52 protein-coding genes and 1 tRNA gene (2 of these 53 cut by a window edge) are annotated in these 55,669 nt (G+C 70.9%); 27 read left to right on the top strand and 26 right to left on the bottom strand.

What is annotated here, in order from left to right; translation table 11 throughout:
• Together ACIQFZ_RS03685 and ACIQFZ_RS03680 are read right to left on the bottom strand one after the other, a co-directional pair.
• On the bottom strand, positions 1–958 hold the 5' portion of the coding sequence (locus ACIQFZ_RS03685) for an aldose epimerase family protein (RefSeq protein WP_402690523.1). 14 nt of this gene lie to the left of the window's left edge; the window shows 958 of its 972 coding nt (coding positions 1–958); its start codon is at positions 956–958; its stop codon lies beyond the left edge, outside the window.
• Between the two features lie 56 nt (positions 959–1,014).
• Positions 1,015–1,896 carry an SGNH/GDSL hydrolase family protein gene (locus tag ACIQFZ_RS03680; protein WP_402690522.1) on the bottom strand — a complete coding sequence of 294 codons (882 nt, stop codon included), beginning with the start codon at positions 1,894–1,896 and terminating at the stop codon, positions 1,015–1,017.
• Between the two features lie 254 nt (positions 1,897–2,150).
• Here ACIQFZ_RS03680 and ACIQFZ_RS03675 point away from each other — a divergent pair, with 254 nt between their 5' ends.
• Positions 2,151–2,645 carry a DUF3145 domain-containing protein gene (locus ACIQFZ_RS03675; RefSeq protein ID WP_365418326.1) on the top strand — a complete coding sequence of 165 codons (495 nt, stop codon included), beginning with the start codon at positions 2,151–2,153 and terminating at the stop codon, positions 2,643–2,645.
• 113 nt (positions 2,646–2,758) lie between these two features.
• On the opposite strand, the gene fabF is transcribed toward ACIQFZ_RS03675, so the two are convergent.
• From fabF to fasR, 5 genes are all read right to left on the bottom strand, one after another.
• On the bottom strand, positions 2,759–4,030 hold the full coding sequence (gene fabF / locus ACIQFZ_RS03670; protein ID WP_365418324.1) for a beta-ketoacyl-ACP synthase II: 1,272 nt from the start codon (positions 4,028–4,030) through the stop codon (positions 2,759–2,761).
• A gap of 86 nt (positions 4,031–4,116) precedes the next feature.
• Entirely contained in the window at positions 4,117–4,365 is a 249-nt protein-coding gene (locus ACIQFZ_RS03665; protein ID WP_003989952.1) for an acyl carrier protein, read from the bottom strand.
• Positions 4,366–4,465: 100 nt separating this feature from the next.
• Positions 4,466–5,497, bottom strand: coding sequence for a ketoacyl-ACP synthase III (locus tag ACIQFZ_RS03660; RefSeq protein WP_402690521.1), 1,032 nt, complete (start codon positions 5,495–5,497; stop codon positions 4,466–4,468).
• Between the two features lie 22 nt (positions 5,498–5,519).
• Positions 5,520–6,437, bottom strand: coding sequence for an ACP S-malonyltransferase (locus ACIQFZ_RS03655; RefSeq protein WP_365418318.1), 918 nt, complete (start codon positions 6,435–6,437; stop codon positions 5,520–5,522).
• 89 nt (positions 6,438–6,526) lie between these two features.
• A complete protein-coding gene (fasR, locus tag ACIQFZ_RS03650; protein ID WP_383056903.1) occupies positions 6,527–7,732 on the bottom strand; it encodes a fatty acid biosynthesis transcriptional regulator FasR in 1,206 nt (401 codons plus the stop codon).
• Positions 7,733–7,833: 101 nt separating this feature from the next.
• On the opposite strand from fasR, the gene ACIQFZ_RS03645 reads away from it, so the two are divergent.
• Positions 7,834–8,490 carry a pirin family protein gene (locus tag ACIQFZ_RS03645; RefSeq protein WP_402690614.1) on the top strand — a complete coding sequence of 219 codons (657 nt, stop codon included), beginning with the start codon at positions 7,834–7,836 and terminating at the stop codon, positions 8,488–8,490.
• Positions 8,491–8,523: 33 nt separating this feature from the next.
• On the opposite strand, the gene ACIQFZ_RS03640 is transcribed toward ACIQFZ_RS03645, so the two are convergent.
• From ACIQFZ_RS03640 to ACIQFZ_RS03630, 3 genes are all read right to left on the bottom strand, one after another.
• A complete protein-coding gene (locus tag ACIQFZ_RS03640; RefSeq protein WP_402690520.1) occupies positions 8,524–9,618 on the bottom strand; it encodes a hypothetical protein in 1,095 nt (364 codons plus the stop codon).
• 1,326 nt (positions 9,619–10,944) lie between these two features.
• Positions 10,945–11,769 (bottom strand): serine hydrolase domain-containing protein, encoded by an 825-nt coding sequence (locus ACIQFZ_RS03635; protein ID WP_402690519.1) that lies wholly within the window; start codon positions 11,767–11,769, stop codon positions 10,945–10,947.
• A gap of 19 nt (positions 11,770–11,788) precedes the next feature.
• Entirely contained in the window at positions 11,789–12,259 is a 471-nt protein-coding gene (locus ACIQFZ_RS03630) for a GNAT family N-acetyltransferase (protein WP_365418309.1), read from the bottom strand.
• Between the two features lie 105 nt (positions 12,260–12,364).
• On the opposite strand from ACIQFZ_RS03630, the gene ACIQFZ_RS03625 reads away from it, so the two are divergent.
• Positions 12,365–12,838, top strand: a complete 474-nt coding sequence (locus ACIQFZ_RS03625; protein ID WP_365418307.1) for a MerR family transcriptional regulator — start codon at positions 12,365–12,367, stop codon at positions 12,836–12,838.
• Positions 12,839–12,941: 103 nt separating this feature from the next.
• On the top strand, positions 12,942–13,964 hold the full coding sequence (locus ACIQFZ_RS03620; RefSeq protein ID WP_365418304.1) for an aldo/keto reductase: 1,023 nt from the start codon (positions 12,942–12,944) through the stop codon (positions 13,962–13,964).
• A 76-nt stretch (positions 13,965–14,040) separates the two neighbouring features.
• Here the strand turns inward: ACIQFZ_RS03620 and ACIQFZ_RS03615 are convergent, their stop codons facing one another.
• The 3 genes from ACIQFZ_RS03615 to ACIQFZ_RS03605 all read right to left on the bottom strand — a co-directional run bounded on the left by ACIQFZ_RS03615 (position 14,041) and on the right by ACIQFZ_RS03605 (position 17,010).
• Positions 14,041–14,895, bottom strand: coding sequence for a DUF4429 domain-containing protein (locus tag ACIQFZ_RS03615; RefSeq protein ID WP_365418301.1), 855 nt, complete (start codon positions 14,893–14,895; stop codon positions 14,041–14,043).
• 67 nt (positions 14,896–14,962) lie between these two features.
• Positions 14,963–16,180, bottom strand: a complete 1,218-nt coding sequence (locus ACIQFZ_RS03610) for an alpha/beta hydrolase (RefSeq protein WP_383056898.1) — start codon at positions 16,178–16,180, stop codon at positions 14,963–14,965.
• Positions 16,181–16,329: 149 nt separating this feature from the next.
• Positions 16,330–17,010: a TetR family transcriptional regulator gene (locus tag ACIQFZ_RS03605; RefSeq protein WP_383056897.1), complete on the bottom strand. Its 681-nt coding sequence runs from the start codon at positions 17,008–17,010 to the stop codon at positions 16,330–16,332.
• Positions 17,011–17,149: 139 nt separating this feature from the next.
• Here ACIQFZ_RS03605 and ACIQFZ_RS03600 point away from each other — a divergent pair, with 139 nt between their 5' ends.
• Both ACIQFZ_RS03600 and ACIQFZ_RS03595 read left to right on the top strand, forming a co-directional pair.
• On the top strand, positions 17,150–18,769 hold the full coding sequence (locus ACIQFZ_RS03600) for an MFS transporter (protein WP_402690518.1): 1,620 nt from the start codon (positions 17,150–17,152) through the stop codon (positions 18,767–18,769).
• A gap of 235 nt (positions 18,770–19,004) precedes the next feature.
• Entirely contained in the window at positions 19,005–19,343 is a 339-nt protein-coding gene (locus ACIQFZ_RS03595) for a small hydrophobic protein (RefSeq protein ID WP_376650903.1), read from the top strand.
• 259 nt (positions 19,344–19,602) lie between these two features.
• Here the strand turns inward: ACIQFZ_RS03595 and aceE are convergent, their stop codons facing one another.
• Complete coding sequence (aceE, locus tag ACIQFZ_RS03590) at positions 19,603–22,350, bottom strand: pyruvate dehydrogenase (acetyl-transferring), homodimeric type (protein ID WP_365434622.1); 2,748 nt, start codon at positions 22,348–22,350, stop codon at positions 19,603–19,605.
• A 414-nt stretch (positions 22,351–22,764) separates the two neighbouring features.
• Between aceE and ACIQFZ_RS03585 the strand changes: the two genes are divergently transcribed.
• The 6 genes from ACIQFZ_RS03585 to ACIQFZ_RS03560 all read left to right on the top strand — a co-directional run bounded on the left by ACIQFZ_RS03585 (position 22,765) and on the right by ACIQFZ_RS03560 (position 27,233).
• Positions 22,765–23,202 carry a DUF3052 domain-containing protein gene (locus ACIQFZ_RS03585; protein ID WP_361408890.1) on the top strand — a complete coding sequence of 146 codons (438 nt, stop codon included), beginning with the start codon at positions 22,765–22,767 and terminating at the stop codon, positions 23,200–23,202.
• A gap of 118 nt (positions 23,203–23,320) precedes the next feature.
• A complete protein-coding gene (locus tag ACIQFZ_RS03580; RefSeq protein WP_141361258.1) occupies positions 23,321–23,779 on the top strand; it encodes a peroxiredoxin in 459 nt (152 codons plus the stop codon).
• A gap of 136 nt (positions 23,780–23,915) precedes the next feature.
• Positions 23,916–24,491 carry a TerD family protein gene (locus ACIQFZ_RS03575; RefSeq protein WP_100567001.1) on the top strand — a complete coding sequence of 192 codons (576 nt, stop codon included), beginning with the start codon at positions 23,916–23,918 and terminating at the stop codon, positions 24,489–24,491.
• Positions 24,492–24,593: 102 nt separating this feature from the next.
• Positions 24,594–25,172, top strand: coding sequence for a TerD family protein (locus tag ACIQFZ_RS03570; protein ID WP_365426390.1), 579 nt, complete (start codon positions 24,594–24,596; stop codon positions 25,170–25,172).
• A 51-nt stretch (positions 25,173–25,223) separates the two neighbouring features.
• The gene (locus ACIQFZ_RS03565; protein WP_365426387.1) at positions 25,224–26,372 is read left to right on the top strand and encodes a DUF475 domain-containing protein; all 1,149 of its coding nucleotides are present in this window, start codon (positions 25,224–25,226) and stop codon (positions 26,370–26,372) included.
• A 123-nt stretch (positions 26,373–26,495) separates the two neighbouring features.
• A complete protein-coding gene (locus ACIQFZ_RS03560; RefSeq protein WP_365426385.1) occupies positions 26,496–27,233 on the top strand; it encodes a Tellurium resistance in 738 nt (245 codons plus the stop codon).
• Positions 27,234–27,263: 30 nt separating this feature from the next.
• On the opposite strand, the gene ACIQFZ_RS03555 is transcribed toward ACIQFZ_RS03560, so the two are convergent.
• A complete protein-coding gene (locus ACIQFZ_RS03555; RefSeq protein WP_402690517.1) occupies positions 27,264–28,076 on the bottom strand; it encodes a TerD family protein in 813 nt (270 codons plus the stop codon).
• A 171-nt stretch (positions 28,077–28,247) separates the two neighbouring features.
• On the opposite strand from ACIQFZ_RS03555, the gene ACIQFZ_RS03550 reads away from it, so the two are divergent.
• The 3 genes from ACIQFZ_RS03550 to ACIQFZ_RS03540 are packed head-to-tail and all read left to right on the top strand — an operon-like array spanning position 28,248 to position 32,837.
• Positions 28,248–29,426 carry an HpcH/HpaI aldolase/citrate lyase family protein gene (locus ACIQFZ_RS03550; RefSeq protein ID WP_402690516.1) on the top strand — a complete coding sequence of 393 codons (1,179 nt, stop codon included), beginning with the start codon at positions 28,248–28,250 and terminating at the stop codon, positions 29,424–29,426.
• Between the two features lie 37 nt (positions 29,427–29,463).
• Entirely contained in the window at positions 29,464–32,025 is a 2,562-nt protein-coding gene (locus ACIQFZ_RS03545; RefSeq protein WP_402690515.1) for a phosphoribosyltransferase, read from the top strand.
• The gene (locus tag ACIQFZ_RS03540; protein ID WP_402690514.1) at positions 32,025–32,837 is read left to right on the top strand and encodes an HAD family hydrolase; all 813 of its coding nucleotides are present in this window, start codon (positions 32,025–32,027) and stop codon (positions 32,835–32,837) included. Before ACIQFZ_RS03545 ends, ACIQFZ_RS03540 begins: the two co-directional genes overlap by 1 nt.
• Positions 32,838–32,867: 30 nt before the next feature.
• Here ACIQFZ_RS03540 and ACIQFZ_RS03535 read toward each other — a convergent pair whose 3' ends face one another.
• Positions 32,868–33,089, bottom strand: a complete 222-nt coding sequence (locus ACIQFZ_RS03535) for a zinc ribbon domain-containing protein (protein ID WP_365426371.1) — start codon at positions 33,087–33,089, stop codon at positions 32,868–32,870.
• Positions 33,090–33,474: 385 nt separating this feature from the next.
• On the opposite strand from ACIQFZ_RS03535, the gene ACIQFZ_RS03530 reads away from it, so the two are divergent.
• From ACIQFZ_RS03530 to ACIQFZ_RS03520, 3 genes are all read left to right on the top strand, one after another.
• A complete protein-coding gene (locus ACIQFZ_RS03530) occupies positions 33,475–35,646 on the top strand; it encodes a transglycosylase domain-containing protein (protein ID WP_402690613.1) in 2,172 nt (723 codons plus the stop codon).
• Positions 35,647–35,704: 58 nt separating this feature from the next.
• Positions 35,705–37,012, top strand: coding sequence for a hypothetical protein (locus ACIQFZ_RS03525; protein ID WP_402690513.1), 1,308 nt, complete (start codon positions 35,705–35,707; stop codon positions 37,010–37,012).
• 186 nt (positions 37,013–37,198) lie between these two features.
• Positions 37,199–38,428 carry an amidase domain-containing protein gene (locus ACIQFZ_RS03520; protein ID WP_402690512.1) on the top strand — a complete coding sequence of 410 codons (1,230 nt, stop codon included), beginning with the start codon at positions 37,199–37,201 and terminating at the stop codon, positions 38,426–38,428.
• A gap of 31 nt (positions 38,429–38,459) precedes the next feature.
• Here the strand turns inward: ACIQFZ_RS03520 and ACIQFZ_RS03515 are convergent, their stop codons facing one another.
• Positions 38,460–39,878, bottom strand: coding sequence for a hypothetical protein (locus tag ACIQFZ_RS03515; RefSeq protein ID WP_365775828.1), 1,419 nt, complete (start codon positions 39,876–39,878; stop codon positions 38,460–38,462).
• Positions 39,879–39,947: 69 nt separating this feature from the next.
• Positions 39,948–40,718, bottom strand: a complete 771-nt coding sequence (locus ACIQFZ_RS03510) for a DUF4097 family beta strand repeat-containing protein (protein ID WP_383062022.1) — start codon at positions 40,716–40,718, stop codon at positions 39,948–39,950.
• Between the two features lie 249 nt (positions 40,719–40,967).
• Here ACIQFZ_RS03510 and ACIQFZ_RS03505 point away from each other — a divergent pair, with 249 nt between their 5' ends.
• Complete coding sequence (locus ACIQFZ_RS03505; RefSeq protein WP_402690511.1) at positions 40,968–41,513, top strand: hypothetical protein; 546 nt, start codon at positions 40,968–40,970, stop codon at positions 41,511–41,513.
• Positions 41,493–41,564, top strand: a tRNA-Val gene (locus ACIQFZ_RS03500). The genes ACIQFZ_RS03505 and ACIQFZ_RS03500 overlap by 21 nt, the downstream gene beginning before the upstream one ends.
• Positions 41,565–41,637: 73 nt before the next feature.
• Here the strand turns inward: ACIQFZ_RS03500 and ACIQFZ_RS03495 are convergent.
• Positions 41,638–41,985 carry a hypothetical protein gene (locus ACIQFZ_RS03495; RefSeq protein WP_383062018.1) on the bottom strand — a complete coding sequence of 116 codons (348 nt, stop codon included), beginning with the start codon at positions 41,983–41,985 and terminating at the stop codon, positions 41,638–41,640.
• A gap of 158 nt (positions 41,986–42,143) precedes the next feature.
• Between ACIQFZ_RS03495 and ACIQFZ_RS03490 the strand changes: the two genes are divergently transcribed.
• Entirely contained in the window at positions 42,144–42,344 is a 201-nt protein-coding gene (locus tag ACIQFZ_RS03490; protein ID WP_402690510.1) for a hypothetical protein, read from the top strand.
• A 56-nt stretch (positions 42,345–42,400) separates the two neighbouring features.
• Positions 42,401–42,631, top strand: coding sequence for a DUF2277 domain-containing protein (locus tag ACIQFZ_RS03485; protein ID WP_361408938.1), 231 nt, complete (start codon positions 42,401–42,403; stop codon positions 42,629–42,631).
• A gap of 68 nt (positions 42,632–42,699) precedes the next feature.
• Here the strand turns inward: ACIQFZ_RS03485 and ACIQFZ_RS03480 are convergent, their stop codons facing one another.
• A complete protein-coding gene (locus ACIQFZ_RS03480; RefSeq protein WP_365434021.1) occupies positions 42,700–43,338 on the bottom strand; it encodes a VTT domain-containing protein in 639 nt (212 codons plus the stop codon).
• A gap of 226 nt (positions 43,339–43,564) precedes the next feature.
• On the bottom strand, positions 43,565–44,218 hold the full coding sequence (locus ACIQFZ_RS03475) for an HNH endonuclease family protein (RefSeq protein ID WP_365434024.1): 654 nt from the start codon (positions 44,216–44,218) through the stop codon (positions 43,565–43,567).
• A gap of 431 nt (positions 44,219–44,649) precedes the next feature.
• Here ACIQFZ_RS03475 and ACIQFZ_RS03470 point away from each other — a divergent pair, with 431 nt between their 5' ends.
• Both ACIQFZ_RS03470 and ACIQFZ_RS03465 read left to right on the top strand, forming a co-directional pair.
• Positions 44,650–45,228: a TMEM165/GDT1 family protein gene (locus tag ACIQFZ_RS03470; RefSeq protein WP_141361291.1), complete on the top strand. Its 579-nt coding sequence runs from the start codon at positions 44,650–44,652 to the stop codon at positions 45,226–45,228.
• 403 nt (positions 45,229–45,631) lie between these two features.
• On the top strand, positions 45,632–46,291 hold the full coding sequence (locus tag ACIQFZ_RS03465; RefSeq protein WP_361408948.1) for an HAD-IA family hydrolase: 660 nt from the start codon (positions 45,632–45,634) through the stop codon (positions 46,289–46,291).
• Positions 46,292–46,380: 89 nt separating this feature from the next.
• Here the strand turns inward: ACIQFZ_RS03465 and ACIQFZ_RS03460 are convergent, their stop codons facing one another.
• Positions 46,381–47,412, bottom strand: a complete 1,032-nt coding sequence (locus ACIQFZ_RS03460) for a peptidoglycan-binding protein (RefSeq protein WP_402690509.1) — start codon at positions 47,410–47,412, stop codon at positions 46,381–46,383.
• 840 nt (positions 47,413–48,252) lie between these two features.
• Between ACIQFZ_RS03460 and ACIQFZ_RS03455 the strand changes: the two genes are divergently transcribed.
• Positions 48,253–50,469, top strand: coding sequence for an MDR family MFS transporter (locus ACIQFZ_RS03455; RefSeq protein ID WP_402690508.1), 2,217 nt, complete (start codon positions 48,253–48,255; stop codon positions 50,467–50,469).
• A 69-nt stretch (positions 50,470–50,538) separates the two neighbouring features.
• On the opposite strand, the gene ACIQFZ_RS03450 is transcribed toward ACIQFZ_RS03455, so the two are convergent.
• A complete protein-coding gene (locus ACIQFZ_RS03450) occupies positions 50,539–51,039 on the bottom strand; it encodes a GNAT family N-acetyltransferase (protein ID WP_402690507.1) in 501 nt (166 codons plus the stop codon).
• A gap of 96 nt (positions 51,040–51,135) precedes the next feature.
• Positions 51,136–51,540, bottom strand: a complete 405-nt coding sequence (locus ACIQFZ_RS03445) for a DUF1992 domain-containing protein (protein WP_365418135.1) — start codon at positions 51,538–51,540, stop codon at positions 51,136–51,138.
• A 100-nt stretch (positions 51,541–51,640) separates the two neighbouring features.
• Between ACIQFZ_RS03445 and ACIQFZ_RS03440 the strand changes: the two genes are divergently transcribed.
• Entirely contained in the window at positions 51,641–52,033 is a 393-nt protein-coding gene (locus ACIQFZ_RS03440; protein WP_402690506.1) for a hypothetical protein, read from the top strand.
• A gap of 43 nt (positions 52,034–52,076) precedes the next feature.
• Here the strand turns inward: ACIQFZ_RS03440 and ACIQFZ_RS03435 are convergent, their stop codons facing one another.
• Positions 52,077–52,748 (bottom strand): O-methyltransferase, encoded by a 672-nt coding sequence (locus tag ACIQFZ_RS03435; protein WP_383057562.1) that lies wholly within the window; start codon positions 52,746–52,748, stop codon positions 52,077–52,079.
• Between the two features lie 276 nt (positions 52,749–53,024).
• Complete coding sequence (locus tag ACIQFZ_RS03430) at positions 53,025–54,389, bottom strand: MFS transporter (protein WP_365418129.1); 1,365 nt, start codon at positions 54,387–54,389, stop codon at positions 53,025–53,027.
• 413 nt (positions 54,390–54,802) lie between these two features.
• Between ACIQFZ_RS03430 and ACIQFZ_RS03425 the strand changes: the two genes are divergently transcribed.
• Positions 54,803–55,669, top strand: partial view of a bifunctional glycosyltransferase 87/phosphatase PAP2 family protein gene (locus ACIQFZ_RS03425; RefSeq protein ID WP_402690505.1) — the 5' end (the start) only. The gene runs 1,167 nt beyond the window's last position; 867 of the gene's 2,034 nt are visible here — the first part of the coding sequence; the start codon lies at positions 54,803–54,805; its stop codon lies off the right edge, out of view.

Genomic DNA, 55,669 nt, shown 5'->3' with positions numbered 1-55,669 from the left:
AGCCGTACACCGTCCGCGAGCGGAAGACCTCGCCCGGCCTGAGCTCGGTGCTCGGGAAGCCGGGGCGGTTGGGGGAGTCCGGGAAGTGCTGGGTCTCCAGGGCGATCCCGTCGCCCGGGGCGAAGGGGGCGGGGAGATGGTCGCCGGTGTAGAGCTGGAGGCCCGGCTCGGTCGTCGCCACCGTCAGGACCCGGCCGCTCGCCGGATCGTGCAGCTCGGCGACCTGCACCGGCTCGTCCGTGACGCCCTTGTCGAGGACCAGGTTGTGGTCGTAGCCGGAGCCCACCTCCCGCGTCTCCCGGAAGTCGAAGCGGGTGCCCGCCACCTCGTCGAGGGCACCGGTCGGGATCAGATCCTCGTCCACCGGCGTGTACTGGGAGGCGGCGAGCCGCAGTTCGTGCTTGCCCGCGCCGCCGAAGCCGCCGAGGTTCCAGTACGAGTGGCTGGTGAGGTTGACGACGGTCGGCGCGTCGGTGACCGCCGTGTAGGCGAGGTGCAGGGCGCCCGCCTCGTCCAGGGTGTACGTCACCGAGACCTCCAGGCGGCCCGGGAAGCCCTCCTCGCCGTGCGGGCTGACCCGGCTGAGGCGTACACCGTGCTCGACCGGCGCCGCCTCCCACATCCGCTTGTCGAAGCCGCCGTCACCGCCGTGCAGCGTGTTTCCGCCCTCGTTCTGCTCCAGCGCGTACGTCCGCCCGTCCAGCGGGAAGCGGCCCCCGGCGATCCGGTTGGCGTACCGCCCGATCAGCGCGCCGAGGAACGGCTCGGGGTGGGCCAGATAGCCGTCCAGGCCGGGGAACCCCAGCACCACGCCCGCCGTGCGCCCGTCCCGGTCAGGGACCTCCACCGACTGCACGATCCCGCCGTACGACAGCACCCGTACCCGCACCCCGGCCCGCTCCAGCGTCCAGCGGTGCACCTCGGTGCCGTCGGCCAGCGTGCCGAAGAGTTCGCTCATGGGGAAAACCCTAAGTCCTGTCGTCAGGAGGCATTCAGGGGCTCTGCAGGGGCCTTTCAGGGGGTCTTCGCGGTGACGGTCCGGTAGGCGATCTCGGCGATCCGGGCCTGGCCGTTGCGGCTGGGGTGGAACCAGTCCCAGTGGCTGAGCTGGTCGGTGCCGAAGCGGTAGTCGAAGACCGCGTTGTTGTCGAAGCGGCAGCGGTGGTCCTTCGCGCAGACCTCCTTCAGCACCCCGTTGTACGACCGCACCCGGGCCTGCACCGTGTCGCGCCGCTTGGTGGCCGCCGCGTCCAGCGCGTCGGCGTTGCCCAGCATGGACGGGCAGATGCCGAGCTTCCAGATCTGCTTGCCGAGCGCGTTCGTCCGGCCCTCGGACCACAGCCGCTTCAGGTCCGGCACGCTGGAGACGTACACCTGTGTCTTGGGCAGGGCCTGACGCAGTGTGTCCATCGCGGCCTCGAGCTCGGCCCGGAAGACCGCCACCGGCGTCATCGCGTCCAGGGAGTCACGGCAGGCGTCGTTGGCTCCGGCCATCACCGTCACCAACTGCGGCTTCTTCTGCGCGGCCTGCGCCATCTGGCTGTTCAGATCGGCCATCCGGGACCCGGTCACCGCGAAGTTCCAGCTGCGCTGGGCCGCCCCGGTCAACCCGAGCAGCCGCACCGCCAGGCTGTTGACCGACGCGTCGCTGCCCGTCGCCCAGGACACCTCCGGGCAGTCCGTCAGCACCATGCAGGAGTCGAAGCCGCGGGTGATGGAGTCGCCGACCGCGGCGATCGAGTCCGGGCTGGTGTTCCAGACGGGTGGCGGTGCCGCGGGCGGGCGGGAGGCTCCGGCCCCGGCCTCCAGTCCGACGGCGTTGCAGCCCGCCGTGGCCAGTACGGCCGCCGCCACGACGGCGTGAGCGGCCCGGGTACGGTGACGTCGTTTCCGCATGCCCTGGTGATCCCCTCGATCGTCGTGAAGTGCTCCCCTCCATGAGAACGCGCGAGGGTTCCCGCCCCCACTCGAGTGGGGGCTCGCACCCGTACAAGCGTCCCCCTGGGTGAATGGAGGGCGTTTCCTGGCACTGGGACCGACGGTACGTCACACTCCTTGCCCCGTCTCACGGTAGCCTCGCCATCAACGTGGCCTCAACGCCACCGCTGTCCGCCCGCCCGCACCATGTCCCGCTCTGTCCGGAGGTCCCGGTGACGACACGTGGAGTTCTGTACGTGCACTCCGCGCCGCGCGCGCTGTGCCCGCACGTCGAGTGGGCCGTCGCCGGGGTGCTCGGTACGCGCGTCAGCCTGGACTGGATCCGGCAGCCCGCCTCGCCCGGCACCTGGCGCTCGGAGTTCTCCTGGCAGGGCCAGCCCGGCACCGCCTCCAAACTCGCCTCCGCGCTGCGCGGCTGGCAACTGCTGCGCTTCGAGGTCACCGCCGAGCCCTGCACCACCGCCGAGGGCGAGCGCTACAGCTGCACCCCCGACCTCGGCATCTTCCACGCCGTCACCGGCATCCACGGCGACATCCTCATCCCCGAGGACCGGCTGCGCGCCGCCCTGCTGCGCTCCCAGCGCGGCGAGACCGACCTGGAGGCCGAACTCGCCAAGCTCCTGGGCAAGCCCTGGGACGACGAGTTGGAGCCGTTCCGCTATGCGGGTGAAGGCGCCCCCGTCCGCTGGCTGCACCAGGTGGTCTGACGGCTTCGGACCACTCCCGGATCCGAGGCTCCCACAACGACGACGCTCCTTGCAGAGCCGAAGGGCCCCCACCGATCGGTGGGGGCCCTTCGGACATCCGCTGCCGGGCGTTCTCAGACCGTCCGGAACGCCAGCACCACGTTGTGCCCGCCGAAGCCGAACGAGTCGTTCAGCGCGGCGATACGGCCCTCGGCGGGCAGCTTGCGCGCCTCCCCGCGGACCACGTCCGCGTTCGCCTCGGCCTCGGGGTCGATGTTCTCGACGTTGATGGTCGGCGGAGCCACCCGGTGGTACAGCGCCAGCACCGTGGCCACCGACTCCACACCGCCCGCGCCACCGAGCAGGTGGCCGATCATCGACTTGGTAGCGGAGACCGCGATGTGGTCGGCGTGGTCGCCGAAGACCTTGCGCAGCGCCTTCAGCTCGGCGATGTCACCCGCCGGCGTCGAGGTGGCGTGCGCGTTCACGTGCACGATCTCCGCCGGGTCCAGGCCGGTGCTGTCGAGCAGGTGCTGCAGGGCGTGCGAGATGCCCCGGCCCTCCGGCTCCGGCTGGACGATGTCGTGGGAGTCGGCGGAGATGCCCTGGCCGACCGCCTCCGCGTAGACGCGGGCACCGCGCTTGGCGGCGTGCTCGGCGGACTCCAGGACGAGCACACCCGCGCCCTCGCCGAGGACGAAGCCGTCCCGGTCGACGTCGTAGGGGCGCGAGGCGCCCTCGGGGTCCTCGTTGTTCTTCGACATCGCCATCATGTTGCCGAACGCGGCGATGGGCAGCGGGTGGATCGCCGCCTCCGTACCGCCGGCGACGACGACGTCGGCACGGCCGGTGCGGATCATCTCGATGGCGTAGCCGATGGCCTCGGCACCCGAGGCACACGCGGAGACCGGCGTGTGCACGCCCGCGCGGGCGCCCACGAGCAGGCCCACGTTGGCCGAGGGGCCGTTCGGCATCAGCATGGGGACGGTGTGCGGGGAGACGCGGCGGACGCCCTTCTCCTTCAGCACGTCGTACTGGTCCAGCAGGGTGGTCACGCCGCCGATGCCGGAGGCGACGACCGTGCCGAGCCGGTCCGGGTCGACGGAGCCGTCCTCACCGGCCTTGCCGGTGAAACCGGCGTCCTTCCAGGCCTCCTGGGCCGCGATCAGCGCGAACTGCGCCGAGCGGTCCAGACGGCGGGCCTGCGGCCGCGGGATGACCTCGGTCGGCTCCACGGCCACCGGAGCGGCGATACGGACGGCCTGGTCGGCCGCCCACTCCTGGGTCAGGGGCTTCACGCCGGACTTGCCGGCGACCAGGCCCTCCCAGGTAGAAGCTACGTCGCCACCCAGCGGTGTGGTTGCGCCGATACCGGTGACGACCACGGTGCGATTGGTCGAGCTCACGGGAATTCTTTCTCCAACGGAACGAGGATTCGTACGGCGCCACCGCCGGGTGGCGGGGCAGTCAGCCCAAGGCTGTGATCGGTCGATCAGCCCTGGTGCTTGAGGATGTAGTCGGTCGCGTCGCCGACCGTCTTGAGGTTCTTGACGTCCTCGTCGGGGATCTTGACGTCGAAGCGCTCTTCGGCGGCGACGACGACCTCGACCATGGACAGCGAGTCGACGTCCAGGTCGTCGGTGAAGGACTTGTCCAGCTGGACGTCCTCGACCGGGATCCCGGCGATCTCGTTCACGATCTCCGCGAGACCGGCGACGATCTCTTCCTGAGTGGCGGCCATGTCGGCGCTCCTTCGTAGATTTCCAGAGGGTGTGGCGCCCACCGCGTCAGCGGCAGGGGTGTGCGGTCCCGCACCGGAAGCATGATCCGGCACGGAGTGCCTAGGGGAGGGTAACGACCGTCGCGGCGTACACGAGACCCGCCCCGAAGCCGATGACGAGCGCGGTGTCGCCGCTCTTCGCCTCGCCGGTCGCCAGGAGCCGCTCCATCGCGAGCGGGATCGAGGCGGCCGAGGTGTTGCCGGTGGTGCGGATGTCACGGGCGACCATGACGTGCTCCGGCAGCTTGAGCGTCTTCACCATCGAGTCGATGATCCGCACGTTGGCCTGGTGAGGGATGAAGACGTCCAGTTCGTCCGGGGTGATCCCGGCCGCGTCCAGCGCCTGCTGGGCGACCTTCGCCATCTCGAACACGGCCCAGCGGAACACCGCCTGGCCTTCCTGCGTGATCGCGGGGAACTTGACGTTGCCCTCGCTGTCCACGGGAAGCTCGGACACGTCGCCGCTGTGGAAGCGGTCCCACGGCACGGTCTGCTTGATGGTCTCGGCCTTGTCGCCCTCCGAGCCCCACACGGTCGGGCCGATCGCGGGCTCCTGCGAGGGGCCGACCACGACCGCGCCCGCTCCGTCGCCGAAGAGGAAGGCCGTGGCCCGGTCCTCCAGGTCGGTCAGGTCGGAGAGCCGCTCCACGCCGATGACCAGCACGTACTCCGCCGAGCCCTCGACGATCATGCCCTTGGCCAGGGTGAGGCCGTAGCCGAAGCCGGCGCAGCCCGCCGAGATGTCGAAGGCGGCCGCCTTGTCCGTGCCGAGCTTGTCCGCGATCTCGGTGGCGATGGCCGGGGTCTGGCTGAAGTGCGAGACCGTCGAGACGACCACCGCGCCGATCTGCGAGGCGTCGATCCCGGCGTCCGCGATCGCCTTGCCGGAGGCCTCGATCGACATCGCCGCGACGGTCTCCTCGGGCGACGCCCAGTGCCGGGTCTCGATGCCCGAGCGCGAGCGGATCCACTCGTCGGACGAGTCGATCCGCTCAAGGATCACCTCGTTGGGCACCACGCGTGTGGGCCGGTACCCGCCCACACCGAGGATGCGCGCGTACGGGGCACCCTTGCTGGGCTTGATCTTCGACATGCTCGTCGGCTCCTTAAAGGCGTCAGGCGCTCGCGTGCTCAGCGATGAGCTCGCGGGCCGCGTCGAGGTCGTCGGGGGTCTTCAGCGCCAGCGTCTTCACGCCGGGCAGCGCGCGCTTGGCCAGACCGGTCAGGGTGCCGCCGGGGCACACCTCGATCAGGGCGGTGGCGCCCAGCTCCTTGAAGGTCTCCATGCACAGGTCCCAGCGGACCGGGTTGGCGACCTGTCCGACCAGCCGCTCGACGACCTCGTCGCCGCTGTGCACGGCCCGGCCGTCCTTGTTGGAGACGTAGATGACCTTCGGGTCGACGGGCGAGAGCGACTTGGCGGCCTCCGCCAGCCTCTCGACCGCGGGGGCCATGTGGTGCGTGTGGAAGGCGCCGGCCACCTTCAGCGGGACGACCTTGCGCACGCCCTCGGGCTTGTCCTCGTTCAGCGCGGCGAGCTGCTCCATGGTGCCGGCGGCCACGATCTGGCCCGCGCCGTTGACGTTCGCCGGGGTCAGGCCCAGCTTGCCCAGGTGCGCGGTGGACACGTCCGGGTCGCCGCCCAGCAGCGCGGACATGCCCGTCTCGGTGATCGCGGCGGCCTCGGCCATGGCCTGGCCCCGGCGGCGGACCAGGGTCAGCGCGGCGGTGTCCTCCAGGACGCCCGCGAACGCGGCGGCGGTGATCTCGCCGACGCTGTGGCCCGCGACCACATCCGCGCCGGTGTCACCCAGTGCCGCGGCCGACAGGAGCCCGGCGGCGACCAGCAGCGGCTGGGCCACCGCGGTGTCGCGGATCGCGTCCGCGTCGGCCTGCGTGCCGTAGTGCACGAGGTCCAGGCCGATGACGTCGGACCAGGCGGCCACACGGTCGGCGGCGCCGGGCAGTTCGAGCCAGGGAGTCAGGAAGCCGGGCGTCTGGGCGCCTTGGCCGGGAGCGACGAGTACGAGCACTCTCACACTCTCTCTTGGGGACGGCCGCGGCCGCCCGTGGGGACAGGGACGAAGAACGGCAAGGGGTTTTGTGGGCCCCCGACAAAAGCCTAGGCCTGGGGATCTCCGTCGGCCAGACGCCCCAGGATCAGTGCGATCCGCAGGGTGAACGCGGATCGTACATCGGAGGGTGACCAACCGGTGACGTCAGTCACACGTCGGAGCCGGTAGCGCACGGTGTTCGGGTGAACGAAGAGCATCCTGGCCGCGCCTTCCAGACTGCTCGCCTGCTCCAGATAGACGCTGAGAGTTTCCAGCAGCGCGGAGCCGGCCTCCTCCAGCGGTCTGTAGATCTCCTCTACCAACTGCTCCCGAGCACCCGGGTCGCCGGCGATGGCGCGCTCCGGCAGCAGATCGTCCGCCAGCACCGGCCGCGGCGCGTCCTGCCAGGCGGAACACGCCTTCAGCCCGGCCGCGGCGGCCTGCGCGGACCGGGTCGCGGCCAGCAGATCCGACACGACCGGCCCCGCGACGACCGGCCCGGCGGCGAAGGGCCCGATCAGCGACTTGGCCACCGCCAGCGGGTTGTCGCTCCCGCCCGCGATCACCACCAGCCGGTCCCCGAGCACCCCGGTGAGCACCTGGAGCTTGGCGTGCCGGGCGGCCCGCCGGATGGCCTCCACGGTCAGCTCGGAGTCCCCGTCGGGCGCGGTCCCGAGCACCACGCACACGTGTTCGGGGGAGTTCCAGCCCAGGGCGGCGGCCCGCGACACGGCCCCCTCGTCGGCCTCCCCGCTGAGCACCGCGTTGACGACCAGGGACTCCAGCCGGGCGTCCCAGGCACCGCGTGCCTCGGCGGCCTGCGCGTAGACCTGGGCGGTGGCGAAGGCGATCTCGCGGGCGTAGACGAGCAGCGCCTCCCGGAGCACGGACTCGTCCCCCGGCGCCGCCACCTCGTCGATGGCCGACTCCATGACCTCGATCGTGGTGCGCACCATCTCCACGGTCTGCCGCAGCGTGATCGCCCGTGTCAGTTCGCGCGGCGCGGTCCCGAACACATCGGTGGAGATCGCCTGGGGCGCGTCCGGGTGCCGGAACCATTCGGTGAAGGCGGCGATGCCCGCCTGGGCGACCAGCCCGATCCACGAACGGTTCTCCGGGGGCATCGCCCGGTACCACGGCAGCGTCTCGTCCATCCGCGCGATCGCCTGCGCGGCCAGCGACCCGGAGGACTTCTCCAGTCTTTTCAGGGTCGCGGAGTGCGGATGGACGGAGTGGGCCGCGGCTTCGGCCTGGCGGGATTCGGGTTCGGGCACGGGGACAAGACTGCCTCATCCGGACGTGCGTGCGTGTCGCCGGGTCGGGGCTGGGCTGCTCCGGCCCGTCACGGCCGGGGACTACGGTGGTCCGCGTGACGATGGAAGTACGGCGCGCGGCAGAGCGCTACGAGGGCGGCGAGCCGGCTGCCGGAATCACCTCCCGGCACGCCTTCTCCTTCGGTCCGCACTACGACCCGGACAACCTCCGCTTCGGTGCGATGATCGCCTGCAACGAGGAACACCTGGCCCCCGGCGCCGGTTTCGACGAGCACCGGCACAGCCACACCGAGATCGTCACCTGGGTCGTCGAGGGCGAGCTGACCCATCGCGACTCCACAGGACACGAGACGGTGGTCCGCCCCGGCGACGTGCAGCGCCTGAGCTCCGCGGGCGGCGTCCACCATGTGGAGCGCAACGCGGGCCCCGCCCCCCTGACCTTCGTCCAGACCTGGCTGGCCCCCCTGGAACCCGGCGGCATCCCCTGCTACGAACTCGTCCACGGCATCGCCGACTCCACCCCCTACGCCATCCCGGAGGCCGGCGCCATGCTCCACGTACGCCGCCTCGCGGCGGGGGAGCGGACGGCGATCCCGGACGCGGCATACGCGTACGTCCACGTCGTACGCGGCGAAGTACGCCTGGGCGCCGAAAAGTTGGGCCCAGGAGACGCGGCCCGCATCACATCCGCCAGAGACATCGAGACGCTGGCACTGACCAACGCGGAGCTGCTGATGTGGGAGATGGCCGGCCGATGAGCCGCGGTGACGCTCTGGCTGCCGGAGTGACCACTACAACGTGTTGGCACGGTGACAGGCGAACAACTCCTCCGTGCCGCCCATGAGGTGGCGAAGGAAGTTCCGGTCCTCCGTCACGTCGGCACGCATCTTCCGCCAGCTGTGCAGGGGCCAGAACGCCCGGTCCTCGATCCACGGCACCACGGTGGACTCTTCGTCGAGCCAGCCCCGCAGGTCGGCTGTGCCGACGGGATCGGGCAGCCCCCGTTGTGGTCGCCTGTCCGAGCCCGGTGCGCGCACCGCCAGCACGGCGTCGGGCTGGGTGTCCGGCCGGGCGTGAGCGGGGAACAGCACCAGCACCGGTGCCCCGTCACAGGGATCGTGGACGAGGACGTACGGCCTCACCACGGAGATGGGAGCCCTGGCCGCCCGAACAAGCCTGCGGACGTCGGCGAGTCCGTGGGACGCGGCATGCCTCGCGCACCCGACCACCGTGACACTGCCCACTGCCCCCGCCATGATCACAATGGCGCCCGTTCCACTGCCGGACCGCCACAGCAGCAGTGCCAGGAGAAGAAGGATCGACCCCAGCAGCACTCCTTCCAGCTGGGACAACTCCCGCAAGGTGCGCACCCGCCACCAAGGCACCGCGCGTACGTCGGCTTCACGTCGGGGGCGAGGGTCCGGCGACGGCACGGAGGTGCGCCGGACCAGTTCCGTCCATGCGGCGTAGGAGAGATCCACGGACTTCTCGGTATCGGCCGGCGGCTGCTCGGCCATGCCGACACTCAAACCGGTGGCCGACCACGGATCGCCGGTCGTACGAACTCTTCGGGCAGTACGTCGCTGGGCAGCGCGGCGGGCATATCGGACACCGCCCCCGATCCCGGAGCCGACCAGGACCAGAAATCCGCTGAGGAACAGCCCGTCGTTGACAGTGTTCGCGGGAGTGCCGTCGAGATCGGCGTTGTAGAGATCTCCCTTCCACGGACCGTACGAGACGACGAACCCGGTCTCGAAGTTCCGCAGGATCGGATCCCGGTCGGGGTCGCACTGGAACGGCCCGCGACGCTCGCTCCCGCTCCACGGATCCTCCCAGACCACGGTGCAGCGCCCCGACGCGTCCTCCTGGACCACGGTCAGCTCCACTTGTGGATCCCGCTCCGCTGCCACGGACCCGGCGATGCCCAAGCCCAGGACCACGGCGCCCAACAGCGCGACCCACAGGAAGAATGGACGACGACGGTCGGACGGATCAGGCGTCGCACTCGTTACGGCCGGACCTGCCGAGGGCACCTGCGGCTGCCGGGGCACGGCACGCTCCAACAGCCCGGAGGAAACGGCCACGCGCAGGTCGTCCTCTCGTCGGCCCCGCCGGGTCGGCCGCGCCCACACCAACGCCCCACCTGGCTGCGCGACGACTCCGCCCTGGGAAGGATCCCCGCACCACCACAGCACACCGGAAGCCGTCGGCCACGCCAGGTGGTGGCGCTGACGAACAGCCACCACGGTCAGTGCCCATAGCTCGCCAGTGTCAGGTGCCCTCAGAACAAGACGCGTTGGACTTGCACCCATCGCCTGCGCGACCACGGGGCAGGCGACCCAGGGGCCTCTGGACAGCAGCTTCCGCATGCGCCCGGCGACGCGCAGGGAGTCGGCTCCGATGGCTGTGACGGTCAGCCCGCCTCCTGCAATGTACGGGGTCAGTGAGCCCAGCCATCCAGCTCCCACCAAGCCGTCGACCACTGCGGCGGCCAAAGCGACCATCAGAGCACCAAGCCCGATGAACAGCAGCCGTGCCGCGCGTCGCCGGTACTCGGCCAGGAAATGACGGGTGGTTCCGAAGCCCAGAGCAGTTGCCGGGACATTCGGAACCGGCGCTTTCGGAGTCAAAGCCCCTCCAGGCGAGCTCGAGGTGCCCGACGGCCGCAGAACCAGTTGGCGTTATTTCGCTGTCGCCAAATCTTGCCCATGCCGAATCCAACAGCCATCACAGCCACCCCCGGTCAATGTTAGCCAGAAGACGTTGACATTGACACCGGCCAAGAAAGGGACGAGTTTGGCAGGCAGCCTTGTTGCATCCCAGAAAAAGAGCGTAAGCAGGGTAAATGTGAGCAGGGCGCCTATAGCGGGTATGCCGGCAGGTGGTGGCGGTCCCATGGTGGTTGGTCGGGCGTTGGCGTGTTCTGGCTGGCTTTACTCTTCTACCTGATCAACCGCGGATACGGTCGGGCGCTCCTCACCATATGGTTTTCCGCACCTTTGTCAGCTGCAGATCGATACCGCGGGCCGAGGCCACTCGGATCGAGAAAAGACGCCATCGGACGCGCAGCGGCGAGCGGTGGGATTTGTGCGTCGTTCGGATCCATGGGCGGTCACTCTGTCCCCCGGAGCCTTTACCGGCAAAAGGAGTGACAACGACTTGGTGCCGGGCCATGCGCCTGCGTGGTCTTCAGGGCGCCCCGTGGGCTGTTCTCAGACGGCGCGCAGTTCCGCCAGTACCGCGTCCGTGAACGGTGGCCAGGACTCGATGGCCCAGGGGCCGAAGGCGCGGTCGGTCAGGGCCACGCAGGAGACGCCCGCGGCCGGGTCGATCCACAGGAACGTGCCGGACTGGCCGAAGTGGCCGAAGGTGCGGGGGGAGGAGGAAGCGCCCGTCCAGTGGGGGGACTTGGAGTCGCGGATCTCGAAGCCGAGGCCCCAGTCGTTGGGGTTCTGGTGGCCGTAGCCCGGCAGGACGCCCTTGGTGCCGGGGTACTGCACCGTCATCGCCTCCGCGACCGTGCGCGGGTCCAGCAGGCGCGGGGCCTGGATCTCGGCGGCGAAGCGGAGTAGGTCGTCGACCGTGGACACCCCGTCCTTCGCCGGGGAGCCCTCCAGGGTCGTCCGCGTCATGCCCAGCGGGGCCAGGACCGCCTGGCGCAGGTACTCGGCGAACGGGATGTCCGTGGCCTTGGCCACATGGTCGCCGAGCTGCTCGAAGCCGGCGTTGGAGTAGAGCCGCCGCTCGCCGGGCGGGGAGGTCACCCGGTGTTCGTCGAAGGCCAGGCCCGAGGTGTGGGCGAGCAGATGGCGGACGGTCGCGCCGGGCGGACCGGCCGGCGCGTCCAGCTCGATCGCGCCCTCCTCGTAGGCGACGAGCACCGCGTACGCCGCCAGCGGCTTGGTGACCGAGGCCAGCGGAAAGGGCCGCGCGGTCGGGCCGTGGGTGCCCAGGACCGTGCCGTCCGCGCGGACCACGCCCGCCGCCGCGGTGGGGACCGGCCAGTTCTCGATCGACGCCAGGGAGTTCAACGACATGACGTCGAGCCTATGCGGCTCACAGGCGCAGCCGCATCGAGGGGTCCGGCTTGCGCACGAAGCCCAGCTCGGCGTAGAGCGGCTCGGCCTCGGCGGACGCGTTGAGGTCGACCTGCGCCGCGCCCTGTTCCCGGAACCAGTCCAGCAGCGACTCCATGCACGCGCGCGCGTACCCGCGGCGCCGGGCGTCCGGATCGGTCGCGACGCTGAAGACGTGTCCGACCCGCCCGTGCGGATTGTCCGCCCGCCCGATCCGGTACTCCAGCGTCCCGGCCACCAGCGCGGCCAGCGCCCCCGGCCGCTCGGGGTGATCCACGACGAACGCCGCGAAGCCGCCGTCCGGATCGGCGAGCCGGGCCTTCAGGACCGGCAGGGACTCGGGGTGCCAGCCGGTGGAGGGGTCGGTGCCGTGGACCGAGTCGATCATCACCTGGCGCAGTCGCAGCACTTCCGCGGCGTCCCCGGGCTCAGCACGTCGTACGAGACTCATGTCCGGCACGCTAGTCACCGCGCCCGCCCCGCGTCGCGCGCATTTCTCGCCGCCCTGCCGGGTTCCGCTTGCTTGGAGTGCACTCCAAGGCCATAGCGTGGGGCCATGACGGTGACGCAGACCACGGCCGTGACCATCGAGGTGACCGAGGAAGCCCCCACCGGCGCCGACCTCTGCTCCGCCCCACCCCGGCGGCACCCGCGCGCCGACGGGCAGGACGGCTACACGATCAGCGAGGTCGTCGCCTTCACCGGGCTGACGGCACACACCCTGCGCTGGTACGAGCGGATCGGCTTGATGCCCCACGTCGACCGCTCGCACACGGGCCAGCGCCGGTACACCAACCGCGACCTCGACTGGCTCGACCTGGTCGGCAAGCTCCGGCTGACCGGGATGCCGGTCGCCGACATGGTCCGGTACGCCGAGCTGGTGCGTGCGGGCGAGAGCACCTACGGCGACCGGCACGCGCTGCTGGAGGCGACCCGCCGGGACGTCCTGGCCCGGATCGCCGAACTGCGGGACACGCTCGCGGTACTGGACCGCAAGATCAGTTTCTACGCGGACGCCGGACGCCACTGAGCTGCGGACGCCACTGAGCTGCGGACGCCGCTGGACCGCGGACGCCGCTCAGATGCCGGACGCCACCGAGAAGCGGACGCCCCTGAGAAGCGGAGACAACGCGATGACCGAAAGCAGGATCCCGACCGTACGGCTGGGCGAGGACGGACCGGAGGTCGGCGTACAGGGCCTCGGATGCATGGGTATGAGCTTCGCCTACGGCCCCGCGGACGCGGGGGAGTCCCGCGCCACCCTGGAGCGGGCCCTGGAACTGGGCGTGACCCTCTACGACACGGCGGACGCCTACGGGCAGGGCGAGAACGAGCGGTTCCTCGCCCCGTTCCTCAAGGCGCACCGGGACGAGGTCGTGATCGCCACCAAGTTCGCCCTGTCGATCCCGCCGGACGAGCCGGCCAAGCGGATCATCCGCAACGACCCGCCCTACATACGGCAGGCCGTCGAGGCGAGCCTGGAGCGCCTGGACGTCGATGCGATCGACCTCTACTACATGCACCGCCGCGACGTGAACGTCCCGATCGAGGAGAGCGTCGGGACCATGGCCGACCTGGTGCGCGAGGGCAAGGTGAAGCACCTGGGCCTGAGCGAGGTCACGGCCGACGAGCTGCGGGCCGCGCAGGCCGTGCATCCGATCGCCGCCGTGCAGTCGGAGTGGTCGCTGTTCAGCCGCGACATCGAGACGCACGTGGTGCCCGCGGCGCGCGATCTCGGCGTGGCGCTGGTGCCGTACTCGCCGCTCGGACGGGGCTTTCTGACCGGTGGGTTCGTCGACGCCGAGAAGGAGCTGACCGGCGACGACTTCCGCCGCACCATGCCCCGCTTCCAGGGGGAGAACGCGGTGGCCAACGCCGCCCTGCTGGAGCCGATCCGCACGGTCGCGAAGGCCCACGGAGCCTCGCTCGCGCAGATCGCCCTGGCCTGGGTGCAGCAGCGGTCGTCCGTGCACGGTCTCCCGGTCGTCCAGATTCCCGGCACCCGCAAGCCGAGCCGGGTGGAGGAGAACGTGGCGGCGACGCGGATCGTGCTCACCGAGGAAGAGCTGGCGCTGCTGGAGCCGATCGCCGCGAAGGTGTCGGGCACGCGTTACGCCGACATGTCGTTCACGTCGCGGGGCCGGGAGCGGCGGTGACCGTCCGCCGCCGGGTGCGGCCGGGCGGAAGCCCGCCCGTGCCGCGCCGGCGGCACGGGCGCCCCTGGCCGGGCCGCTACAGCTCGGCCAGGAGTTCCGCCTTCTTCAGCGAGAACTCCTCGTCGGTCACCAGCCCCGCCTGATGCAGCTCCCCGAGGTGGCGGATCCGCTCCGCGATGTCCGCGGGGTCGCGGCGCGGGGCCGGCACCGGCACCGGCATCGCCGGGCCCGCTGCCCGCACCGCGGCCAGTACGGCCGCGGCGAACGGCAGTGACTCGTGCACGGGACCGTACCCGAGCCCGAACACCACCGCGGCCGGATCCTGATCCGGCTGCGGCGACTGCGCGGGGGCGCCCGGATCGCGCGGCAGCAGCCGCAGATGCCCCTCGAACGCCTCGGGCGAGCGCCACTCCACCCCGCCCATGTCGGCTACGGGGAAGCTCTGGTCGCCGGCCTTCCACTTGGCCGAGGAGGCTCCCGTCCACGACCACCGGAACCGCACCGCCGTACCGTCGAAGGACGCCTTCCCGTCGTACGCCTTGAACTGCTGGGGGGCCTCCGGTGCCGCCACCAGGTGACGGTCGACCGGTCCGCTCGCGGAGAGGCGGGCGCGCAGTTCCTCGGCGTAGTACTCGGCCAGCGTCTCCCGCTCGGCGGGCAGCACCAGCCGATACGGGTCGCACCCCTCCTTGAGTTGCCCGTCGGCCGCCTCCATGAGTGGATCGGCGCCCGGTCTGGGCTCGGCACGCAGGACCACGGTGCCACGTCGGCCCGCGGTGAGCGTCACGCCCGCGAGTGCCGCCAGCGGGATTCGGCGGGCACCGAGGGCCTGGAAGAGCTTGGGTGTTCGAATCCCCCGTTCGTAGCGGATGAGCACGGAATCGGACTCGAACTCCCAGGCAGCGTGAAATCCGGCCAGTACGTCACCCATGCGGCTCATCGTAGGGGGCGCAAAGCTCCTTCGTCCCTCCCCAGGCAGACCGCAGTTCCTGCTGTCTCTACGCGCGTCCGGCCCCTGTCGTGCCGGACAAATCCGCCCGGCATCCGTCATCGTCATGTGCGCACCGCACCGACCCGTACGAGCCGACCCCGATCTCGGCGAAGTTCGCCAGGCTGTCGGTGCCCGGCTCGAAGTAGCCGGCGTGGCCCTTGGCACCCCGTGCCGACAGCACCCGTGCCCCGAACGCCGCGGAGACCGGGTCGGCGCCGTGGCCGAGGCCGCCGAGTTCGAGGTAGGGCACGTCCTGGATCCAGTCGGTGGCGTCCCGCATCGCCCACACCCGGGCGGAGGTGTGCAGGTGGGAGGCGCTGCGCACCCGCATGCCGGGGCTGGCGGCCACCGCTATGTCGGACACCCGCTGCGGCAGCGCCCGCGCGGCGACGCCGCACACCACCGACCCGTAGCTGTGGCAGAACAGCGAGACGGACGCGTCGCCGGGCAGTCCCCGCAGCAGCTTGTTCAGTCGCACCGCGCCCTCCTCGGCGCGCATCGCCGTGGCCGCGTCCACGCCGAGCCCGCTGGGCGCGGTGTAGTCGGCCCAGGCGATCACGGCCGTACGGGTCGAGGGGGCCGCCGTGCGCTCGGCCGCGTACAGCGACTTCGCCATGCCGTACGGCGCCGAGTACGGGCGGTAGGTCTTCCGGAAGGTGACCAGGTCCGTGTCGACGCCGGGGACGACGACGGAGACCCGCTCGGCCCTGCCCAGGTCGCCGAAGACCTCGGCGACCCGGCCCGAGCCCTCGGGATCGAAGGCCAGGATCTGCCGGTCCTTCGCCATCAGCGAGGTGTAGCGCTCCATGCGGCGGCCCGCGTCCTGCTGACCGACCGGTGAGAGCCGGCTGTCGTGCATGCGGGCCAGCTCGACCTTGCGCGCCCGGTGGAGCGCGATGCGGTTGGCCTGGTAGCGCAGCCGGACCGGGGCGCCGTCCATGTTGCCGACCGCGAGCGGGTAGCGATGGGCGAGCCGGCCGCGGTCCTGCGCGCCGAGCGAGGCGAAGAAGCGCCGCAGCAGGGTGGGGGAGGCGTCCGCGTCCGGCAACCGGTGCCCGTGCAGGCGGCCGTGGTCCCAGGAGGTCAGCGAAGCCTGGAGGGCGGTGGTCCCGCGATGGTCGCGCACCGCGGTCCAGCCGGTGGTGGCCAGCATCACGAAGACCACGGCCAGCGCGAGCAGTGCGCGCCAGACGTTGAGTTGTGGGGAGGTGTCGAAGGAAGTCACTGGGAGGACACACTAGGAGAACGAGACGGTCTCGCGTTAACCGAGTGACAGGTATCACGTTTCGAGCAGTGTGACGGTGACCGCAGCCGGTGAGCGTGTCCAAGATCGGTTCGGCGTACGGCAGTTCAAGATCGGCGGAATGTCCGGACTCAAGACCGAGGGTTCGTACGCCAGTTCCCGGTGAGCGCGGGGCCCACCTGATCGAGGTGCGCGGCGGTGAGTTCCCGCATGGCCTCCTGGCCGGCGTCCTCGCGCGTGCTCCACTGACGGCTCGTCACCCGCATCACCGCGCCGAACACGGCCACCGCCAGCCGTGGCCGCGGATCGGCGTCCACGTCGAGGCCCTCGCGCTCGGCGAGCAGCCGGGCGATCTGCTCCTCGGTCTCCGCCGAACGGCGCAGATGCTCGGCGAGCAGCGCCGGCGTCGACTCGATCACCCGGAACATGCGCAGGTACAGCTCCACGGGTACGACGCTCCCCACGGCGTCGCTGATCGTGTCCCAGCCCTCCAGCAGGCCCCGGCGCAGCACCTCCAGCGGAGCCTCGCCGGGCGGGCGGGCGCGCAGCGAGTCGACGAAGTGCGCCTCCACGATCTCCTGCACGGCGAAGGCGGCTTCCTCCTTGTTGGGGAAGTAGCGGAAGAAGGTGCGCTGGGAGACGTCGACGGCCTCGGCGATCTCGTCGACCGTCGTCCGTTCGTACCCCTGGGTGGTGAAAAGTTCCAGCGCCGCCCGCAGCAGCGCGTCGCGGGTGCGCCGCTTCTTGCGTTCCCGCAGGCCCGGCCGTGCTGCCGTCCGTGGCGCCGTCCTGGGGGTCCCCGCCGTCTCCATGGACTTCGGACCTCTTTCCCGCACCGCTACCCCGAACGCGAACTGTTTCCTCTGATCAGACTATAGGGGAGTGACACGTCAGTTACCGACTTGTGAATTGGTTTGTCGTTTGTCAGTAACTGTCATTAGCCTCGAATCCATGACTAGTCAGACCACCATCGACACGACGGGGCCGGGGGACAAAGCCCCAGCGGGCCCATCGGACCCCACGCCGGCCAAGGGGCTGCGCGGGCACCCGTGGGTCACCCTGATCACCGTCGCCGTAGGGGTCATGATGGTGGCCCTCGACGGCACCATCGTGGCCATCGCCAACCCGGCCATCGGGGACGATCTGGGCGTCACCTTCGCCGATGTGCAGTGGATCACCAACGCCTACTTCCTCGCCCTCGCGGTCTCCCTGATCACCGCGGGCAAGCTCGGTGACCGCTTCGGGCACCGGCAGACCTTCCTCATCGGCGTGACCGGCTTCGCCGCTGCCTCCGGGGCCATCGGGCTGTCCCACACCCTCGCCATGGTCGTCACCTTCCGGGTTGTCCAGGGTCTGTTCGGCGCGCTGCTGATGCCGGCCGCACTCGGCCTGCTGCGGGCCACTTTCCCGGCCGAGAAGCTGAACATGGCCATCGGCATCTGGGGCATGGTCATCGGTGCCTCCACCGCCGGCGGCCCGATCCTCGGCGGTGTGCTCGTCGAGCACGTCAACTGGCAGTCGGTGTTCTTCATCAACGTGCCCGTCGGCGTCCTCGCCCTGATCCTGGGCCTGCTGATTCTGCTCGACCACCGCGCCGAGAACGCGCCGCACTCCTTCGACATCCCCGGCATCGTGCTGCTCTCCGGCGCGATGTTCTGCCTGGTGTGGGCCCTGATCAAGGCTCCGGCCTGGGGCTGGGGCGACGGTACGACGTGGGCGTTCATCGCCGCGTCCGTGCTCGGCTTCGCCACCTTCGCCTTCTGGGAGACGAAGGTGAAGGAGCCGCTGATCCCGCTGGCGCTGTTCCGCTCGGTCCCGCTGTCCGCGGGTGTGGTGCTCATGGTGCTGATGGCCATCGCGTTCATGGGCGGCCTGTTCTTCGTCACCTTCTACCTCCAGAAGGTGCACGGGATGAGCCCGATCGAGGCGGGTACGCACCTCCTCCCGCTCACCGGCATGATGATCGTCGGCTCTCCGCTCGCGGGCTTCATGATCACCAAGGTGGGTCCGCGCATCCCGCTGGCGAGCGGCATGGCCGCCACCGCGCTCGCCATGTACGGCATGTCGACGCTCGAGACGGGCACCAGCAGCCTCACCATGTCGCTCTGGTTCGCCCTGCTCGGCCTCGGCCTCGCCCCCGTCATGGTCGGCGCCACCGAGGTCATCGTCGGCAACGCGCCTTTGGAGCTGTCCGGGGTGGCCGGCGGTCTCCAGCAGTCCGCCATGCAGATCGGCGGCAGCCTCGGTACGGCCGTGCTGGGCGCCGTGATGGCCTCCAAGGTCAACAACGACCTGGCCGGCAACTGGAAGGACGCGGGGCTCCCGCCGCTCACACCGGCCCAACTGGACCAGGCCTCCGAGACCGTCCAAGTCGGCGCGGCGCCGGTGCCGCAGGGCGCGCCCGAGACGATCGCCACGAAGATCACCACCGTCGCGCACGACACCTTCATCTCCGGCATGAGCCTCGCCTCCCTCGTCGCCGCCGCGATCGCGGCCGTGGCCGTCCTGGTGGCGCTGCTCACCAAGCGCGGGGAGAACGCGGAGGCGGGCGCGGGCGTCGGTCACATCTGAGGACGCCTTCGATCGGCGGAGTTCGCCCGTCAGGGTGACTCCGCCGAATATCCCTCGCCTTCGGTCCGCACCGCAGGTGACAGTAGGTCAAGTCCTCCGCAGGGGACGGGGGGAGAAGCGGCCGCGGCGCGCTGCCGGAGGGGGCAGCGCGCGGGCGGCTTCGGCGGCCGGAGCCGGGGTACCCGCACATACGAACCCAACGGAACTCCAACGCGACGGGTGTCACAGGGAGTTGATGATGGCGGGCTTCGGATGCGGAACGCGGGGGTACCCCCGTTCGCGCAGCCGGACGTGGCAGCGATGGGGGTCCCCCCTGCTGGAGCGAAGCCGAGAGCTCGGGGGAAGGCCGGACCGCGCGACACTCGGGATCATCTGCGCGATCGCCGGCTTCTTCGCGCTGGGCATCATCCTCGGCCCGGCGGCGGTCGTCTGCGGCCGGCTCTCGATGGGCCGCACCTGGACGGGCGGCCGCTCGCTTCCGGCCCTGGTCGCCGTGGTCCTGGGCGCCATCGACACACTCCTGGCCGTCGTCTGGCCGGCCCAAGCGGCAACCCCGGGCAACGGCGTGTTCTGACACCGGAAAAGGGAGGGCAGCGGGCCGACGGCCCGCTGCCCTCCCTTTTCCGGCTTCTCCGGCTCTAGTGCCCCAACAGGCAGCGTTCGCTCCGTCGCGACGCCCGGCACGCTCCCCCGAGCTCTTCGAGCAGGGGGGACCCCCACTCGCCGCACCGGCCGAAAGCCCAAGTACGTCCAGTACGAGGACTTCCGGCCGGCACACCGAGAGCACGCACCGGACGCCGCTCCTTGACGGGCAAACGTTGCCTGCCGGGGCACTAGGCGTCCCCGCCCGCCGTGCCCGGGTCGGCCGCCGACACCTCCAGGATCCGGTAGCGGTCGAGGGCCTGCTTCAGCACCGACCGGTCGACCTTGCCCTCGCGGGCCAGCTCCGTCAGCACTGCCAGCACGATCGACTGCGCGTCGATGTGGAAGAACCGCCGGGCCGCCCCGCGGGTGTCGGCGAAGCCGAAGCCGTCGGCGCCCAGCGACTGGTACGTCCCCGGCACCCACCGCGCGATCTGGTCCGGCACCGAGCGCATCCAGTCGGAGACGGCGACGAACGGCCCCTCGGCCGCGTTCAGCCTCCGCGTCAACCACGGCACCCGCTGCTCCTCCTCCGGGTGCAGCAGGTTGTACTCCTCGCACGCCACGGCCTCGCGCCGCAGCTCGTTCCAGGAGGTCGCCGACCAGACGCCGGCCCTGACGTTCCACTCCTCGGCGAGGATCCGCTGGGCCTCCAGGGCCCACGGGACCGCCACGCCCGACGCCATGATCTGCGCCGGGATGTCGCCCGCCGTGCCCTCGCCGAGCCGGTGCAGGCCCTTGAGGATGCCCTCCACGTCCACGTCCGCCGGCTCGGCCGGCTGCTGGATCGGCTCGTTGTAGACGGTGAGGTAGTAGAAGACGTCCTCGCCGTGCGGATGCCGCTCGTCGCCGCCGTACATGCGGCGCAGGCCGTCCTGCACGATGTGCGCGATCTCGTACCCGTACGCCGGGTCGTAGGCCACGCACGCCGGGTTGGTGGAGGCCAGCAGCTGGGAGTGGCCGTCGGCGTGCTGGAGACCCTCACCGGTCAGGGTCGTGCGGCCGGCGGTCGCGCCCAGGACGAAACCGCGCGCCAGTTGGTCGGCCATCTGCCAGAACTGGTCGCCGGTGCGCTGGAAACCGAACATCGAGTAGAAGACGTACACCGGGATCAGCGGTTCGCCATGGGTGGCGTAGGCCGAGCCCGCCGCGATCAGTGAGGCCGTGCAGCCCGCCTCGGAGATGCCGTCGTGCAGCATTTGCCCGGTCGGCGACTCCTTGTAGGCGAGCAGCAGATCGCGGTCGACGGACTCGTACTGCTGGCCGAGCGGGTTGTAGATCTTCGCACTCGGGAAGAAGGAGTCCATGCCGAACGTGCGGTACTCGTCCGGCGCGATCAGCACGAACCGCCTGCCGATCTCCTTGTCCCGCATGAGGTCCTTCAGCAGCCGCACGAAGGCCATGGTGGTCGCGATGGACTGCTGGCCCGACCCCTTCTTCACGGACGCGTACGTCCGTTCGCCCGGCAGCCGAAGCGGCTCGGAGCGCACGATCCGGGTCGGCACATAGCCGCCGCAGCCCTTGCGGCGGTCGTGCATGTACTGGATCTCCTCGGTGTCCCGGCCCGGGTGGTAGTACGGCGGCGGGCCGGACTCCAGCTCCCTGTCGGAGATCGGCAGGTGCAGCCGGTCGCGGAAGCGCTTGAGGTCGTCGACCGTCAGCTTCTTCATCTGGTGCGTGGCGTTGCGGCCCTCGAAGTTCGGGCCGAGGGTCCAGCCCTTGACCGTCTTGGCCAGGATGACCGTCGGCTGGCCCTTGTGCTCCAGCGCCGCCTTGTACGCAGCGTAGATCTTGCGGTGGTCGTGGCCGCCGCGGCCGAGCATCAGGATCTGGTGGTCGGTCATGTTCTCGACCATCTTGCGCAGCCGGTGGTCCTCACCGAAGAAGTGCTCGCGGATGTAGGCGCCGGACTCGGTGGCGTAGGTCTGGAACTGGCCGTCCGGCGTGGTGTTCATCTTGTTGACCAGCACGCCGTCGCGGTCCTGGGCCAGCAGCGGGTCCCAGGAGCGGTCCCAGATGAGCTTGATCACGTTCCAGCCGGCGCCCCGGAAGACCGACTCCAGCTCCTGGATGATCTTGCCGTTGCCGCGCACCGGGCCGTCCAGGCGCTGGAGGTTGCAGTTGACCACGAAGGTCAGGTTGTCCAGGCCCTCACGGGCGGCGATGGACAGCTGGCCGAGCGACTCCGGCTCGTCCATCTCGCCGTCGCCGAGGAAGGCCCACACGTGCGAGTCGGAGGTGTCCGCGATCCCGCGCGCGTGCATGTACCGGTTCATCCGGGCCTGGAAGATTGCGCCGATCGGGCCGAGGCCCATGGAGACCGTCGGGAACTCCCAGAAGTCCGGCATCGAGCGCGGGTGCGGATAGCTGGACAGGCCGTACGGCGACTTGGACTTCTCCTGGCGGAAGCCGTCCAGGTGCTGTTCGGTGAGCCGGTCCAGCAGGTACGCGCGCGCGTAGATGCCCGGTGAGGCGTGCCCCTGGAAGAAGACCTGGTCGCCGCCCCGGCCGTCGTCCTTGCCGCGGAAGAAGTGGTTGAAGCCGACGTCGTAGAGGGAGGCGGAGGAGGCGAAGGTGGCGATGTGGCCGCCGACGCCGATGCCCGGCCGCTGGGCGCGGGAGACCATCACCGCGGCGTTCCAGCGCGTGGCGTTGAGGATCCTGCGCTCGATCTCCTCGTTGCCGGGGAAGAACGGCTCGCTCTTGGTGGGGATCGTGTTGACGTAGTCCGTGCTGCGCATCTCGGGCACGGCCACGCGCCTCTCGCGGGCGCGCTCGATCAGCCGGAGCATGAGGTAGCGGGCCCGCTCCCGGCCCCGCTCGTCGACCGCGGCGTCGAGCGAGTCGAGCCACTCCTGGGTCTCCTCGGGATCGAAGTCAGGAACCTGACTCGGGAGGCCGCCAATGATGATCGGGTTTCGATCGGATCCGGAAGCCACGCTGTTCCTTACCTGTCAGAGGACTGACATATCTGGGGCGTATCAGGGTTCGTTCTGCTGGATTCCTGGGTTCCTGTAGGTTTGTCTGCCTGTGCCTGCACCGTTCCCCATCGTGTACCTCGCGCAAGCCGCACGTCATCTCTACCGCGGGGTAACCCTGGGGTCCTTTCCGGCATCCCCTGCCCGGACGCGTACTCCCGAACACGCGAACCGGACAGAACGGTGTGGTGTGTGTCACCGCTGATCGCGATACCGTGTCAGGAGTTGCGGCGACACAGCCGGGATCGTCACCGTTTCGGCGGTCTGAACCGCCGGGTACTTGCGCGATCCGGCCCGCCCGTGTGGACTACGGCCAATGCTTCGCGCACGCGCGTGGCTGAAGACCTAAATCGCAACATCATCAGGAGGCAACCCGTGAGCGCGACCGCGGACCACGCGGAGGAGCGGACTAACCCGGCCGCAAGGCTGGGATTCCAGCCCGGGCAGGTGGTCCAGGAGATCGGCTACGACGACGACGTCGACCAGGACCTCCGCGAGGCCATCGAGGAAGCGAGCGGCAACGAGCTCGTGGACGAGGACTACGACGACGTGGCCGACGCCGTGGTGCTGTGGTTCCGCGACGACGACGGCGACCTGACGGATGCGCTGGTGGACGCCACCACGTACATCGAAGAGGGTGGCGCGATCCTGCTCCTGACACCGAAGACGGGCCGTTCCGGCTACGTGGAGCCGAGCGACATCTCGGAAGCCGCGACCACGGCGGGTCTGTCGGCGAGCAAGAGCGTCAGCGTCGGCAAGGACTGGAGCGGCAGCCGCCTCGCGACACCCAAGGCAGCCAAGTCCAAGAAGTAGCTCCACCTCGTCCCCGGACCCCGGACGGGCCGACTCGCGTCGGCCCGTCCGTCGGCCTGCGGTGATCACTGCGTAGGGTGGTATCACCCGAACAGTCCCACCGAAGGGAAGCAGGACGATGGCGATCCAGGTCGGCGACAAGGCACCCGACTTCGAGCTCAAGGACAACCACGGCCGGACCGTGAAGCTGTCCGACTTCCGCGGCGAGAAGAACGTGGTGCTGCTCTTCTACCCGTTCGCCTTCACCGGTGTGTGCACCGGCGAGCTGTGCGCCCTGCGCGACAACCTGCCGAAGTTCGTCAACGACGACACTCAGCTGCTCGCCGTCTCCAACGACTCCATCCACACCCTGCGCGTCTTCGGCGAGCAGGAGGGCCTGGAGTACCCGCTGCTGAGCGATTTCTGGCCGCACGGCAACACTTCGCGCGCCTACGGCGTCTTCGACGAGGGCAAGGGCTGCGCGGTGCGCGGCACCTTCATCATCGACAAGGAGGGCGTCGTGCGCTGGACCGTGGTCAACGGTCTGCCGGACGCGCGCGACCTGAACGACTACGTGAAGGCGCTCGACACCCTGTGACCCGGTGTCCCCGACACCTGTGATTCTTCGGCTCCAGGGCCTGCGTGGCGCGGGAACCCGTCACTAGGATCGAGTCGTTGATCCCATATCCGATGCACGACGGGGCTCCCTGCCCCCGGACACCAATGGAGGACTCGTGGGAGTCAGCCTCAGCAAGGGCGGCAACGTATCGCTGACGAAGGAGGCCCCGGGCCTGACCGCGGTCCTCGTCGGTCTGGGTTGGGACGCCCGCACCACGACCGGCAGCGACTTCGACCTCGACGCCAGCGCGCTGCTGCTGAACAACTCCGGCAAGGTGGTCAGCGACCAGCACTTCGTCTTCTTCAACAACCTCAAGAGCCCGGACGGCTCGGTCGAGCACACCGGTGACAACCTCACCGGCGAGGGCGAGGGCGACGACGAGACGATCAAGGTCAACCTGGCCGGCGTCCCGGCCGACGTCGACAAGATCGTCTTCCCGGTCTCGATCTACGACGCCGAGAACCGCCAGCAGTCCTTCGGACAGGTGCGCAACGCCTACATCCGCGTGGTGAACCAGGCCGGCGGCCAGGAGATCGCGCGGTACGACCTCAGCGAGGACGCCTCCACCGAGACGGCCATGGTCTTCGGCGAGCTGTACCGCCACGGCGCGGAGTGGAAGTTCCGCGCCATCGGCCAGGGCTATGCGTCGGGTCTGCGCGGCATCGCGCAGGACTTCGGCGTGAACGTCTGAGTCCAGGTCTGCACGGCCGACCCGTCCGGCGCCGCGCGTTTCAGCGCGGCGCCGGACGCGCAGGACAACCACACAGGCACCACCTCGGGGAGGACCAGCATCATGGGCGTCACGCTCGCCAAGGGAGGCAACGTCTCCCTCTCCAAAGCCGCACCGAACCTGACCAACGTCATGGTCGGACTCGGCTGGGAGGAGCGCTCCACCACCGGAGCCCCCTTCGACCTCGACGCCAGCGCGCTGCTGTGCACCGGCGCCAACCGGGTGCTGGGCGACGAGTGGTTCGTGTTCTACAACCAGCTCACGAGCCCGGACGGCTCCGTGGAGCACACCGGCGACAACCTCACCGGTGAGGGCGAGGGCGACGACGAGACGATCCTGGTGGACCTCACCAGGGTGCCCTCGCAGTGCGAGAAGATCGTCTTCCCGGTCTCCATCCACATGGCCGACGAGCGCGGCCAGACGTTCGGGCAGGTCTCGGACGCCTACATCCGTGTGCTCAACCAGGCCGACGGAACGGAACTCGCCCGCTACGACCTGAGCGAGGACGCCAGCACCGAAACCGCGATGATCTTCGGCGAGCTCTACCGCTACCACGGCGAATGGAAGTTCCGCGCGGTGGGGCAGGGGTACGCGTCGGGGCTGCGCGGAATCGCTCTAGACTTCGGGGTCAACGTTTCGTAAAGCCAAGTGCGGCGCGGGGGAGACCCGTACCGGATACGGATGGGGTAGCCAGTGCTTCTGAAAACCTTCGGCTGGTCGTTCGCGGTGACCGCGGTCGGTCTGGCCGCGGCGGTCTTGTACGGGGGGTGGACCGCCTTCGGGATCGTGGCGATCCTGTCCATCCTCGAGATCTCGCTGTCCTTCGACAACGCGGTCGTCAACGCCGGAATCCTGAAGAAGATGAACGCCTTCTGGCAGAAGATCTTCCTCACCGTCGGCGTGCTCATCGCGGTCTTCGGCATGCGGCTGGTCTTCCCCGTCGTGATCGTCGCCATCACCGCCAAGATGGGCCCCATCGAGGCCGTCGACCTCGCGCTCAGCAACAAGGACCGCTACCAGCAGCTGGTCACGGACGCCCACCCGGCGATCGCCGCGTTCGGTGGCATGTTCCTGCTGATGATCTTCCTGGACTTCATCTTCGAGGACCGGGACATCAAGTGGCTGCACTGGATCGAGCGGCCGCTCGCCAAGCTCGGCAAGATCGACATGCTGTCGGTCTGCATCGCCCTGGCCGTCCTGCTCATCACCTCCTTCACCTTCGCCGCCAACGCCCACCAGCACGGCGGCGCGCACGTGGACAAGGCGCAGACGGTGCTGATCGCCGGCATCGCCGGTCTGATCACGTACATGGTCGTCGGCGGACTGTCCGGCTACTTCGAGGACAAGCTCGAGGAAGAGGAGGAACGCGAGCACGAGGAGGAGGAAGAGGCCGCGCGCACCGGCAAGAAGCGCTCGGCGGTCGCCCTGGCCGGCAAGGCCGCGTTCTTCATGTTCCTCTACCTCGAGGTGCTCGACGCGTCCTTCTCCTTCGACGGCGTGATCGGCGCCTTCGCCATCACCAACGACATCGTCCTGATGGCCCTCGGCCTCGGCATCGGCGCCATGTACGTCCGTTCGCTCACGGTCTACCTGGTCCGCCAGGGCACCCTCGACGACTACGTCTACCTGGAGCACGGCGCGCACTACGCGATCGGCGCGCTGGCCGTGATCCTCATGGTCACCATCCAGTACGAGATCAACGAGGTGATCACCGGCCTGGTCGGCGTGGTCCTCATCGCCTGGTCCTTCTGGTCCTCGGTGCGCCGCAACCGCGCCCTGGCGGCGGCCGAGACGAGCGCCGCGGGGGCGGACGCGCAGAGCGAGGTCTCCTCAGGGGTGTGACAGCCCTCCGGGTGAGGGAACGCTCTTGTGCGGGGCGGCCGACGAGGACCGGGTCGAACCGGTCCTTCGGGGCCGCCCCGTCGCGTGGGTCCGGTGTGCGGTGAACTGGGGGCGGAAAGGGACATGGGCTTCTTCGACGGTCTGCTGGGAGGGCGCGCGGCCGACTTCGACTCGGGCAGCGCCTCGTCCAACGCGATCGAGCTGACCAAGCGGCACCACCAGGTGTCGCTGACCAAGCAGGGCGCGGCCACCGGGCATCTGCGCGTCAACCTGACCTGGCGGATGCGCACCTCGGACTTCGACGGTCCGGCCCGGCAGAGCCTGCTGCGGCACCCGTTCAAGGCGCTGAAGCCGCCGGAGGTGCAAGGACACAGCCAGAGCATGGTCAACGTCGACCTCGACCTCGGCTGCATGTACGAGCTGTCCGACGGCACCAAGGGCGTCGTACAGCCCCTCGGCGGCTTCCTCGGCGACGTGAACGCACCGCCGTACGTCAAGCTCAGCGGCGACGACCGGTTCGGGTCCGCGTCCGGCGAGACCATGTACATCAACCTCGACCACCGGGACCAGATCAAACGGCTGCTGGTCTTCGTCTACATCTACGACCAGACACCGGCCTTCGACCGCACCCACGCGATCGTCACGATGTACCCGAGCAACGGCCCGCGCATCGAGATCGGCCTCGACGAACGTCACCCGCAGGCACGCTCGTGCGCGGTGGTCCTGATCGAGAATGTCAAGGGCGAACTGGTCGTCCGCCGCGAGGTCAAGTTCGTCTACGGCTTCCAGTCGGAACTGGACCGCCTGTACGGCTGGGGCCTGCAGTGGGGCCGGGGCTACAAGTCCAAGGCGGACCGGTAGCGCGAGCCGGGCGTCCCTCGGCCGTGCCGCCTACCGCCCGATGAACTGCGGCCCCTGCGGCGGCAGCCGGAAGTCCGGGTCGGGCACGGCCGCCACCGGCGGGGGATACCCGTACCCGGACGGGGCCGTGGCCGCCACCGGCTGCTGCGGGTAGCCGTACGCCGGCTGCGGATACCCGTATGCCGGCTGCGGATACCCGTACGCCGGCTGCGCCGCCGCGGGCACCTGCACGGGCTGCTCCGGCGGCAGCGGCTGCGCGGCCGGAGCGGCGCCCGCGCCCTGCGAGCCCTGCGCCTCCTCCGACTCCTCCACCGAGATGCCGAAGTCCGTGGCGAGGCCCTTCAGACCGTTCGAGTAGCCCTCGCCGAGCGCGCGGAACTTCCAGCCGTCGCCCCGCCGGTACAGCTCACCGCAGATCAGCGCGGTCTCCTGGCCGGTCTCCGGTTTGATGTCGAAGTAGGCCAGCGGCTCCTCACCGGCGGTCGCCGCGTCGTACAGCAGGATGCGCAGCCCCTGTACGACATCGAAGGTGACGCCGTCCGCCGAGGCGACCAGCAGGATCCGGACCACATCCGGGTCGAGCCCGGCGAGATCCGTCTGGACCGTGTCCGTCAGGCCGTCGGCGACCCGCTTCTTGCCCAGCCGCCAGACCTTCCCGGACGGATGCCGCGGCTGGTTGTAGAAGACGAAGTCCTCGTCGGAGCGCACACGGCCGCCGGGACCCAGGACCAGCGCGGAGGCGTCGACGTCCGGGATACCCTGCCCGGGCGTCCAACGCACCACGGCCCGTACCGTGGTGGCGTCCAGCGGGACGTTCGACCCTTTCAGCATCGCGTGCGTCATGCGGTCATCCTGCCTTCTCCGTCCTGGTCACGACAACGCGGGGCGTGGACACGGCCGGGTTACCTGAAATTCATGCCCCACGGGAACCTCGGACATGGATTCGTACGTACTATTACCGGCCACCTTTTGACAGTCTTCGCAGGCCGCTCGATGCGCCACGGGGGGAGCTTCATGCGTCATTTCGGGCACCTCGCCGCCGAGGTGCGGCAGCGCCTGTTCCACCGGGAGCCGTGCGAGTTCACCGCCGACTCCCCGGCGCGGACGCTCTCCGCCGCCCTGGGCGCCACGCTCTACAGCCCGGCCACCCGCCCGCGGCTCGCGGGCGACATCGTCAAGCAGGCGGATCGTGGCGTGGTCTCGATGGTGCTGTGCCTGGAGGACTCGATCGACGACGCCGAGGTGGAACACGGCGAGGAGAACCTGGTCCGGCAGTTCGCCGAACTGGTGGCGCTCGAACTGGCGTCCGGCTCCGTGGAGCTCCCGCTGCTGTTCATCCGGGTCCGCGTCCCCGAGCAGATACCCGACCTGGTGCGGCGCCTCGGGCCCGCGGTGCGGCTGCTGTCCGGGTTCGTGCTGCCGAAGTTCACCGCGGAGCGGGGCATTCCGTTCCTGGAGGCGGTGCAGGCCGCCGAGGTGGAGAGCGGACGGCGGCTGTTCGCCATGCCGGTCCTCGAATCGCCCGAACTGCTCTACCGGGAGTCGCGGGTGGAGACCCTGGAGGGGATCTTCCGCGCGGTCGACAAGTACCGCGACCGGGTGCTCGCGCTGCGCCTCGGCGTGACGGACTTCTGCTCCTCGTACGGGCTGCGCAGAGCCCCCGACATGACGGCCTACGACCTCCAGGTCGTCGCCTCCGTGATCGCCGACGTGGTGAACATGCTGGGGCGGGCCGACGGAACCGGGTTCACGGTGACCGGGCCGGTGTGGGAGTACTTCCGGGTGCAGGAGCGCATGTTCAAGCCACAGTTGCGGCAGAGCCCCTTCATGGAGGTGCAGGCCGTCGAGCTGCGCGAGAAGCTGATCGAGCACGCGATGGACGGGCTGCTGCGGGAGATCTCCCTGGACCACGCCAACGGGCTCCTCGGCAAGACCTGCATCCACCCCTCCCACGTCCTGCCCGTGCACGCGCTGTCGGTGGTCAGCCACGAGGAGTTCAGCGACGCGGCGGACATCCTGCGGCCCGAGCGCGGCGGCGGGGGCGTCCTGAGGTCGGCGTACACGAACAAGATGAACGAGGTGAAGCCGCACCGCGCCTGGGCCGAGCGGACCCTGCTGCGCGCCGAGGTCTTCGGCGTCGCGCGGGAGGACGTCGGCTTCGTGGAACTGCTGGCCGCCGCGGTCTCCGACTGACCGCACCGCATCACCGCCGAGGGCACACAAGGAAGGCATGAACAAGCCAGTGAACGACGGGCTCTGGTCCGGCACCTGGGTCGCCGAGCGACTCGGGGTCGAACTCGTGGGCGACGACCGGCTGACGGGCCTGCTGGGGCTCGCGCTGCGCCGCAACCCCAAGCGGGCGCACCTGCTCGTGTCCAACGTGCTCGGCAAGCACGTGCCGCAGTCGCCCTCGGTCGTGTACGGCCACGGGTTCGCTCTGGGCCGCCGGGTCCGGGACCTGCTGGGCGCCGACCACTGCGGCCGGGCGGTCGTCCTGGGCTACGCGGAGACCGCGACGGGCCTCGGCCACGCGGTCGCGGACGGCCTCGGCACGGCGCCGTACCTGCACTCCACGCGCCGCCCGGTCCCCGGCGTCGCCCCGGCCGGCGGCTTCGAGGAGTCCCACTCGCACGCCACCTCCCACCTCCTGCTGCCCGAGAACCCCGCCCTGCTGGCCTCCGACGGCCCGCTGGTCCTGGTGGACGACGAGTTCTCCACCGGCAACACGGTCCTGAACACCATCCGCGACCTGCACGCCCGCTATCCGCGCAAGCGGTACGTCGTGGTCGCGCTGGTCGACATGCGGGCCCCGTCCGACGCCGACCGCCTGCGGCAGTTCGCCGAGCAGATCGACGCCCAGGTGTCCCTGGTGACCACCGCCTCCGGCACGGTCCGCCTCCCCGCCGACGTCCTGGAGAGGGGCCGGGAACTCGTCGCACACCACGAAGCAGCCCAACAGACACAGACGGAGCCGCCCCGAGCCGATGCTTCGGCGGTGGAGGGTACTGCCGAGTATGAGACGTCCGTCGTTCCGGGGCAGCGGGGGGCCGGGCGGGTTCGACGCGTCGAGTTGCGGTGGCCTCGGGGGGTGCCGGACGGGGGGCGGCACGGGTTCACGCCGGTGCACCGGGGCCGGCTGGAGCGGGCGCTGCCCGCCATGGCCGCCCGGATCGCCGAGGCGTTGCCGCGGGGTGCGCGGCGGGTGCTGGTGCTCGGCTGCGAGGAGCTGATGTACGCGCCGCTGCGGCTGGCGCGGGAGGTGGAGCAGGTCGTGGAGGCCGAGGTGCGGTACTCCACCACCACCCGCTCGCCCGTGCTGGCCGTGGACGACCCCGGTTACGCGATCCGCACCCGGCTGATCTTCCCGGCGCACGACGACCCGGCCGACGGCCCCGGTGAGCGCTACGCCTACAACGTCGCCGGCGGCGGCTTCGACGCCGTGGTCGCCGTCGTCGACTCCACCGCCGACACCCCCGAACTGCACGCGCCCGCCGGCCTGCTGGCCCGGCTCGCCGCCCACACCCCGCACGTCCTGCTCGCGGTCGTGCCCGCGTACCTCCCCGTGCCCCCGCACGCCCCCGAAAGGTCCCCGATGCTGCCCGAGCCCCTGCGCGGCCCCGCCTTCTCCTCGTACGCGCCCGACGAGGTCGGCTGGCTGCTCCAGGATCTCTCGGACGTGACGCTGGAGGCGCCGACGGAGGAGCGCGAGGAGGCGATCCAGAGCGGCGGCGCCCACTACGCCGAGTCGCTGCCGGTGGAGTACCAGCCCAGCGAGCAGTACCAGGAGCTGTTCCACACGGCCCTGACGGCGTCCGCCGCGCGGATCGCCCAGGCCGTGGGCGTGGTCACCGAGACGATCCTCGCCGAACTCCCCCTGCGCCGAAGAAAATCGGCCGGGACGGAGGAGACCTCGGGCCCCGGCCCCGTGCTCGTCTCGCTGGCCCGCGCCGGCACACCCGTCGGCGTGCTGATGCGGCGCTGGGCCCGGTTCCGGCACGGCCGGGACCTGCCGCACTACGCCGTGTCGATCGTGCGCGGCCGCGGCATCGACACCAACGCGCTGCGCTGGCTGGCCGCCCACCACGACCCGCGCGACGTCGTCTTCGTCGACGGCTGGACCGGCAAGGGCGCCATCACCCGCGAACTGGCGCGGGCGATCAGGGAGTTCGAGGAGCGTGAAGGGATCACCGGGTTCGACCCGGAGATCGCGGTGCTGGCCGACCCCGGCTCGTGCGTGCGGACGTACGGCACCCGGGAGGACTTCCTCATACCCTCCGCCTGCCTCAACTCCACCGTGTCCGGGCTGATCTCGCGGACCGTGCTGCGCGCGGACCTGGTCGGCCCGCACGACTTCCACGGCGCGAAGTTCTACCGCGAACTGGCCGGCGCCGACGTGTCGAACGTCTTCCTCGACGCCGTCTCCCAGTGCTTCCCCGAGGTCGCCGACAGCGTCGACACCGCCGCCAAGGAACTGCTGTCCACCGACCGCACCCCCACCTGGGAGGGCTGGGCGGCGGTCGAGCGCATCAGTGAGGAGTACGGCATCGACGACGTGAACCTGGTCAAGCCCGGCGTCGGCGAGACCACCCGCGTGCTGCTGCGCCGGGTGCCGTGGAAGATCCTGGCGCGGGCCGGCGCCGGCGCCGACCTGGACCACGTACGGCTGCTGGCCGGGCAGCGCGGGGTCCCGGTCGAGGAGGTGGGCGAACTGCCGTACAGCTGCGTGGGGTTGATCCACCCCCGGTACACGCGCGGGGCGACCGGCGCCGACGGCAGGACGGTGACCCGCTGATGCCGGTCCTGGTGGCGAGCGATCTCGACCGTACGCTCATCTACTCCGCCGCCGCCCTGGCGCTGACCATGCCGGACGCGCGGGCGCCGAGGCTGCTGTGCGTGGAGGTGCACGAGAGCAGGCCGCTGTCGTACCTGACCGAGACGGCCGCCCAACTGCTCACCGAGCTCGCCGACACGGCGGTGTTCGTGCCCGCCACGACCCGCACCCGCAAGCAGTACCTGCGCATCAACCTGCCGGGCCCGGCCCCGACGTACGCCGTCTGCGCCAACGGCGGCCATCTGCTGGTGGACGGCGTGTCGGACGGCGACTGGCACCGGCGGGTGCTCGCGCGGCTGGCCGAGGAGTGCGCGTCGCTCGCGGAGGTCCAGGAGCACCTGCTGCGCACCGCCGACCCGGCCTGGGTGCGCAAGCACCGCGTCGCCGAGGACCTGTTCGCCTACCTCGTGGTGGAGCGCGAGCTGCTGCCCGAGGAGTGGGTGAAGGAGCTGGCCGCGTGGGCGGCCGGCCGCGGCTGGACGGTCTCCTTGCAGGGTCGCAAGCTCTACGCCGTCCCCAAGCCGCTGACCAAGAGCGCCGCCGTCCGCGAGGTGGCCCGACGCACCGGCGCCGACCTCGTCCTCGGTGCCGGCGACTCGCTGCTGGACGCCGACCTGCTGCAGGCCGTGGACCGCGGCTGGCGGCCCGGACACGGCGAGCTGGCCGACACCGGCTGGACGGCACCCGGCATCGCCGCCCTGCCCGAGCGCGGAGTGCTCGCCGGGGAGCGGATCGTACGGGAGTTCCTCAGGGCGGCCCGGGCGCCCCGGTAGGAGCGCCGACCGCGGCAGCCGGCGGGAGCGTCAGCCGCAGCAGCCTCCGCCGCAGCACCCGCCGCCGCCCGAGCCGGACCGCGGTGCGGGTGCCGGGGCGGCCGCCGAGCCGCCCACCGCGACCGTGGACAGCAGCTTGATCGTGTCGTCGTGCCCGGCGGGGCAGCTCGCCGGGGCGGACGACTCCGCCATGGGACGACTCAGTTCGAAGGTGTCGCCGCAGCTCCGGCAGCGGTACTCGTAGCGAGGCATGCGCCCAGATTAACGGGCGTGACCGGACGCACAGCCCTTCGTGTTTCTTATGTCTTGGTTTCTGTCCAGTTCTTGTGCGGAGAAATTGAAAAGACGGCTGATAATTTTGTAGCGCCGCGAGGGCCGCGTGGCGGCTGCGAACAAGGGGGAGGGCAGCCGCAGTTGCGGTGACTGTGTCGACCCGCGCGAGCAATACGAACGTGCGGAGGAGGACGCAGTCGTGACGGAGGCAGGGCGGGGGGACGGCCTTCCGGAGGAGGGCCGCCGGACCGGAGGGAGCCGCGCCGAGGCCGGATCACCGGGCCGGTCGCGGACCGACCGGTCGGTGCGTGCGGAGGAAACGATCCAGCTCAAGGTCGACGCACTGCGCCGAGCGGACGAGACCATGCAGCTGAAGGTCGACACCCTCCGCGGCCGGCACACGAGCGCGCAGCCGCACGAGACGATGCAGTTACGCGCCTTACAGACGCAGCCCGACCCGCCCGACCCCTCTGCTCCGTCCGACCCGCCCGAGGGTCCACCCCGGCGGCGCGCCGACCGCCGCAAGCCGCGCACCGGCCCCACGCTCCCCCCGGCCCTGACCCGGCGCCTGGCCCCCCTCGTCGCGGTGGCCGCGCCGTACGCGCGGAAACTGAAACCGGTCTACCCGCGCCCCGGCCGCACCGGCTGGCGGCGCTGGCTCCCCTCCTGGAAGCAGTGGCTCGGCGCCACCCTCTCGGCCCTGGGCCTGAGCACTCTCCTCCTGGCCATCGCCTACGCCGCGACCGACATTCCGCAGAACCTGAACACCTACGCCACCCAGCAGGACAACGTCTACTTCTGGTCCGACGGCACCCCCATGGCCCGTACCGGCTGGGTGCAGCGCCAGGCGATGCCGCTGAAGGACATCCCCGAGGACGTCCGCTGGGCGGTGCTCGCGGCCGAGAACGAGAGCTTCTACAGCGACCCCGGCATCTCCTTCACGGGCATCAGCCGGGCCCTGTGGCGCACCGTCGGCAAGGGCGACACCCAGGGCGGCTCCACCATCACCCAGCAGTACGTCAAGAACGTCTACCTCTCCCAGGACCAGTCCGTCAGCCGCAAGTTCACCGAGGCGATGATCGCGCTCAAGCTGGACAACCGGATGAGCAAGGACAAGATCCTCGAGGGCTACCTCAACACCAGCTGGTTCGGCCGCGGCACCTACGGCATCCAGCGCGCCGCCCAGGCCTACTACGGCAAGGACGTCGGCGATCTCAACGCGAGCGAGGCCGCCTTCCTCGCCTCTCTGCTCAAGGGCGCCGGGCTCTACGACCCCACCCTGAGCCCGGCCAACCACAGCCGTGCCGTGGAGCGCTGGACCTGGACCCTCGACCGCATGGTCAAGATCGGCAAGCTGTCGCAGGCCGAACGCGCCAAGTACCGCACGTTCCCCGAGCCGCTCAAGCGCAACCCGCTCTACGACACCGGTCAGCAGAGCGACTACCTGGTCGAACTGGCCTCGCAGTACGCCAGGAAGACCGCGCACATCACCGACCAGGAGTTCGACCTGGGCGGCTACCAGATCTACACCACCTTCGACCGCAAGCGGGAGAGCGCACTGACCGGCGAGGTCACCAAGGCCCGCAAGAAGGCGCGGAAGACCACCCCCGGCCCGGCCGGGACCGTGCACTACGGTGCCGCCTCCGTGGCCGCCGACGGCCGCATCCTCGCCGTCCACGGCGGCCCCGACCACCGCACCCAGGGCTACAACGAGTCCAACGCCTCCACCGTCCCGGCCGGTTCGGCCTTCCTGCCGTTCGTCTACGCGGCCGGACTCGAGCACGGCGTCACCAAGCGGCGTGACGTCCCCAGGGAGCGGGTCACCCCCCAGACCCTCTACGACGGCGACGACGACGTGCCCGTCACCACACCCGAGGGCCCCTACTGGGACCGCAGCGGAAAGAAGGTGTCCGCCCACAACGACGACAAGAAGTCCTGGGGACGGATCAGCCTGCATCAGGCGCTCACGAACTCCGTGAACACGCCGTTCATGCAACTCGGCATGGACACCGGCCTTGACCGGGTCAAGCAGACCGCCCAGGCGGCCGGACTGCTCCCCTCCAGCATGGGACCGCAGGTGCCCGCGCTGTCCCTGGGCAGCGCCACCCCGAGCGCGATCCGGATGGCCGGCGGCTACGCCACCTTCGCCGCCAAGGGCACGCACACCGAGCCGTACTCGGTGCGCCGCATCACCCGCAACGGCTCCTCCGTCCGGCTGGACACCCCGGCCACGCGGCGCGCGGTCGGCCAGGGCGTGGCCGAGGCGGTCACCGAGGCGCTCGGCGACTCCTTCCGCACCGCCCACCCGGGCGCGGCGTCCGGCACGGCCCCGGTCGCGGGCAAGGCGGGCACCACCGAGGACGACACCGCCGCCTGGTACGTGGGCACCGCCGAGTCGGTGTCCACGGCGGTCGTCGTCTACCGCATGGACCTGGCCAAGAGCCTCGAACCGCTGCCGCTGGAAGGAGTCGCCGGCACCCCGGCCGACAGCGTTCCCTACGGGATCTGGGCCGGCGCCATGAACCCACTCGGCTGACCCCCCCCGGCCCGGCCGCTCCCACCCCCCACCACCCCCCTCGCAGATTGAGCCCCCCATGAAGTCAACCGGCCGTCGGCGCAAAGCTCGTGCGCCCCGCCGCACCATCACCCGACCCGAGTTCCTGACCCTGGCCGCCCTGCTGGTCGTCGCCTCCGTGGTGGCGGGGTTCCTGACGCTGACCCGTGCCGACTCGACCGCGCCGACCGCGTCCGCCGACTCCAAGGGAGAAGACGCCAAGGGCGGCCCCAAGGACGGCGGTTCCCCGTCCGGTGCGGCCGAGGAGCCCGAGTGGGACGGCAAGGTCCGGGTGCTCGGCGACGGCTCCACCTCCTACACCGGCCCGCAGCAGGCCGAGTGGAAGCCGAAACCGCTCAAACCCGGCGAGAAGCCACCACAGTTCGTGGTCTTCTCCTGGGACGGCGCCCTGGAGGGCGACGACCGCCTGTTCTCGCACTACCGGGAGCTGGCCAAGGAGTACGACGCCCACATGACCTTCTTCCTCACGGGCATCTACCTGCTGCCCAAGGCCAAGAAGAACCTCTACCACCCGCCCCAGCACTCGGCGGGCGCCGCCGCCATCGACTACGCCACCGTGGACCACATCGGCACCACCCTGGAGCAGCTCCGCAAGGCGTACGAGGACGGCAACGAGATCGGCACCCACTTCAACGGCCACTTCTGCGGCGCCAAGGGCGGCGGCGACTGGAGCGTCGAGGAGTGGAAGAGCGAGATCGACCAGTTCTACTCCTTCGCGGAGAAGTGGAAGACCAACAGCGGCCTCACCGACGTCCCACCGCTGCCCTTCGACTTCAGGAAGGAGATCACCGGCGGACGCGCGCCCTGCCTGGAGGGACAGCCCAACCTGCTGAAGGCCATCAAGGACTACGGCTGGCGCTACGACGCCAGTTCGCCCGGCGACTTCCAGATCTGGCCGTCGAAGAAGGAGGGCATCTGGGACTTCCCGCTCCAGATGCTCCCCTACGAGGACGGCAAGTACCAGGGCCTGTCGATGGACTTCAACTTCCTCTACAACCAGTCCAACGGCGAGACCCAGGGGGATCCGGCCAACTTCCCGCACTGGGAGCAGCAGACCGTCGACTCCTACATGGCCGGATTCAACCGCGTCTACTACGGCAGCCGGGCGCCCCTGTTCGTCGGCAACCACTTCGAGGACTGGAACGGCGGCATCTACATGAAGGCCATCGACCAGGTCGTCAGGAACATCTGCACCAAGAAGGACGTCAAGTGCGTCTCGTTCCGGGAGCTCGCCGACTGGCTGGACGTCCAGAAACCGGAGACGCTGCAACGGCTGCGCGCCCTGGACCCGGCCCAGTCCCCCGACTGGTCTTCGGTGGTCAACTGACGTGTAGGACTGGGGAGTTCCGCTTGTGGACCCCACTTCACAGCAGCTCCACACCGCATGCGAAGATGCCGTCGCCCGGTAGGTCTACCGGCGTAGAGGGGAACACCATTGAAATCAAGAAAATTAAGCCGTAAACGGCGTCGCGCCACCATAGTCTCGGCGGCGGCCGCCTCGGTCGTCGCCGGCGTGGCGCTGGTGCCCAACTGGAGCGCGGGCGCGGCGGTCATCGACGACCCGACGGTGGACGCGGGCACCAAGGCCACCTTCCAGAAGCTGGCCGACGCGGTCTTCACCGACCGCACCCAGGCCCTGGTGGACGACGCCCCGGGAAGCAAGGGACGCCACCACCGGCTGACGTCCGGCTTCTCCGGCAAGGTCCGCCTGTCCGGCACGCAGTCGCGCGAGGAGACCTCCGCCCTGGACCAACTGCGCGGCCGCAAGGCACGGCTCGCGAAGCTGGGTGAGAAGTACAGCGCCGCCAAGACCAGCGTCTCGCTGGACGCCACCCAGGTGCAGGGCCGCGACGCCAAGGTCGCCGTCACCGAGACCACGACCCTGACGTACCGGAAGATCCGCGGCAACGAGCCGAAGACCACCGGCTTCCAGGCCCACCACGAGCTGACGTTCCGGGCCGACCAGCAGGGCAACTGGCAACTGACCGGCATCCGCGACACGGACGACGGCGTCGCCGTCAACCAGATCGCCGCACCGCCCGTCGTCACGCCGCCCACCGCGAAGCCGTCGACCACGGCACCGACCGCGAAGGCCTCGACCAAGGCGCCCACCCCGGCCCCGACCACCCAGGCCCCGAGCACCGCGGCTCCGACCACCGCGGCCCCGGCTGCCTCCACCGTCGCCGCCGACGGCAACCCGCCCTCGGCCCCCCGCGCGGCCATCACCGCGAACCCGCCCGCCGCGCCGAAGAACCTCACCGGCGGCGCCTACGACTACAAGGCCATGGCGGCGTACGCGACGAAGTACTGGAACAACTACAACCCCGACTACCCCGACTTCAACGGGGCGGGAGCCGGCGGCGACTGCACCAACTTCGTCAGCCAGTCCCTCAAGGCGGGCGGCTGGAAGCACGAACCCGGCTACACGTACGACTTCCACAAGTGGTTCGGGAACTCCGAGATCCAGTCGGACTCGTTCGTCGGCGTCAACGAGTTCTCCTGGTTCGCCCTGTCCGCCAAGCGGGTCACCAGCCTCGCCAACGTCTACCAGATGGACATCGGCGACGTGCTCCAGGTGGACTTCAACCGGGACGGGTCCAAGGACCACTCCATGATCGTCACGTCCCGCACCACGCAGGGCGTGCCCTACCTGTCGTACCACTCCACCAACACCTACAACAGGTCGGTGGCGAGCATCATCGCCTCCTACCCGGACGCGTACTACTACGCCTACCGGACCTGAGCGGTGCCTTCCGGGAGCGGGGAACGGGCCGTCAGTGGCCGGCTCCCCGCTCCTCGCGGATCCGGGACACCACCGCGGCCACCGTCTGCCGGACCGCCTCGGTCTCCGTCAGGAAGTGCCAGTAGTCGGGATGGCGGCCCTCCAACGAGGCCACCGCCCGCTCCAGCCGGCCCACCGAGTCGTCCAGCGGACGGGCGTGCCGCGGATCCGGCGTCGTACGGCCCGACATGGCCAGCCGCTGCGCGTCCCGGATCGCGAACCGGGTCCGCTCGACCTCCGCCTGCGGGTCCTTCTGCACCGAATTCAGCCGCCGCAGCCGGTCCCCGGCGGCCGACACCGCCTCGTCGGTGGTGTTCAGCAGCGCCCGCACCGTCGACAGCAGCGCCGTCGCGTCCGGCCAGCGCTGGGCGTCCCGCGCGGCCTGCGCCTCGCGCAGCTTCGCCTCCGCCTCCCGCACACTCCCGGCGGCCTGCTCCGGCACCTGCTGCAGATCCTGCCAGCAGGCGACCGTGAACCGCCGCCGCAGCTCGCTGAGCACCGGCTCCACCTGCCCGGCGCGCGTACTCAGCGCCTGCGCCCGGGTGCGCAGCGACACCAGCCGGTGATCGATCTCGGCGGCCTGCTCCGGCAGCCGCACCGCGTCCGCCCGGATCGCCTCCGCCTCCCGCGCCACCCGCTCGGCGCGCTCCAGCGTCGGCTGCACGCCGTGCTGCCCCGCGCCCTGGTTGAGCCTGGTCAGCTCGGGGGAGAGCGCGGCGAGCCGGGCGGCCAGGTCGTCCGCCCCGAGCCCGGAGCCGCGGACGTCGTCCAGCGCGCCGGCGGCGGCGCTCAGGGCCTGCCGGGCGCGCTCCACGGCGGGCGCCACCCGCGCCAGTTGGGTCTCCGCCTTGCCGAGCAGCGGCCCGAGGCCACTGCCGAAACGGTCCAGGTCCCTTTTGACACCCAGCAGTTCGTCCTTGGCGGCGGTCAGGTCGACACGCGCCCGGGAGGCGACGGAGGCCTCCAGGTCGTCGCGGTCCAGGTCCTGGGCGTCGACGGCCTGGATGTAACGCTGACTCACCTCGTCGATGCGTCGGCCCAGCGCCTCGAAGTCGGCGACCGCGCGGCGGGCGTCCGCGGAGTCGTCGACGGCCGTGATCGTCTCGATCGAGATCCGCAGGTCGCGCTGGGCGCTGTCCAGCTCGTAGAAGGCGGCCGCGGCGGCGTCCTTGGCGGCCTGCGCCTCGGCCCGCTGGGTCTCGGCCCGCCCGCCGAACCAGCGCCGGGTGCCGCCGCCCGCGAAGGCGGCCGGCAGCGCGAGCAGGGCGAGCACCGGCAGGCCCATCAGTACGAGGACGTCACGGACGTCACGGGCGGCCGAGGCGCGCGCCGGGCTCGGACATGCGCTCCGAGGCCGGGGCCGTGTATACGGCGAGTGCGGCTGTACGGGGGTCGCCGGTGTCGCCGTCACATCCCTCTCCTGTCGTCCGCCATGCGTATGGTCATTCTCCCATTCGCGGCGGACGAACACACGGGCCGGTCAGTCAGCCGTACGAACTGTGATCCTTCCGTCGCCGGTGGTCGCGGACACCACATGAGAGCTGGCGTCGTCCCGGGGCACGGAGACGTCCATCGAGCCGTCGCCGGTCTTCGTCGTCACCCGGTATGCGGCGTGCGGCAGCACCAGGCTGACGGAGCCGTCCCCGGAACTCGTCTCCACCCGGTCCGGCACGGCGGCCAGTTCGAGGCGGACCGAGCCGTCGCCGGTGGTGGCCCGCACCCGGCGCGAGGAGACCTTCGCCCGTACGGTCCCGTCGCCGGAGCGCAGCTCCAGGGGCCCGGTGGAGTCGGTGACGTGCACGGATCCGTCGCCGGTACGGATGCTCAGCGCGTCCTTGAACCCGCGCGCCCGCACGCTGCCGTCGCGGTCCTCGACCTTCACGGCGATCCCGCGCGGGACCTCGATCCGGTGCTTGGCCGAGCAGTCGGCGACGACCCCCGAGCACTTCATCCGCAGCACCAGCCGGTCGTCCTTCATGGACCAGGTCACCCTCGGATCGTCCCCGACCAGGACGGAGCCGCGGAACCAGCGGGTGACCTCCACGGTCCCCGCCTTCGCCGAATCGGCGGCGACGATCTCCAGCGCCGAGTCGTCCGAGTCGACGGTCAGGGTGTTCCCGTGCAGGGCGAAGGAGCGCCGGTCGGGGCTGGTGTCGTCCTCGGCGGAGCCCCCGCAGGCCGTGGCCGTGGCGACCAGGACCACGACGACACCGGCGACGGCGGCGACACGAGCGGGCACGGAACGGGACATGACGATCTCCCCCTGATGACGGACGACGAGCCCCCACGGCTCTGTGAAGACCGTAGAAAGAACCCCCGCCACGGAGAATCCGGCGGGCTACCGGACGGGGGGTGGGGTAAACCCCCCCTCCGGTAGCCCGCTTCGCGAGGCGCACGGACCTGCGGGGGACAGGAGTTCTTGCGTCGAACAGGGTGACCTTTGCGGTCGGTGCTCGTTGGATGCGGAGGAGGAGGCTTCGGGGCCAGTGGGGGTGGCGGGGTGGGCGGACTGCGTGAGGTGACGCCGCCGTTCGTGGTGCCCGGGCCGACCGGCGTGGCGATCCGGACACGACTGCGGGTGTCGTCGGCAGATGCCTCGGTGCTGACCGAGGTGGGCATGTTCCTCGGCTCGCTGGCGTCGCGGGATCTCGCGGCGCGGTCCCGGCAGGGGCTGAGTCACGATGCCGCCTCCTGGGCGGTGCGGAAGCGGGAGCTGACCGAGTCCTCGTCGGCGCGTTGGGCAGGAAGCGTCACCAAGGCGACCCACGACCAGTGGGCTCTGACGCGGCGCGGCCACATGGCCGAGATGGAGTGGCTGCGGGGGCAGATCACACGGATCGAGGCCAGACTGGCCCGTCCACTGGGCGCGAAGGCCGAGAAGCGGGCCGGCGCGGTGCGGGGCTATGCCACCCGGTCGGAGTGGCATGCCAAGTCCCGCCGTCTGCGTGTTCTCCAGAACCGGCTCACCGCTCTGCAGACGGAATGGGCGGAGGGCCGGGTTCAATGTAGGCTGTCGGCTGGTCCCGGGTGCGTAGCTCAGCGGTAGAGCGCCTGCCTTACAAGCAGGATGTCGGCGGTTCGAAACCGTCCGCGCCCACCGGTTGTAGATGAACAGGGCCCAGGTCGGCGGGTTGGAACCCGGAGACCTGGGCCCTTGTCTTTGCGCTTCGCTAGGTCTCGTCCTCGTTGGCCGGGGGCTCGTGGGTGTGTTTCAGGTGGCTGCGGGCCGTGACGCCGTCCGGGCCGGGCAGTTCCGACCAGTAGCGGTGGGTGCTGACGAACACCGCGAGTTCGTGCTCGCGGCGGCGGAGCTTTTCGACCGCGGCCTGCTCGTCGGGTGTCCAGCCCGGTGAGGCCGGCCGCTCCACCTTGCGCCAGCCGCTGTCGTCGCTGAAACCGTCCAGCGGCTCGACCGACCAGGGCAGCCGCTTGAGCAGAGTCGACAGCTCGGCCCGGACCTGGTGCAGCTCCTCCTGACCGGCGAGGAGGTCACTCGGGAAGTCATAGCGCGTAGCCACGGCGCAATGCTACGCCTGTTCGAATTTGGCGCGCGACCGCAATGCGGGGGGTTCATGTGTTCGAGTTCGCCCCGGGTGGCGGGAGCGGTTTTCGAGCAGGGGCTCTTGAGTAGCAACGCGGATGTCGGGGTTGAGGCACGGTCCGTACCGTCTCGGCCATGCAGGACGGTGTGGTCGGGCGTCTCCGGTACGGGGACGTGCAGGTGGTGGTGGCGCAGGGTGTCGTGCCCGTGGTGGCCCTGGGGACCGTCGGCGGGATGCTGCACCCGCGCGGAGGAGCGCGGGTCGCCGCGATCGGGCCGGCGCTGCTGGGCGTGCTGCTCTGCGTGCTGCCGGCCCTCGGCCAGGTCGCCGCCTGAGGATGGTGCGGCAGGGTGCTTGCGCGGTGGGCGCGGGGCGTGCTGACACTGGGGGCATGTGCCGGAGCATCAAGACACTGCGTCCGCCCGCGTTGCCCGAGGAGGCGACCGAGGAGGAGATCCGGGCGGCCGCGTTGCAGTACGTGCGGAAGGTCTCGGGGTTCCGGGCGCCCGCCGCGCACAACCAGGAGGTCTTCGACCGGGCGGTCGATGTGATCGCGCAGGCCACGCAGGAGCTGCTGGCGGGGCTGGAAGTGCGGGGGCAGGCGGCGTCCAGGGCCGGGTGACGGCCGGGTGGCGGCCGGATGGCGGGTGACGGTGAGCGCCGGGTGCGGCGCCCGTCGCCGGCCTTCTCCTACGACGCCTCCGCCGGCTTCAGCGGGCGCCGCATCAGGTACGCCGCTCCCGCGCCCGCGGCGAAGAGCGCCGCCACCGACACGCAGGTCGCCAGCCAGGCGGCGCCCAGCCAGCGGGTGCCGAAGTAGCCGAGGGCCACGCTGTAGGTGGCCCAGGACAGGCCCGCCAGCGCGGACCAGGGCAGGAACTCCCGGATCCGGCGGTGTGCCGCGCCGGCGCTGAAGGAGACCACCGAGCGGCCGGCCGGGGCGAAGCGGGCGAGGATCACCAGCGCGCCGCCGCCACCCCGGGACAGGGCCGCGCCGAGCCGTTCCTGCGCCCTGCTCAGCCGCCGGGAGCGGGAGATCGCGCGGTCGAGGCGCTCGCCGCCGTGCCGGGCCAGGCGGTAGGCGACGAGGTCACCCAGTACGGACGCCGTCGCCGCGCACAGGGTCAGGGCCAGGATGTCGGGCACGTTCTGCGGGACGTGCCCGGTCGCCGCGCCGGTGCCCGCGGCCGCCGCCGTGGCGGCCGTCACTATCAGCACGCCGCTGGGCAGGACCGGCAGGAACACATCCAGCAGTACGGACGCGGCCACCATGACGTAGATCCATGGAGTGCCGGTGAGTGACCCCACCCTCGCCACACTCTCCAGCACCGAGAACTCCCCCCGTCACCCCCGTGAGCCGCGGACCGTGCCGCGGTGTCGCGCGGGAGCGGCAGGAGCGGCCTTGAACAGCCATACAGCGTACGCCGAAGTGTGACAGAAGTTTCACTGGGGGTTGATGTGATTACCGAGGTCCCGGCGTCTGTCCGGCCGGCCTCCGTCGCCCCGGCACGGCGGCGGTACGGGGCGACGGAGGCGGGTGGGGAGAGCCGGGGGATCAGCAGGCGGCGAGGTAGTTCTGGAGCGCGCTCTTCTCGGCCGAGTCGACGGAGAGGTTGTAGTAGTACTTCACCTGCACCCAGGCGCGGACGTAGGTGCAGTGGTACGACGTCTGGGTCGGCATCCACTGCGCCGGGTCCTTGTCGCCCTTCGAGCGGTTGGAGCTGGCCGACACGGCGATCAGCTGGGGGCGGGTCAGGTCGTTGGCGAACGCCTGGCGCTGGGCGGTGGTCCACTTGCTCGCGCCGGAGTCCCAGGCCTCGGAGAGCGGAACGAGGTGATCGATGTCGAGGCTGGAGGAGACGGTGAAGGTGACGCCGTCGTACGCCGACTTCCAGCTGCCGCTGGTGGCCGCGCAGTTGGCGTCGGTGACGACGTTCGAGCCGTCCCGCTGGAGGACCGTCTCGCGGGTGTCGCACTTGCCGCTGATGGTGATCCAGTGCGGGAAGAGGGTGCGATCGTAGCCGGTGTGGTTCGGCGTCGCGACGGTGAGCGAGGCGAGGTAGGTGCGGGCGGTGGCCGCGCTGACGGGGGTGGGGAGGGCCGCGGAGGCGGTCGGGCCGTTCAACAGGCCTATGGAGGCTATGAGTCCGGTGATGGCCGCGACTATGCTGAGGCGTTGACGCGCGTAGAACTTGAACCTGCGGGACATGCGAACTCCCTTGGGGGTGAGGGACGTTGGGTGAGCAGGGGAAGCGAGGGAATGCTCGCCGCGCAGTGTTGCGGGCGGGTGAGTGTGAGGTGAGAAGTTAGTGACGTGTGCATGACACAGCAAGAGGTGCGGCTGGACTTGCCGTTCGCTGTGATGTGGATCTCGATGCCGACCGGGTCGTGCGGGCGGTCGCGTACGATGGGGGCGCGGAAGGGGAGTAGCTCTTCGCCGGACCGTCGACATACTGCTCAGCTCGGCTGAGCCGGCGCCCGGAGGCGGACCTCGTGAGCGAGGTCGGCCAGCGAGACCTTCGGTAAGCAGTGCACGCCCGTGCCGTACGGCAGGGGTGAACCGTGTGCTGCCCTGCCGAGGCGTCTTGTCGCACCAGTCGCAGCACTCTCGGCGGGGTGGCCCCGACCGATTGAGGAACAGTGATCACCTTCAGCGTCCTGGCGCTCGTCTTCGGCGTCGTCTTCCTCGCGGAGCTGCCGGACAAGACGGCACTCGCGGGGCTCGTCCTCGGTACGCGTTACCGGGCCTCGTACGTCTTCGCCGGCGTCGCCGCCGCGTTTCTGCTGCACGTGGTGCTGGCCGTGGCGGCCGGCAGCGTGCTGACGCTTCTGCCGCAGCGGATCGTGCACGCGCTGACGGGCGTGCTGTTCCTCGGTGGCGCGGCCATGCTGCTGCTGAAGAAGGACGACGGTGAGGAGGACGTCCGGCGGCCCGAGGACCAGTCCTTCTGGAAGGTCGCGGGGACGGGGTTCATGCTCATCCTGGTCGCGGAGTTCGGTGACCTCACGCAGATCATGACGGCGAACCTTGCCGCTCGTTACGACGATCCGCTGTCGGTGGGGCTGGGGGCGGTGCTGGCGCTGTGGGCGGTGGCGGGGCTGGGCATCGTGGGCGGCAAGGCGTTGATGCGGCGGGTGCCGCTGGCGTTGATCACGAAGGTTGCGGCGTTGCTGATGGCGGGGTTGGGGGTGTGGAGCCTGTGGGAGGCGGTGGCGTGACGGGGGCTCCGCCCTGGGCTCCGCCCCGGAGCCAGGTGGGGGTGCTGCCCTCAGCGGGCTCGCTTTGCCCACCCACCGCCCGTCTCGGTGGGGTGAGGGTCCCGGTCTGGGGCTCCGCCCCAGGCCCCGGCGGGGGCTCTGCCCCCTGCATCCCCCGGTTTCCCACCCGCCCACCCGTCTCGGTGGGAGGAGGGGTCGGGACTGGGGCTTCGCCCCCTGCGCCCCCCGCTTTGCTCGGCCGCTTCGTTCCCGGCTCCGGGAGTGCGGTGGCCAGATGCCCGGATGTTTTGTACCGTGGAGAAACAAAGTGGCTCCCGTCCGCTTTCCCTGACCGGCGGACGGGGCCGCCTTGTTTCTTCGGGGCGTGCTCCCACGCCCCCTTCGCTGTGTCTTGGAGTTGCCGATGACGGCCACCGCCGTGTTCACCGCCCGCGCCCTCCTGCTGGACATGGACGGCACCCTCGTCAATTCCGACGCCGTCGTCGAGCGGATCTGGCGCCGCTGGGCCGACCGCCACGGGCTGGACGGTGACGAGGTGATGAAGGTCGTCCACGGCCGCCAGGGGCACGCCTCGATGGCACTGCTGCTGCCGGACCGGCCCAAGGAGCAGAACCTCGCCGACAACGCGCGCATGCTCGCCGAGGAGACCTCGGACATGGACGGCGTGATCCCGATCCCCGGGGCGGCGGAGTTCCTCGCGGGGCTGCGCGAGGTGCCGCACGCCCTCGTGACCTCGGCCGACGTGGCCCTGTCCACGGCCCGGATGGCCGCCGCCGGCCTGTCCCTGCCCGACGTACGCGTCACCGCCGAGTCCGTCGGGGCGAGCAAGCCCGACCCCGAGGGCTTCCTGAAGGGCGCCGCCGAACTGGGTGTCGCGCCCGCCGACTGCGTCGTCTTCGAGGACTCCGGAGCGGGGATCGCGGCCGGCCGCGCCGCGGGCATGCGGGTGATCGGCGTCGGCCCGCGCGCCGGGTTCCACCGGCCGGACGCGGTCGTCCCGGACCTGACCCGAGTACGGGTCGAGGCCGTGGGCGACGGGAACGTCCGGCTGCACGTGGCCTAGCGGCGGCACCGGGACGCCCGGGGGCGCCGGTTCCCACGCGGGTCATGCGCGGGTGCCGGCGTCAGCCTGACAGCAACCCGCCCCCCGGCTCAGGGCGCCGTTGTCTCCGACTCCAGGCGCGCCCTCGTCGCCGGTCCGTACACCCCGAGTTCATCGGCGTCGATACCGCGGGACCACTGGTACGCGCGCACGGACTTCTCCAGCCGGCGGCCGAAGACGCCGTCCGCCTTCCCCGGGTAGAGGAACAACTGGGCGAGCCGCAACTGGAGTTCCGTCACCTCGGAGCCCTGGTCGCCGCGGCGCAGTACCGGGGCGGGGGCCGCCGGGGCGCTGGCGCGCATCGTCGTCGGGGTCTGCGTCGGCCCGGCCGGCTCCGACCCCGTGCCGGTGACGTTCCCCTCCTGCGATCCGGACGGCGTCGGCTCCGCCATCCCCGACTCCGACTCCGAGGCCGACGCGGACGGCGAGGCGTTCGCGCCGGGCGACGGCGACTCGCTCGTCGTCGTCGGTGTCGACGACCACGCGTACGACGGTGCGGCGGCCGTCGGCGCGGAGGCCGTGGGTGTCTCCACCCACGCGTCCGGCACGCTCTCCCGTACCTGGCGGGAGGCGTGGTCCCGCTCCGGCGACTCGTAGGAGAACAGCCCGCTCGCGAACCCGGCGCCCGCCACGATCGTGACCACGACCGCGCACGCGGCGAGTACGACGGCGGGGCGGGTCCGCCGGCCGCCGCGGTGGCTGCCCGCCCGGCTCTTGGGACCCCCCGTGCCGGCGATCGGCCCCGGGGTGGCGGCCGGGTCCGCCTTCGTCGCCGTGTCGAACATGCTCACGTCGGCCGCGCTCGGTTCGCCCGGTGGCGGTGCGAACAGGCCGGGTGGGGTGGTGCGGGTCGGCGGCTGCGCGGGGATGGCCCGCAGCGCCATCGTGGACTCGGCGGGGGTTCCCTGCTGTGTCGTCGAGGGTTGGGCGGGGGTTCCCTGCTGTGTCGTCGACGGCTGGGTGGAGGTGCCCGGTTGTGTCGTCGAGGACTCGGTGGGGCCGCCCTGCTGACCTGTCGGCGCATCAGCCTGGGCGGCCTGCCGTGCCGACGCGGCCTCTGAGGGGAGGGCACGCAGCGCCATCGTGGCCTCCGCGGGGGAGGGGGGTCGTGGCTCCTCCCCGGTGGCCCCAGGGGCGGCCCCTGCGGTCTCGGCGGCCCCAGTGGGTCCGATGACTCCGGAAGACCCGGTGGCTCCGGCGGCTTGGGCGGCCCTGGCATCTCCGCCGACTCCAGCAACCCGGGCGTCTCCGACGGATCCGGCGATCCCGGTGGTCCCGGCGTCTCCAGTGACGCCGGCGGCTCCGGTGGCCCCAACGACCCCGGCGGCTCCGGTCGCGTCAGCGGCCCCGCCGGTCCCTGCGACCCCGCCGTCCCCTGCTGGGCCGCCGTCCCCAGCCGGGGCGCCCCCCGGCATGGTGGTGCCCCCTGCCGGGACGCTTCCTGTCGGGGTGCCCCCCGGCATGGTGGTGCCCCCTGCCGGGACGCTTCCTGTCGGGGTGCCCCCTGCCAGCGCGCCGCCCCCTGCCGGGGTGCCGCCCTCCGTCGGGGTGCCGTCACCTGCCAGGGCGCCGCCCCCGGTCAGCGCGCCGCCCTCCGCCGGTGTTTCGCCGATGTCCACGTACGGCCGAATCCGCAGTGGATTGAAGTCCTCCGCTGCCGCGGCTTCGGCCGTTCGGGCGTCGCGGAGAGCGTCGGACGCCCGGCTTCCGCAGGCGCAGGACGGGGTGTTGTCCGTGCCCCGGGGCACCCCGCATTCGGGGCAGGCATGCCCCTTCCGCTCTTCCACGCGTCGGTCCCCTCCCGTACGAACTCCAAGGATTATGCAGATCCTCCACACACCTTCTCCCTGAAGGCCCCCCGGAATGGCGGCTTCCGGGAGGACTCAACAGGCCATAACGGGACACTCCGATGACGATGGGAGATGTCACGAGAGCGTCGGGAGGACTTCATGGCCGGCGATGGGCACGGCAGGACCGGCATGACGGGGACGACGGGCGACGTCCCGGACGGCGACCGGCCGTCGTCGGTCATGCCCGCGTCGCCGCAGCCCCCGCAGTCGCCATACTCGCCGCAGCCCCCACAAGCCCCCCAGCCCCCGCCCGGCGACCCCGCGGCCCCGCCCGAGCAGGTGTCGGGCAACGTCCTCGTCTCGATCGGCGCGCTGCTCCTCGGCATGCTGCTGGCCGCGCTCGACCAGACCATCGTGTCGACCGCACTGCCCACCATCGTCAGCGACCTCGGCGGCCTGGAGCATCTGTCCTGGGTGGTCACGGCGTATCTGCTGGCGTCGACCGCCGCTACTCCGCTGTGGGGCAAGCTCGGTGACCAGTACGGGCGCAAGAAGCTCTTCCAGGCCGCGATCGTGATCTTCCTGATCGGTTCCGCGCTGTGCGGCATGGCGCGGAACATGCCCGAGCTGATCGGGTTCCGGGCGTTGCAGGGCCTGGGCGGCGGCGGGCTGATGGTGCTGTCGATGGCGATCGTCGGCGATGTCGTCTCGCCCCGCGAACGCGGCCGCTACCAGGGCCTGTTCGGTGCCGTGTTCGGCACGACCAGTGTGCTCGGGCCGCTGCTCGGCGGGCTGTTCACCCAGCACCTGAGCTGGCGCTGGGTGTTCTACGTCAACCTGCCCGTCGGCATGGTCGCCCTCGCCGTGATCGCGGCCGCCCTGCGCATCCCGCACCGGTCGCAGCGGCACGTCATCGACTACCTCGGCACCCTCCTCATCGCCTCGGTCGCCACCTGTCTGGTGCTGGTCGCCTCGCTCGGCGGCACCACCTGGGACTGGGGTTCGCCGCAGATCATCGGCCTGGCGGTGGTCGGCGTCGCGCTCGTCCTCGCCTTCCTGGCCGTGGAGGGAAGGGCGGCCGAGCCCGTGCTGCCGCTCAAGCTGTTCCGCATCCGTACGTTCTCCCTCTCCGCGGTCATCAGCTTCATCGTCGGCTTCGCCATGTTCGGCGCGATGACCTACCTGCCGACGTTCCTCCAGGTCGTCCGGGGCATCTCGCCGACGCTGTCCGGGGTGCACATGCTCCCGATGGTGGTCGGCATGCTGTCGGCCTCCACCGGGTCCGGGCAGATCGTCAGCCGCACCGGCCGCTGGAAGGTGTTCCCCGTCGTGGGCACCGCCGTCACCGCGATCGGCCTGCTCCTGCTGCACCAGCTCGACGAGCACAGCTCGACGGCCGTGATGAGCGCCTGCTTCTTCGTCTTCGGCGTGGGCCTCGGTCTCGTCATGCAGGTGCTCGTCCTCATCGTGCAGAACGCCGTCAGCTACGAGGACCTGGGCGTCGCCACTTCCGGCGCCACCTTCTTCCGCTCCATCGGCGCCTCCTTCGGCGTGGCCATCTTCGGCACGGTCTTCGCCGGCCGCCTCGGCGAGAAACTGACCGCCGCCTTCACCGGCGTGCCGCTGCCGCCGGGGGTGTCGGCGAACACGCTGCAGTCCGATCCGCGCGGCATCGCCGCCCTGCCGGTCACGCTGCGCCCGGCGGCCCTGCACGCGTACGCGTCCGCGATCACCGACGTCTTCCTCTACGCCGCCCCGGTCGCCCTCCTCGGCTTCGTGCTGGCCTGGTTCCTGAAGGAGGACCGGCTGCGCGGCTCGGTCACGGCCCCCGACGTCACGGAGACGTACGCGACCAACCCGGTCGAGCGGTCCTCGTACGACGAGGTGTGCCGGGCGCTGTCCGTGCTGGGCACCCGCGAGGGGCGGCGCGAGATCTACCGGGAGATCACCGAGCGAGCGGGCTACGACCTCGACCCCGCGGCGAGCTGGCTGGTGCTGCGGATGAAGAAGTACGGCTGGGTGGAGCCCGCCCTGTTGGCCGAGCGCACCACCATCCCGCTGAGCGTGATCATCGGGGCCACCCGCCAGGTCGAGGAACGGCACCTGGGCGAGCGTCGCGGCGTGGACCTCGTACTGACCGAGGGCGGCCTGGAGGTCGCCGAGCGTCTGGCGCACGCCCGGGAGGAGTCGCTCGCCGGGCTGCTCGGCGACTGGTGGGGGCCGGACCGGCCGACCGGCCTGGTGCAACTGGTGAAGGAGCTGACGGGGGAGCTGTGCGGGTCCGACCGGGAGCGGCCGGACCGGGAGCGGCCGCACGACGACCGGCGGCCGGCTCCCCGCCCGATGTGAGACGTCGGCCGGTGATATCCGTTAGTCATGGGGGGTTGGGGCAGCTCTTTGCCTTCGGGGGATGGAGGGTCAGCGCAGGGCTTTGCCGAACCAGTGCTCGGCGTACGGGTCGTCGTTGTGTCGTCCGTTCTCCGTGTAGCCGAGCCGGGCGTACAGGGTGCGGGCCTCCACGAGGTCGCTGCGGGTGTCCAGGATCATCCGCCGGGCGCCGAGTGCGCGGGCGGCGTCCTCGGCCGCGGCGACCAGTACTGCGGCGCCGCCCTTGCCCCGCATCTCCTCGCGCAGGAACACCCGGGTGAGTTCGGCCCGCTCCGCGTCCAGCAGCCGTACGCCGGCGGTGCCGGCCGGGGTGCCGTCGTACCGTGCGAGGAGCAACTGTCCGGCGGGCGGGGCGAGTTCGGCGCCCGTGGTGGCGGCGATCTCCCGCTCCAGCTCGTCGGGGTCGGTGCGGCGCCCCTTGTGCAGCAGGTACCAGCGGTCGCTGACCTCCGTGTAGTACGCGCGCCACAGCGCCGCAGCCGCGGGGGAGTTGAAGGGCTCGGGTGCGATGGTCCAGGTCACGACCGACATTGTGGGGACGTGGAGGGCGGCGGGCGCAACCGGTTAAAGCGCGCACCGGACGCCCCACGTGCCCACGGGGCCGGGAGACCTGTCGGGCGTCAGGGCCTACTCGGCCGTCCCCCGTCGCCTTCGCCACTCCTGGACGATCTCCTCGACGTCGTACCGCTTCAGGCCCAGTGGTGGGCCCGGTGGAGGTTTCAGCATCATGTCGAGGATCTTGGTGTTGATGTCCGCGATGACGGCGCGGACGATCCGTTCCGAGGGGGCCGCGAGGGCCGCCGCGAGCGCGTCCTCGGCCTGCTTGCGCAGTGCGAGCGACGGCGGCAGGTAGGACAGGCCCTCGCGGGCCATCTTCCGTTTGACCCACCACAGCTCGTCGTACGTCATGTCGTCCGGCAGCGGCTTTCCCGCGCCCGGCAGGCGGTCGAACTCTCCGCGTCCCTGCGCGTCGCGGATCTGCTTGTCGACCCAGGAGCCGAACGCGACACCAGGTGGCTTTCGCTCGGTCATGGGTTCATTGTGCCGGACGCGGCAGGGCCGGGCGTTTTATCATGCGGCGGAGGTACGGCAATCCGGCCGCCGCGCGAAGGACGTCTCAGGGGGAACCCACGTGCTCGAACTGACCATGGCCTCCGTCTCCGGGACGGACGCGGGCGCCACGGCCGGGATGCTCATGGCCGACGCTCCCAGCGAGCCGGGTGCCGCGCTGCGGATGGGCCGGGACCCGGCCGTCTGCCGCCTGGTGACGCCCGACGACTGGCTGTTCGTCTCCCGAGTCCACCTGGACTTCCAGTGCGCGGCCGACGGCACCTGGCAGGTCACCTGGCTGCGCGGCTCCCAGCCGGAGCCGTCGTCCGAGGTCCGGCTGACCATCGGTGAGCACACCCAGCCGCTCGCCTACGGCGGGACCGTCGCGCTGCCCCGGGGCGGATCCGGCGAGATCGTCGTGCAGGACCGTACGAGTCCGCGCAGCGTCAACGTCGGGTTCTTCCACGAGGTATGAGCACCGCGCGGGTGACGGAAGGGCGGCCGGTCGCTTCGGCCGCTCAATCCAGCACCCGCGCCAGCGCGAAGCCGTCGTGGCCCTTGGTGCCGACCGTCTGGATCGCCGTGCCGTCCAGTCTGGGGTGTTCGGCGATGAGTTCGAGGGCGGCCCGGGTACCGAGCACGCTCGGGTCGGTGCTGGTGGGGTCGGTGACGTGGCCGCCGCGTACGACGTTGTCCAGGATGATCAGGCTGCCGGTGCGGGTCAGGCGCAGGGCCCACTCCACGTAGTGCTGGTTGTTGGCCTTGTCGGCGTCGATGAAGACCAGGTCGAAGGGCGGCGGGTTCTCGTCGGCGAGCTGGGGCAGCGACTCCAGGGCCGGACCCACCCGCACCTCGGCGACCCGGTCCAGACCGGCGCGCGCGATGTTGCGGCGGGCCACGTCGGCGTGGCGCGGGTCGTACTCGAGGGAGATCAGCAGTCCGTCGGCGGGCAGCGCGCGGCCCAGCCAGATGGTGCTGTAGCCGCCGAGCGTGCCGATCTCCAGGATGGCGTGGGCGCCCTGGACCTGGGCGAGGAGGTGCAGCAGCTTGCCCTGGTTCGGGGTGACGTTGATGTGCGGCAGTCCCTCCGCGTCGCTGTCGCGCAGCGCGGCCTGAAGGGGTTCGTCCTCCGGGGAGAGCAGAGTGGTGAAGTAGGCGTCCACGTCGTCCCACAGCTGCGAGTCGCTCATGCACCAAGCCTTTCGTATGTCTAGTTAGATTCTCTAACTAGCCGGGCTAACGAATATAGCCGGGTGCGGTGGTGGTGTCAGGCAATGTCAGTCGTTCGGGGGCGGCCCGTGGGTCCGGGCTGCCTGAGGGCCGTGACGACAGCGGCCCTCGGGTTGCAGCGGCAGCCGCCGGGCTGCAAGGTCAGCCGCCTTCGGGACGCAACGGCACCGCCGCCCCGGCAGGAGCCGGGGCGGCGGTGGGAAGTCGAGTGGGCCGGGCGGCCGGAAGGAGGGGGCTTACGCCTCCACCGACGGCGCCGACCCCGGCAGTGGCCGGCCCGCGGACTCCGCCATGAACCAGACGGCCACGCCGCCGATCAGCGAGGCCGCCATCATGTAGTAGGCGGGCATCATCAGGTTGCCGGTCGCGCCGATCAGGGCGGTGACCACCAGTGGGGTCGTCCCGCCGAACAGCGAGACGGAGACGTTGAAGCCGATCGACAGCGAGCCGTAGCGGACCCGGGTCGGGAACAGCGCCGGCAGGGCGGACGGCATCGCGGCCGTGAAGCAGACCAGGAGCAGGCCCAGGGCGGCCATGCCCAGGCCGACCGCCGCCAGGCTGCCCTGGCGGATCAGAAGCAGCGCGGGGATCGACAGGAACAGGAAGCCCGCACAGCCGGCGGCGATCACCGGACGGCGTCCGATGCGGTCGGTCAGCGCGCCCGCGAACGGCTGGACGATCATCATCAGGGCCATCACGCCGAGCACGACGACCAGACCGTGCGTCTCGTCGTACTTGAGCACGCTGGTCAGATAGCTCGGCATGTACGACAGCAGCATGTAGTCGGTGACGTTGAAGATCAGCACGAGGCCCACGCACAGCAGCATCGCCTTCCACTGGCCGACGATCATCTCGCGCAGCGGCACCTTCGGGCGGTTCGACTCGCACTTCTCCGCCTCGGCCGCGAACGCCGGGGTCTCCTCCAGGCGCATCCGCAGGTAGAGGCCGATGATGCCCATGGGGCCCGCGATCAGGAACGGGATCCGCCAGCCCCAGGAGGTCATCTGGTCGGAGGACAGCAGGGCCGTCATCAGGGTGACCAGGCCCGCGCCGCCGATGTAACCGGCCAGGGTGCCGAACTCCAGCCAGCTGCCGAGGAAGCCGCGCCGCTTGTCCGGGGCGAACTCGGCGATGAAGGTGGACGCCCCCGCGTACTCGCCGCCGGTGGAGAAGCCCTGCACCAGCCGGGCCACGAGCAGCAGCAGCGGCGCTCCGACGCCGATTGTCGCGTAGGACGGGATCAGGCCGATCGCGAAGGTGCCCACGGCCATCATGATCATGGTGAAGGCCAGCACCTTCTGGCGGCCGATGCGGTCGCCCAGCGGGCCGAAGACCATGCCGCCGAACGGGCGGACCAGGAAGGCCGCGGCGAAGGCGCCGAACGTGGAGAGCAACTGCGCCGTCGGGTTGCCGGAGGGGAAGAAGACCTTGCCCAGCGTCACCGCGATGTAGCTGTAGACACCGAAGTCGAACCACTCCATGGCGTTGCCCAGCGCGGCGGCCTTCACGGCGCGCCGGACGAGCGCTGGGTCGGTGACGGTGGTGTGGCGGCTCTTGGTGAGGGAGACGGACCGTGGCGCGGTGACGGTGACAGCTGACAAGGCTTCGCTCGCCTGCCTTTCGACGGGGACAGAGACCAGGCCCGCGCGGCGGCGCTGACGCGGGGGCCGAAAGCAGCCCACCTGGGCAGGCCGAAAATCGACCATACGACTGTCCGTGTCCGTTACGCACCGTACGCACGTCGATGCATACTGCACCTAAATGTTCGATGTGCAGGCACTTAGTCCCCGCACGGACCGTGATTCCCCGCTCCGCACTGTGATCCTTCTCGCGCCCCGGCCGGGGAACCGAACCGTCCGCGCACTATCGTCATCCTGACAAAAGGCGAGCGGACGCCAGGTGAATCGGGGGTAGCCGCGTCCTTCTCCGGGGGAGGTGTGAGCCTCTCGGGAATGGCGAATGGGTTCCCGGCGCGGGAGCGCGCGGGACATACGGGGCGGGAGGCCGAGAGGGCGTGGCGAATGCGGAGCGCAGTGGGGGGCCGGCGGCGGCGTTCGGAGCGGTGGCGGACCCGGCCACGGCACGCCTGCACGCGACCCGCCTGGGTCTGTGGCTGATCGCCGGGATCCTCGCGATACGGCAGGTGGCCGTCGTCCTCGGCACCCCGCGCGGCAGCCGGCTCACCGACCTGGAGACCTGGGTCGGACCCAACGGCGTCCTGCACGTCAAGGGGTCGCTGTACGACTCGACGCAGTTCACCGGTACCCCGTTCGGCGGCCTCGTGCTCAAGCCGCTGACCAGGGCCGCCGAGCAGGCGCTCGGCTGGGGATGGACCTTCGGCACGCTGCTGCTGGTGGTCGCCCTGGGCCTGATCGCCGCCCGCGCCCTGCCCGATCCGGTCGGCCGCCGCACTTCACTGCTGGCCGCGCCCGTCGCGATCAGCCTGCTCATGCTGTCGCTGCCGGTGCGCAACACGCTCTGGCTCGGCCAGACCAGCATCATCCCGGTCCTGCTCGTGCTGCTCGGCTGCTTCGTCGTACGCGGACAGCGGGCCGGGGGCGCGCTGATCGGCCTCGCGGCCGCGCTGCAGCCCACGGTGCTCCTCTTCGCGCCCCTGCTGTGGTTCACCCGGCGCCGGCAGGCCGCCGTCTCCACCGCCGTCACGTTCGCCGCGTGCACCGCGCTCGCCTGGGCCGCGATGCCGCACGACTCCTACACCTACTGGGTCCACCACATGGCGGGCGTGGGCCTCGGCGGCCGCGCCGACGCCCTCGCCAACCAGTCCCTGCACGGCGCCCTGCTCCGGCTCGGCCTGACCGGCCCGCTGGAGACAGGCCTGTTCCTGCTGCTGGGCGCGGCGGTCGCGGTGCTCGGCCTGCGC

It is taken from the genome of Streptomyces sp. NPDC093064, from assembly GCF_044754605.1.
GTDB lineage: Bacteria > Actinomycetota > Actinomycetes > Streptomycetales > Streptomycetaceae > Streptomyces.
This window is presented reverse-complemented; position numbering and strand designations above follow the sequence as displayed.

Coding starts and splice junctions, on each gene's coding strand:
- ACIQFZ_RS03680 (WP_402690522.1), bottom strand. CDS start 1,896: ATGCGGAAACGACGTCACCGTACCCGGGCCGCTCACGCCGTCGTGGCG.
- ACIQFZ_RS03665 (WP_003989952.1), bottom strand. CDS start 4,365: ATGGCCGCCACTCAGGAAGAGATCGTCGCCGGTCTCGCGGAGATCGTG.
- ACIQFZ_RS03660 (WP_402690521.1), bottom strand. CDS start 5,497: ATGTCGAAGATCAAGCCCAGCAAGGGTGCCCCGTACGCGCGCATCCTC.
- ACIQFZ_RS03645 (WP_402690614.1), top strand. CDS start 7,834: ATGGAAGTACGGCGCGCGGCAGAGCGCTACGAGGGCGGCGAGCCGGCT.
- ACIQFZ_RS03635 (WP_402690519.1), bottom strand. CDS start 11,769: ATGTCGTTGAACTCCCTGGCGTCGATCGAGAACTGGCCGGTCCCCACC.
- ACIQFZ_RS03630 (WP_365418309.1), bottom strand. CDS start 12,259: ATGAGTCTCGTACGACGTGCTGAGCCCGGGGACGCCGCGGAAGTGCTG.
- ACIQFZ_RS03625 (WP_365418307.1), top strand. CDS start 12,365: ATGACGGTGACGCAGACCACGGCCGTGACCATCGAGGTGACCGAGGAA.
- ACIQFZ_RS03620 (WP_365418304.1), top strand. CDS start 12,942: ATGACCGAAAGCAGGATCCCGACCGTACGGCTGGGCGAGGACGGACCG.
- ACIQFZ_RS03615 (WP_365418301.1), bottom strand. CDS start 14,895: ATGGGTGACGTACTGGCCGGATTTCACGCTGCCTGGGAGTTCGAGTCC.
- ACIQFZ_RS03605 (WP_383056897.1), bottom strand. CDS start 17,010: ATGGAGACGGCGGGGACCCCCAGGACGGCGCCACGGACGGCAGCACGG.
- ACIQFZ_RS03600 (WP_402690518.1), top strand. CDS start 17,150: ATGACTAGTCAGACCACCATCGACACGACGGGGCCGGGGGACAAAGCC.
- ACIQFZ_RS03595 (WP_376650903.1), top strand. CDS start 19,005: ATGATGGCGGGCTTCGGATGCGGAACGCGGGGGTACCCCCGTTCGCGC.
- ACIQFZ_RS03580 (WP_141361258.1), top strand. CDS start 23,321: ATGGCGATCCAGGTCGGCGACAAGGCACCCGACTTCGAGCTCAAGGAC.
- ACIQFZ_RS03570 (WP_365426390.1), top strand. CDS start 24,594: ATGGGCGTCACGCTCGCCAAGGGAGGCAACGTCTCCCTCTCCAAAGCC.
- ACIQFZ_RS03560 (WP_365426385.1), top strand. CDS start 26,496: ATGGGCTTCTTCGACGGTCTGCTGGGAGGGCGCGCGGCCGACTTCGAC.
- ACIQFZ_RS03555 (WP_402690517.1), bottom strand. CDS start 28,076: ATGACGCACGCGATGCTGAAAGGGTCGAACGTCCCGCTGGACGCCACC.
- ACIQFZ_RS03550 (WP_402690516.1), top strand. CDS start 28,248: ATGCGTCATTTCGGGCACCTCGCCGCCGAGGTGCGGCAGCGCCTGTTC.
- ACIQFZ_RS03545 (WP_402690515.1), top strand. CDS start 29,464: ATGAACAAGCCAGTGAACGACGGGCTCTGGTCCGGCACCTGGGTCGCC.
- ACIQFZ_RS03540 (WP_402690514.1), top strand. CDS start 32,025: ATGCCGGTCCTGGTGGCGAGCGATCTCGACCGTACGCTCATCTACTCC.
- ACIQFZ_RS03535 (WP_365426371.1), bottom strand. CDS start 33,089: ATGCCTCGCTACGAGTACCGCTGCCGGAGCTGCGGCGACACCTTCGAA.
- ACIQFZ_RS03530 (WP_402690613.1), top strand. CDS start 33,475: ATGCAGCTGAAGGTCGACACCCTCCGCGGCCGGCACACGAGCGCGCAG.
- ACIQFZ_RS03525 (WP_402690513.1), top strand. CDS start 35,705: ATGAAGTCAACCGGCCGTCGGCGCAAAGCTCGTGCGCCCCGCCGCACC.
- ACIQFZ_RS03510 (WP_383062022.1), bottom strand. CDS start 40,718: ATGTCCCGTTCCGTGCCCGCTCGTGTCGCCGCCGTCGCCGGTGTCGTC.
- ACIQFZ_RS03490 (WP_402690510.1), top strand. CDS start 42,144: ATGCAGGACGGTGTGGTCGGGCGTCTCCGGTACGGGGACGTGCAGGTG.
- ACIQFZ_RS03485 (WP_361408938.1), top strand. CDS start 42,401: ATGTGCCGGAGCATCAAGACACTGCGTCCGCCCGCGTTGCCCGAGGAG.
- ACIQFZ_RS03475 (WP_365434024.1), bottom strand. CDS start 44,218: ATGTCCCGCAGGTTCAAGTTCTACGCGCGTCAACGCCTCAGCATAGTC.
- ACIQFZ_RS03465 (WP_361408948.1), top strand. CDS start 45,632: ATGACGGCCACCGCCGTGTTCACCGCCCGCGCCCTCCTGCTGGACATG.
- ACIQFZ_RS03460 (WP_402690509.1), bottom strand. CDS start 47,412: ATGGCGCTGCGTGCCCTCCCCTCAGAGGCCGCGTCGGCACGGCAGGCC.
- ACIQFZ_RS03455 (WP_402690508.1), top strand. CDS start 48,253: ATGTCACGAGAGCGTCGGGAGGACTTCATGGCCGGCGATGGGCACGGC.
- ACIQFZ_RS03450 (WP_402690507.1), bottom strand. CDS start 51,039: ATGTCGGTCGTGACCTGGACCATCGCACCCGAGCCCTTCAACTCCCCC.
- ACIQFZ_RS03445 (WP_365418135.1), bottom strand. CDS start 51,540: ATGACCGAGCGAAAGCCACCTGGTGTCGCGTTCGGCTCCTGGGTCGAC.
- ACIQFZ_RS03435 (WP_383057562.1), bottom strand. CDS start 52,748: ATGAGCGACTCGCAGCTGTGGGACGACGTGGACGCCTACTTCACCACT.